The sequence below is a fragment of the Nocardioides salsibiostraticola genome, assembly GCF_054783655.1.
The window spans coordinates 57,350-113,740 of sequence record NZ_BAAGQD010000001.1 but is presented as its reverse complement, the minus strand read 5'-3'; the positions used below and the strand labels follow the sequence as shown (position 1 = coordinate 113,740).

General features: G+C 66.2%; 57 protein-coding genes (2 of these 57 only partly in view). 32 read left to right on the top strand and 25 right to left on the bottom strand.

Annotated features, from left to right (window positions below; translation table 11 throughout):
* On the top strand, positions 1-241 hold the 3' end of the coding sequence (locus ACYVLV_RS00550; RefSeq protein WP_460806802.1) for a glycerate kinase family protein. The gene continues 848 nt to the left of window position 1, outside the view; only the last 241 of its 1,089 coding nucleotides appear in the window; its start codon lies off the left edge, out of view; the stop codon is at positions 239-241.
* 124 nt (positions 242-365) lie between these two features.
* Positions 366-728: an iron-sulfur cluster insertion protein ErpA gene (erpA, locus tag ACYVLV_RS00545; RefSeq protein WP_460806799.1), complete on the top strand. Its 363-nt coding sequence runs from the start codon at positions 366-368 to the stop codon at positions 726-728.
* Between the two features lie 91 nt (positions 729-819).
* On the opposite strand, the gene ACYVLV_RS00540 is transcribed toward erpA, so the two are convergent.
* Entirely contained in the window at positions 820-1,065 is a 246-nt protein-coding gene (locus ACYVLV_RS00540) for a hypothetical protein (protein ID WP_460806796.1), read from the bottom strand.
* A gap of 64 nt (positions 1,066-1,129) precedes the next feature.
* On the opposite strand from ACYVLV_RS00540, the gene ACYVLV_RS00535 reads away from it, so the two are divergent.
* A complete protein-coding gene (locus ACYVLV_RS00535) occupies positions 1,130-2,125 on the top strand; it encodes a carbohydrate kinase family protein (RefSeq protein ID WP_460806795.1) in 996 nt (331 codons plus the stop codon).
* Positions 2,126-2,134: 9 nt separating this feature from the next.
* Here the strand turns inward: ACYVLV_RS00535 and ACYVLV_RS00530 are convergent, their stop codons facing one another.
* Both ACYVLV_RS00530 and ACYVLV_RS00525 read right to left on the bottom strand, forming a co-directional pair.
* Complete coding sequence (locus tag ACYVLV_RS00530) at positions 2,135-2,386, bottom strand: sulfurtransferase TusA family protein (protein ID WP_460806794.1); 252 nt, start codon at positions 2,384-2,386, stop codon at positions 2,135-2,137.
* The gene (locus ACYVLV_RS00525; RefSeq protein ID WP_460806792.1) at positions 2,383-3,546 is read right to left on the bottom strand and encodes a cysteine desulfurase family protein; all 1,164 of its coding nucleotides are present in this window, start codon (positions 3,544-3,546) and stop codon (positions 2,383-2,385) included. The genes ACYVLV_RS00530 and ACYVLV_RS00525 overlap by 4 nt, the downstream gene beginning before the upstream one ends.
* A gap of 106 nt (positions 3,547-3,652) precedes the next feature.
* Here ACYVLV_RS00525 and ctaC point away from each other — a divergent pair, with 106 nt between their 5' ends.
* The 4 genes from ctaC (at position 3,653) to ACYVLV_RS00505 (ending at position 8,092) form a co-directional block, all read left to right on the top strand.
* A complete protein-coding gene (gene ctaC / locus ACYVLV_RS00520; protein ID WP_460806789.1) occupies positions 3,653-4,555 on the top strand; it encodes an aa3-type cytochrome oxidase subunit II in 903 nt (300 codons plus the stop codon).
* A gap of 9 nt (positions 4,556-4,564) precedes the next feature.
* Positions 4,565-6,328 carry an aa3-type cytochrome oxidase subunit I gene (ctaD, locus tag ACYVLV_RS00515; RefSeq protein WP_460806788.1) on the top strand — a complete coding sequence of 588 codons (1,764 nt, stop codon included), beginning with the start codon at positions 4,565-4,567 and terminating at the stop codon, positions 6,326-6,328.
* Positions 6,325-6,741 carry a cytochrome c oxidase subunit 4 gene (locus tag ACYVLV_RS00510; protein ID WP_460806785.1) on the top strand — a complete coding sequence of 139 codons (417 nt, stop codon included), beginning with the start codon at positions 6,325-6,327 and terminating at the stop codon, positions 6,739-6,741. The genes ctaD and ACYVLV_RS00510 overlap by 4 nt, the downstream gene beginning before the upstream one ends.
* Before the next feature lie 148 nt (positions 6,742-6,889).
* Positions 6,890-8,092 carry a L,D-transpeptidase gene (locus ACYVLV_RS00505; protein WP_460806783.1) on the top strand — a complete coding sequence of 401 codons (1,203 nt, stop codon included), beginning with the start codon at positions 6,890-6,892 and terminating at the stop codon, positions 8,090-8,092.
* An 85-nt stretch (positions 8,093-8,177) separates the two neighbouring features.
* On the opposite strand, the gene qcrB is transcribed toward ACYVLV_RS00505, so the two are convergent.
* The 4 genes from qcrB to ctaE form a co-directional block, all read right to left on the bottom strand.
* Positions 8,178-9,929 (bottom strand): cytochrome bc1 complex cytochrome b subunit, encoded by a 1,752-nt coding sequence (gene qcrB / locus ACYVLV_RS00500; RefSeq protein WP_460806782.1) that lies wholly within the window; start codon positions 9,927-9,929, stop codon positions 8,178-8,180.
* The gene (gene qcrA / locus ACYVLV_RS00495) at positions 9,926-11,038 is read right to left on the bottom strand and encodes a cytochrome bc1 complex Rieske iron-sulfur subunit (RefSeq protein ID WP_460806780.1); all 1,113 of its coding nucleotides are present in this window, start codon (positions 11,036-11,038) and stop codon (positions 9,926-9,928) included. The genes qcrB and qcrA overlap by 4 nt, the downstream gene beginning before the upstream one ends.
* A complete protein-coding gene (gene qcrC, locus ACYVLV_RS00490; protein ID WP_460806779.1) occupies positions 11,035-11,916 on the bottom strand; it encodes a cytochrome bc1 complex diheme cytochrome c subunit in 882 nt (293 codons plus the stop codon). Before qcrC ends, qcrA begins: the two co-directional genes overlap by 4 nt.
* Positions 11,917-11,993: 77 nt before the next feature.
* Positions 11,994-12,632 carry an aa3-type cytochrome oxidase subunit III gene (gene ctaE / locus ACYVLV_RS00485; RefSeq protein ID WP_460806778.1) on the bottom strand — a complete coding sequence of 213 codons (639 nt, stop codon included), beginning with the start codon at positions 12,630-12,632 and terminating at the stop codon, positions 11,994-11,996.
* A gap of 74 nt (positions 12,633-12,706) precedes the next feature.
* Between ctaE and ACYVLV_RS00480 the strand changes: the two genes are divergently transcribed.
* Positions 12,707-13,654, top strand: a complete 948-nt coding sequence (locus tag ACYVLV_RS00480; RefSeq protein WP_460806776.1) for a cytochrome c oxidase assembly protein — start codon at positions 12,707-12,709, stop codon at positions 13,652-13,654.
* On the opposite strand, the gene ACYVLV_RS00475 is transcribed toward ACYVLV_RS00480, so the two are convergent.
* Complete coding sequence (locus tag ACYVLV_RS00475; RefSeq protein ID WP_460806775.1) at positions 13,642-14,985, bottom strand: hemolysin family protein; 1,344 nt, start codon at positions 14,983-14,985, stop codon at positions 13,642-13,644. The genes ACYVLV_RS00480 and ACYVLV_RS00475 overlap by 13 nt on opposite strands.
* A gap of 117 nt (positions 14,986-15,102) precedes the next feature.
* On the opposite strand from ACYVLV_RS00475, the gene ACYVLV_RS00470 reads away from it, so the two are divergent.
* Both ACYVLV_RS00470 and trpD read left to right on the top strand, forming a co-directional pair.
* Positions 15,103-15,513 (top strand): Rv3143 family two-component system response regulator, encoded by a 411-nt coding sequence (locus ACYVLV_RS00470; protein ID WP_460806773.1) that lies wholly within the window; start codon positions 15,103-15,105, stop codon positions 15,511-15,513.
* Positions 15,510-16,535 (top strand): anthranilate phosphoribosyltransferase, encoded by a 1,026-nt coding sequence (gene trpD, locus ACYVLV_RS00465; RefSeq protein WP_460806771.1) that lies wholly within the window; start codon positions 15,510-15,512, stop codon positions 16,533-16,535. The genes ACYVLV_RS00470 and trpD overlap by 4 nt, the downstream gene beginning before the upstream one ends.
* 28 nt (positions 16,536-16,563) lie before the next feature.
* Here trpD and ACYVLV_RS00460 read toward each other — a convergent pair whose 3' ends face one another.
* From ACYVLV_RS00460 to ACYVLV_RS00450, 3 genes are all read right to left on the bottom strand, one after another.
* Complete coding sequence (locus ACYVLV_RS00460) at positions 16,564-17,757, bottom strand: hypothetical protein (protein WP_460806770.1); 1,194 nt, start codon at positions 17,755-17,757, stop codon at positions 16,564-16,566.
* Between the two features lie 269 nt (positions 17,758-18,026).
* Positions 18,027-18,305 (bottom strand): Lrp/AsnC family transcriptional regulator, encoded by a 279-nt coding sequence (locus tag ACYVLV_RS00455; RefSeq protein ID WP_460806768.1) that lies wholly within the window; start codon positions 18,303-18,305, stop codon positions 18,027-18,029.
* Positions 18,306-18,362: 57 nt separating this feature from the next.
* Entirely contained in the window at positions 18,363-19,067 is a 705-nt protein-coding gene (locus tag ACYVLV_RS00450; protein WP_460806766.1) for a glycosyltransferase family 2 protein, read from the bottom strand.
* A 111-nt stretch (positions 19,068-19,178) separates the two neighbouring features.
* On the opposite strand from ACYVLV_RS00450, the gene ACYVLV_RS00445 reads away from it, so the two are divergent.
* The 5 genes from ACYVLV_RS00445 (at position 19,179) to ACYVLV_RS00425 (ending at position 23,733) form a co-directional block, all read left to right on the top strand.
* Positions 19,179-19,541, top strand: a complete 363-nt coding sequence (locus tag ACYVLV_RS00445; RefSeq protein WP_460806764.1) for a DUF2304 family protein — start codon at positions 19,179-19,181, stop codon at positions 19,539-19,541.
* Entirely contained in the window at positions 19,534-20,970 is a 1,437-nt protein-coding gene (locus tag ACYVLV_RS00440; protein WP_460806761.1) for a DUF2142 domain-containing protein, read from the top strand. The genes ACYVLV_RS00445 and ACYVLV_RS00440 overlap by 8 nt, the downstream gene beginning before the upstream one ends.
* Positions 20,957-21,826: a glycosyltransferase gene (locus ACYVLV_RS00435; RefSeq protein WP_460806760.1), complete on the top strand. Its 870-nt coding sequence runs from the start codon at positions 20,957-20,959 to the stop codon at positions 21,824-21,826. Before ACYVLV_RS00440 ends, ACYVLV_RS00435 begins: the two co-directional genes overlap by 14 nt.
* A gap of 115 nt (positions 21,827-21,941) precedes the next feature.
* Positions 21,942-22,442 (top strand): class I SAM-dependent methyltransferase, encoded by a 501-nt coding sequence (locus ACYVLV_RS00430; RefSeq protein ID WP_460806758.1) that lies wholly within the window; start codon positions 21,942-21,944, stop codon positions 22,440-22,442.
* Positions 22,443-22,521: 79 nt separating this feature from the next.
* Entirely contained in the window at positions 22,522-23,733 is a 1,212-nt protein-coding gene (locus ACYVLV_RS00425) for a hypothetical protein (protein WP_460806756.1), read from the top strand.
* A gap of 43 nt (positions 23,734-23,776) precedes the next feature.
* On the opposite strand, the gene ACYVLV_RS00420 is transcribed toward ACYVLV_RS00425, so the two are convergent.
* Positions 23,777-25,489: a DEDD exonuclease domain-containing protein gene (locus ACYVLV_RS00420; RefSeq protein ID WP_460806755.1), complete on the bottom strand. Its 1,713-nt coding sequence runs from the start codon at positions 25,487-25,489 to the stop codon at positions 23,777-23,779.
* 72 nt (positions 25,490-25,561) lie between these two features.
* Between ACYVLV_RS00420 and ACYVLV_RS00415 the strand changes: the two genes are divergently transcribed.
* The 3 genes from ACYVLV_RS00415 (at position 25,562) to ACYVLV_RS00405 (ending at position 28,216) form a co-directional block, all read left to right on the top strand.
* Positions 25,562-25,765: a hypothetical protein gene (locus ACYVLV_RS00415; RefSeq protein WP_460806754.1), complete on the top strand. Its 204-nt coding sequence runs from the start codon at positions 25,562-25,564 to the stop codon at positions 25,763-25,765.
* Between the two features lie 206 nt (positions 25,766-25,971).
* A complete protein-coding gene (locus ACYVLV_RS00410) occupies positions 25,972-26,964 on the top strand; it encodes a C40 family peptidase (protein WP_460806752.1) in 993 nt (330 codons plus the stop codon).
* Positions 26,945-28,216 carry a hypothetical protein gene (locus ACYVLV_RS00405; RefSeq protein WP_460806750.1) on the top strand — a complete coding sequence of 424 codons (1,272 nt, stop codon included), beginning with the start codon at positions 26,945-26,947 and terminating at the stop codon, positions 28,214-28,216. The genes ACYVLV_RS00410 and ACYVLV_RS00405 overlap by 20 nt, the downstream gene beginning before the upstream one ends.
* 349 nt (positions 28,217-28,565) lie before the next feature.
* Here ACYVLV_RS00405 and ACYVLV_RS00400 read toward each other — a convergent pair whose 3' ends face one another.
* The 9 genes from ACYVLV_RS00400 to ACYVLV_RS00360 all read right to left on the bottom strand — a co-directional run bounded on the left by ACYVLV_RS00400 (position 28,566) and on the right by ACYVLV_RS00360 (position 39,491).
* A complete protein-coding gene (locus ACYVLV_RS00400) occupies positions 28,566-28,763 on the bottom strand; it encodes a Flp family type IVb pilin (RefSeq protein ID WP_460806748.1) in 198 nt (65 codons plus the stop codon).
* Positions 28,764-28,915: 152 nt separating this feature from the next.
* Positions 28,916-29,566 (bottom strand): response regulator, encoded by a 651-nt coding sequence (locus ACYVLV_RS00395; protein WP_460806745.1) that lies wholly within the window; start codon positions 29,564-29,566, stop codon positions 28,916-28,918.
* Entirely contained in the window at positions 29,563-31,134 is a 1,572-nt protein-coding gene (locus ACYVLV_RS00390; RefSeq protein ID WP_460806742.1) for a sensor histidine kinase, read from the bottom strand. The genes ACYVLV_RS00395 and ACYVLV_RS00390 overlap by 4 nt, the downstream gene beginning before the upstream one ends.
* Positions 31,135-31,144: 10 nt before the next feature.
* Complete coding sequence (locus tag ACYVLV_RS00385) at positions 31,145-32,068, bottom strand: type II secretion system F family protein (RefSeq protein WP_460806739.1); 924 nt, start codon at positions 32,066-32,068, stop codon at positions 31,145-31,147.
* 4 nt (positions 32,069-32,072) lie between these two features.
* Positions 32,073-33,995, bottom strand: a complete 1,923-nt coding sequence (locus tag ACYVLV_RS00380) for a type II secretion system F family protein (RefSeq protein ID WP_460806737.1) — start codon at positions 33,993-33,995, stop codon at positions 32,073-32,075.
* Positions 33,995-35,536: an ATPase, T2SS/T4P/T4SS family gene (locus tag ACYVLV_RS00375; RefSeq protein ID WP_460806734.1), complete on the bottom strand. Its 1,542-nt coding sequence runs from the start codon at positions 35,534-35,536 to the stop codon at positions 33,995-33,997. The genes ACYVLV_RS00380 and ACYVLV_RS00375 overlap by 1 nt, the downstream gene beginning before the upstream one ends.
* 3 nt (positions 35,537-35,539) lie before the next feature.
* Positions 35,540-36,730, bottom strand: a complete 1,191-nt coding sequence (locus tag ACYVLV_RS00370) for an AAA family ATPase (RefSeq protein ID WP_460806732.1) — start codon at positions 36,728-36,730, stop codon at positions 35,540-35,542.
* Positions 36,730-37,500 (bottom strand): Flp pilus assembly protein CpaB, encoded by a 771-nt coding sequence (gene cpaB, locus ACYVLV_RS00365; RefSeq protein ID WP_460806730.1) that lies wholly within the window; start codon positions 37,498-37,500, stop codon positions 36,730-36,732. Before cpaB ends, ACYVLV_RS00370 begins: the two co-directional genes overlap by 1 nt.
* A gap of 182 nt (positions 37,501-37,682) precedes the next feature.
* Positions 37,683-39,491: an AMP-dependent synthetase/ligase gene (locus ACYVLV_RS00360; protein ID WP_460806728.1), complete on the bottom strand. Its 1,809-nt coding sequence runs from the start codon at positions 39,489-39,491 to the stop codon at positions 37,683-37,685.
* Positions 39,492-39,667: 176 nt separating this feature from the next.
* Between ACYVLV_RS00360 and ACYVLV_RS00355 the strand changes: the two genes are divergently transcribed.
* The 5 genes from ACYVLV_RS00355 to ACYVLV_RS00335 are packed head-to-tail and all read left to right on the top strand — an operon-like array spanning position 39,668 to position 43,809.
* Positions 39,668-40,105 (top strand): SRPBCC family protein, encoded by a 438-nt coding sequence (locus ACYVLV_RS00355; RefSeq protein WP_460806726.1) that lies wholly within the window; start codon positions 39,668-39,670, stop codon positions 40,103-40,105.
* Between the two features lie 13 nt (positions 40,106-40,118).
* Positions 40,119-41,444 carry an ArsA family ATPase gene (locus ACYVLV_RS00350; RefSeq protein WP_460806724.1) on the top strand — a complete coding sequence of 442 codons (1,326 nt, stop codon included), beginning with the start codon at positions 40,119-40,121 and terminating at the stop codon, positions 41,442-41,444.
* Entirely contained in the window at positions 41,441-41,893 is a 453-nt protein-coding gene (locus tag ACYVLV_RS00345; RefSeq protein ID WP_460806722.1) for a hypothetical protein, read from the top strand. Before ACYVLV_RS00350 ends, ACYVLV_RS00345 begins: the two co-directional genes overlap by 4 nt.
* Positions 41,893-42,837, top strand: a complete 945-nt coding sequence (locus tag ACYVLV_RS00340; protein WP_460806720.1) for an ROK family glucokinase — start codon at positions 41,893-41,895, stop codon at positions 42,835-42,837. Before ACYVLV_RS00345 ends, ACYVLV_RS00340 begins: the two co-directional genes overlap by 1 nt.
* Positions 42,838-42,855: 18 nt before the next feature.
* A complete protein-coding gene (locus ACYVLV_RS00335) occupies positions 42,856-43,809 on the top strand; it encodes an ROK family protein (protein ID WP_460806718.1) in 954 nt (317 codons plus the stop codon).
* A 37-nt stretch (positions 43,810-43,846) separates the two neighbouring features.
* Here ACYVLV_RS00335 and ACYVLV_RS00330 read toward each other — a convergent pair whose 3' ends face one another.
* The gene (locus ACYVLV_RS00330) at positions 43,847-44,278 is read right to left on the bottom strand and encodes a hypothetical protein (RefSeq protein WP_460806716.1); all 432 of its coding nucleotides are present in this window, start codon (positions 44,276-44,278) and stop codon (positions 43,847-43,849) included.
* A 44-nt stretch (positions 44,279-44,322) separates the two neighbouring features.
* The gene (locus tag ACYVLV_RS00325) at positions 44,323-45,093 is read right to left on the bottom strand and encodes an alpha/beta hydrolase (protein WP_460806714.1); all 771 of its coding nucleotides are present in this window, start codon (positions 45,091-45,093) and stop codon (positions 44,323-44,325) included.
* Positions 45,094-45,240: 147 nt separating this feature from the next.
* Between ACYVLV_RS00325 and ACYVLV_RS00320 the strand changes: the two genes are divergently transcribed.
* The 5 genes from ACYVLV_RS00320 to ACYVLV_RS00300 are packed head-to-tail and all read left to right on the top strand — an operon-like array spanning position 45,241 to position 49,235.
* Entirely contained in the window at positions 45,241-45,978 is a 738-nt protein-coding gene (locus ACYVLV_RS00320) for a lysophospholipid acyltransferase family protein (RefSeq protein WP_460806713.1), read from the top strand.
* 8 nt (positions 45,979-45,986) lie between these two features.
* Positions 45,987-47,141: a MacS family sensor histidine kinase gene (macS, locus tag ACYVLV_RS00315; protein ID WP_460806710.1), complete on the top strand. Its 1,155-nt coding sequence runs from the start codon at positions 45,987-45,989 to the stop codon at positions 47,139-47,141.
* Positions 47,138-47,644: a flavin reductase family protein gene (locus ACYVLV_RS00310; RefSeq protein ID WP_460806707.1), complete on the top strand. Its 507-nt coding sequence runs from the start codon at positions 47,138-47,140 to the stop codon at positions 47,642-47,644. The genes macS and ACYVLV_RS00310 overlap by 4 nt, the downstream gene beginning before the upstream one ends.
* Positions 47,645-47,653: 9 nt before the next feature.
* Positions 47,654-48,328 carry a response regulator gene (locus ACYVLV_RS00305; protein WP_460806704.1) on the top strand — a complete coding sequence of 225 codons (675 nt, stop codon included), beginning with the start codon at positions 47,654-47,656 and terminating at the stop codon, positions 48,326-48,328.
* Positions 48,329-48,335: 7 nt separating this feature from the next.
* Positions 48,336-49,235 (top strand): hypothetical protein, encoded by a 900-nt coding sequence (locus tag ACYVLV_RS00300; protein ID WP_460806701.1) that lies wholly within the window; start codon positions 48,336-48,338, stop codon positions 49,233-49,235.
* Between the two features lie 65 nt (positions 49,236-49,300).
* Here the strand turns inward: ACYVLV_RS00300 and glpK are convergent, their stop codons facing one another.
* Positions 49,301-50,824, bottom strand: a complete 1,524-nt coding sequence (gene glpK / locus ACYVLV_RS00295; protein ID WP_460806699.1) for a glycerol kinase GlpK — start codon at positions 50,822-50,824, stop codon at positions 49,301-49,303.
* Between the two features lies 1 nt (position 50,825).
* Complete coding sequence (locus tag ACYVLV_RS00290) at positions 50,826-51,644, bottom strand: DUF1028 domain-containing protein (protein ID WP_460806696.1); 819 nt, start codon at positions 51,642-51,644, stop codon at positions 50,826-50,828.
* A 111-nt stretch (positions 51,645-51,755) separates the two neighbouring features.
* On the opposite strand from ACYVLV_RS00290, the gene ACYVLV_RS00285 reads away from it, so the two are divergent.
* The 4 genes from ACYVLV_RS00285 to ACYVLV_RS00270 all read left to right on the top strand — a co-directional run.
* Positions 51,756-52,793 (top strand): 6-phosphofructokinase, encoded by a 1,038-nt coding sequence (locus tag ACYVLV_RS00285; protein ID WP_460806695.1) that lies wholly within the window; start codon positions 51,756-51,758, stop codon positions 52,791-52,793.
* Positions 52,794-52,888: 95 nt separating this feature from the next.
* Complete coding sequence (locus tag ACYVLV_RS00280) at positions 52,889-54,349, top strand: APC family permease (RefSeq protein WP_460806693.1); 1,461 nt, start codon at positions 52,889-52,891, stop codon at positions 54,347-54,349.
* A 55-nt stretch (positions 54,350-54,404) separates the two neighbouring features.
* The gene (locus ACYVLV_RS00275; RefSeq protein WP_460806692.1) at positions 54,405-55,739 is read left to right on the top strand and encodes a class II 3-deoxy-7-phosphoheptulonate synthase; all 1,335 of its coding nucleotides are present in this window, start codon (positions 54,405-54,407) and stop codon (positions 55,737-55,739) included.
* 4 nt (positions 55,740-55,743) lie between these two features.
* Positions 55,744-56,391: the 5' portion of a threonine aldolase family protein gene (locus ACYVLV_RS00270; RefSeq protein WP_460806690.1), read on the top strand. 360 nt of this gene lie beyond the right edge of the window; the window shows 648 of its 1,008 coding nt (coding positions 1-648); its start codon is at positions 55,744-55,746; its stop codon lies off the right edge, out of view.

The window sequence follows — 56,391 nt, the reverse complement described above, 5'->3', positions numbered from 1 at the left end:
CGATTTCTCCAGCCGCGTGGGGAAGGTGCCCTACGGCGTGGCGCAGATCGCCACCGACGCGATCCGCCCCTGCGTGGTGATCGCCGGGCAGGTCCTCGTGGGTTCGCGAGAGATGCGTGCCTTGGGCATCGAATCGGCGTACTCGATGGCGGATCTGGTGGGCGCCGATCGCGCGATCGCCGATCCTGCGGAGTCCCTGGCCCTGGTCGCGGCCCGCGTTGCCCGCACCTGGTCCCGCTGAGCTCCGCATCGGTAGGGGAATATCCGTGGGTGTGCGACCATTGAGGTGAGTGTTCGCCGGACTCCCCATGGAACCGGCGGTCGCATCGGAACTTCTACTCACTACCTACCTGGGAGCAATTCATATGACCGAGCAGGTGGAGACCACCGAAGAGCGCCGGACCGACCAGATCAACCTCAGTTCGGTCGCCGCCGCGAAGGTGCAGAGCCTTCTCGAACAAGAGGGTCGTGACGACCTTCAGCTTCGAATCTCCGTGCAGCCGGGCGGTTGCAGCGGACTTCGCTACCAACTCTTCTTCGACGAGCGCACCCTCGACGGTGACGTCGTGACCAACTTCGACGCCGTCGCGGTGGTCGTGGACCGGATGAGCGTCCCCTACCTCAACGGCGCGCAGATCGACTTCGTCGACAGCATCGAGAAGCAGGGCTTCACGATCGACAACCCGAACGCCACCGGGTCGTGCGCCTGTGGAGATTCCTTCCACTGATCGAGACCTGAGCAAGCACGACGAAGCCCCCACCGGAATCCGGTGGGGGCTTCGACGTTTCTCTGACTGTCTGTGCTCAGTCGAGTTGTGCTCAGTCCAGGTGCAGGTGCAGCGCGTTGGCCAACCGAGCGGCCGCTTCGGAGACACGGATGTCGCGCTTGCCGACCTCGGTGGGGTAGTCCTCGAAGTGAATGCTGGGCGCGGGTCGTACGGCGGCCTGAGCGGCGCGCTCGAGACGCCCCTGCAGATTACGGCTGACTGCCTCGCAGTCGGTGGTCATCTGGGAGGGGGTGGCGGCGTCGTCGTAGGCGAGTCGGGGGTTCGTCGAGTACGTCATGACTTCGACGCTAGGGGCTACCAGGAAGTAGCGAAAGCGGTACTCGTGGGTAGTGTTCCGTGACATGCCTGACACTCCTGCTCCCGGTCCCCTGCTCATCGCCGGTTCGATCGCCACCGACCACCTGATGACCTTCGGGGGCAAGTTCGCCGACTCCCTGGTGGTCGAGCAGCTCGATAAGTTGTCGGTGTCCTTCCTGGTCAACAATCTCGAGATCCGACGCGGGGGAGTGGCGCCCAACATCTGCTTCGGCCTGGGCCGCCTCGGCCTGCGCCCGGTGCTGGTGGGTTCGGCGGGGGAGGACTTCGCCGACTACCGCTCCTGGTTGGAGCGGCACAACGTCGACTGCGGCTCGGTGCACATCTCGGAGGATCTGCACACCGCCCGCTTCGTGTGCACCACCGACTCGACGATGGCCCAGTTCGCCTCCTTCTACCCCGGGGCCATGAGCGAGGCGCGCTTGATCGAGTTGGCGCCCGTCGCTGCGCGGGTCGGCGCTCCGTCCTACGTCCTGATCGGGGCCGACGACCCGGAGGCGATGACCCGCCACACCCACGAGTGCCGCACGCGTGGCTACGCCTTCATCTCGGACTGCTCCCAGCAACTGGCCTTCGGCGATGGCGATCTGATCCGCGACCTGATCGACGGTGCCGCGATCTTGTTCTCCAACGAATACGAATCGCACATGATCGAGCAGAAGACCGGGTGGAGCGCCGAGGAGATCTTGTCCCGCGTCGAGACCCAGGTCACCACCCTGGGCGCCGACGGTGTGCGCATCCAGCGGCAGGGTGAGGAACCGATCCACGTCCCGGCCGCCATCGAGGTCACCGCGGTCGAGCCCACCGGTGTCGGCGACGCATTCCGCGCGGGCTTCCTCGCGGCCCTGAGTTGGGGTCTGGATCTCGCCGGGGCCGCCCAGGTCGGCTGCGTGCTCGCGGCGTACGTCGTGGAGACCGTGGGGACCCAGGAGTACACCTTCACCCCGGCGAGCTTCGTGGCCCGTGTGGAGGCCTCCTACGGCGCCGAGGCCGCGGCCTCGGTGTCGGCCCATCTCGGCTGAGCCTGCGCTTCACTTCACGCGGCGTACCAGGTAGCGGGGGGTTCCGTCGGCGGCGACGGTTTCGCCGAGGTACTCCTGCTCACGCATGCGGCACCACGCCGGGATGTCGTAGCGGGCGGCCAGATCGGTCGCGGTGACCGCGATCGTGGAACCGGCATCGATCTGACGGATCGCCCGGGCGAGGTCGATGACCGGCTGGGGGCACAACTGGCCCCGACAGTCGAGCTCGGTCGGGTCCTCGGGTCCGGCGGGTTGCCTCACAGGTCGAGATCCTTGCGACACTCGGCGATGACCTCGGGCAGCGCGCCACAGAACCGGTCCACGTCCGCGCGAGTCACCTCACGAGTCAGGGAGACGCGCAGGTTGCCATGGGTCAATGCCCCCATCGCGGCGAGCACGTGGCTGGGCTCCAGGGTGGATGCCGTGCAGGCCGATCCGCTGTCGACGCTGAAGCCGCGGCGGTCCAGCGCAGTCACGAGCGCTTCACCGTTGAGGTAGAGAGCGGAGAAGGTCACCAGGTGGGGGAGTCGTTCGATGGGGTCTCCGACCACATCCACATCGGGGATCGAGGCGGCGGTGGCTCGGATCTGGTCGATCATCTCGAACTGGCGGTCGTTGACCTCCTCGCGTTCCGCGACCACCGCTTGCAGCGAGGCGGCCGCAGCGAGAGCGCCGGGAATGTTCTCGAAGCCCGACACCCGTTCGTCGCTGCGGTCATCGGGCGGGAAGGGGTTGTGCCAGCGTGCGCGTTTGCGCACCAGCAGTACCCCCACCCCGGCTGGTCCACCCCACAGGTGAGCCGAACCGGCCAGGGCGCTCCAGCCGGCTGGGAGGGGAAGTCGGCCCATCGACGCCCGCGCGTCGATGAACAGGGGGTACGCCGGCCCGTCGGTCGGCAGGATCGCGGCAATCTGGGCAACGGGTTGGAGGGTTCCCACCTCGTGGTTGGCGGTCTGCACCGCGACCACCGCCCCGGCGGAGAGTCGCGCCGTCCGCGCCGCGACGTCGGCCGGATCCACACGGCCGGCGCTGTCGACGGGCGCTACCAGCGACTCACCACCGTAGGCATCGATCGCCCAGTCGACCGTGTGACGGACGGCCGAGTGCTCGACCGCCGGGTACACCGCCCCCACCGCTCTCGAACCGTGGCCCCGCATCAGGCCGGCGAGCCCGCGGTGCACGGCGTCGGTGCCAGAGGAGGCGAAGGAGACCTCGTCGGAACGCACATCGAGACATTCGGCGACGACCGCGCGGGCGTTGTCGAGCAGAAGTCGGGCGTTGCGTCCCTCCCTGTGCAGGCGGCGCGGGTCGGCGTACCCCTGATCAAGGGCGGCCAAGAGCGTTTCGCGAGCGACCGGGTGCAGCCGCTCGGAGGAGGAGGCGTCGAGGTAGGCGGGCGACTCCTGCGCGGCATTTCTCACTTACTCACCGTAGCGACCGACCCTCTCCTGAGGACCGGCGCGGATTCGGATAAGGTTCTCTCAAGAATCGTGTCGTGTTCCTGACCGCTTGAGAGGAAGCCCGTCCGTGGGTCTGCAACTCCCTGAACGCTCCGAACGTGTCACCACTGCACGTCGCCTGCGTCGCCCTGTTCTGTTCACGCTTCTCGGAGCGTTGGGCCTCTTCCTCACTGGCTGCTCTGCCGCATCGGAGGACCAGAGCAGTTTCGAGCGTCTCGCGATGCCCGTTCCGGTCACCGTCGAGGGCGAAAGCACCCTGGAGTTGTGGCAGGGCGCGTGGATTGCTGCGCTGGTCACCGGTGTCATCGTGTGGGGCCTGATCTTCTACGCCATCTGGCGTTTCCGGCGCCGCAGCGACGACGAGATCCCCGTCCAGACGCGCTACAACCTGCCGCTGGAGATCTTCTACACGATCTTTCCGATCATCATGGTCGTGGTGTTCTTCTCCCACACCGTGCGCGTGCAGAACATCGTCCTCGAAGAGGACGCGACGCCTGACAACGTGGTGACCGTGGTGGGCCAGCAGTGGAGCTGGACGTTCAACCACCCCTACGAGGGACAGAACGTCTATGAGGTGGGAGACGGAGACACCATCCCGACCCTCTACCTCCCGGTCGGTGAGACCACCCGGTTCGAGTTGCGCAGCCCCGACGTGATCCACGACTTCGGCGTCCCCGGCTTCCTGATGAAGATGGACGTCATCCCCGGGCAGGACAACAGCTTCCAGGTCACGCCCAAGCGGGTCGGCACCTATGCCGGCAAGTGCTACGAGCTCTGCGGCACCTACCACTCACGGATGCTCTTCAACGTCGAGGTGGTCGAGCCGGCCGAGTACGACGACTACCTGGCCAACCAGGCTGCCAACAACTTCATCTCCGAAGAACCCATCCTCGGCCCTCAGTTCGCGTGCACCCAGGTGGGTGCCGAAGACGGCGGCATCGGGTTCGACGGTCCGAGCTGCGGATTCTAGGAGAGCGATATGACTACCACCGCGCCCAACCCCTCAGGCACCACCGCCGCACCCCAGCGCAAGCCCTTGGGCCAGCAGGCTGTCCGCTTGATGACGACCACCGACCACAAGTTGATCGGCAAGCTCTACCTCGTCACCTCGTTCGCCTGGTTCCTCATCGGCGGCGTCATGGCGCTGCTCATCCGCTCTGAGCTGGCCTTCCCCGGCAGCCAGGTCGTCAACGACGAGACCTACAACCAGCTGTTCACGATGCACGGCACGATCATGCTGCTGCTGTTCGCAACCCCGCTGTTCTTCGGGTTCGCCAACGTGATCATGCCGCTGCAGATCGGTTCACCGGATGTCGCGTTCCCCCGGCTCAACATGCTCAGCTACTGGTTCTTCCTCTTCGGCGGCATCATCGCCGGTTCGGGATTCCTCACCCGCAACGGCGCCGCCGACTTCGGCTGGTTCGCCTACACCCCCCTCTCCGACGCGATCCGCTCGCCAGGGGTGGGCGGCGACCTGTGGATCATGGGTCTGTGGCTGGCCGGACTGGGAACCATCCTGGGTGCGGTCAACTTCATCACGACCATCATCTGCATGCGCGCCCCCGGCATGACCATGTTCCGGATGCCCATGTTCGTGTGGAACACCCTGGTGACCAGCCTGCTGGTGCTCATCGCGTTCCCCGTCCTTGCCGGGGCCCTGCTCTCGCTCGAGGCGGACCGCCAACTCGGCGCCCACGTCTTCGACACCGCGCACGGTGGAGCGATCCTGTGGCAGCACCTCTTCTGGTTCTTCGGGCACCCCGAGGTCTACATCATCGCGCTTCCGTTCTTCGGGATCGTGACCGAGATCCTGCCGGTCTTCAGCCGCAAGCCCCTGTTCGGGTACGTCGGCCTCGTCGGCGCCACCCTCGGCATTGCGATCCTCTCCGTCGCGGTCTGGGCCCACCACATGTTCGTGACCGGGGCGGTGAACCTGCCCTTCTTCTCGGGCATGACCTTCCTGATCGCGGTGCCAACAGGAGTGAAGTTCTTCAACTGGATAGGCACGATGTGGGGGGGATCTATATCCTTCGACACCCCGATGCTCTGGTCGATCGGCTTCCTGACGACCTTCCTGTTCGGTGGCCTCACCGGAGTCATCCTGGCCAGCCCGCCCCTCGACTTCGCTGTCTCGGACTCCTACTTCGTGGTGGCGCACTTCCACTACGTGGTCTTCGGCACCGTGGTGTTCGCGATGTTCGCCGGGTTCTACTTCTGGTGGCCCAAGATGACCGGGCGGATGCTCGACGAGCGCCTGGGCAAACTGCACTTCTGGTTGCTGTTCGTGGGCTTCCACCTCACCTTCCTGGTCCAGCACTGGCTGGGAGTCGAGGGTATGCCCCGCCGGTACGCCGACTACCTGCCCGCTGACGGTTTCACCGCCCTGAACCAGGTGTCCACGATCGGTGCCTTCCTGCTGGGTGCCTCGACGCTGCCGTTCCTCTACAACGTCTACGTCTCGCGGAAGTCGCCTCTGGTAGAGGTCGACGACCCCTGGGGATGGGGCCGTTCCCTGGAGTGGGCGACCAGTTGCCCGCCGCCCCGCCACAACTTCGTGACGATCCCGCGGATCCGCTCGGAGTCCCCGGCTTTCGATCTGCACCACCCGGAGATCGCCGCCATCGAGCTCGACGACAACCAGGCTGCTCGGGACGGCAAGTTCGCCGACGCCCCCAACATGGCGGGCCGCGAAGAGGTCATTCGTGAACGCAACGACCAGGACCCGAACGGAGACAACCGATGAAGGCCGAAGCTTGGGTGTTCGGGATCACCACCGCGTTCCTCGTTCCGGTGACCCCCGCCTACTGGCTGATCACGGCGAGCAGCGAAGAGGGTGGTGACTGGACCGGCACCTCCGCGCTGACCATGACCATGCTGCTGGCCCTGATGATGACGTTGTATCTGGGTTTCCACGCCAAGAAGATGGATCCTCGTCCCGAGGACCGTCAGGACGCTGAGATCGCTGACGGCGCCGGTGAGTTGGGCTTCTTCCCGCCGTACTCCTGGTGGCCCCTGTGGTGCGGCCTGACGCTGATGGTGATGGTCTTCGCCATCGCCTTCCTCGCTTGGTGGCTGTTCATCATGGGCGCCATCGTCGGCGCGGTTGCCCTCAGTGGTCTGGTCTTCGAGTACTACCGCGGGGAGCACGCTCACTGAGCCCCACCTGCCCCACGAACGTGGGGCGGGTCACCGAACGCGGTTGCGTTCGGCCTGTGTTCCCCGGGTTACCCTGGGTGTCGACCAGCACGAACGGTGCGGTCATCAACACTTTGGGAGAACGACCATGTCGCGTGGGATTCGGCCTATGCGCTCGCTGACCGGCGTAGCCATCCTTGCTTTGACGTCTTCGGCGTTGACGGCCTGCACCGCCTCGTCCACCCCGGAGAGCGACTCTCGGGGCAGCACCACCACCGTTGAGGACGGTAGTTCGTCGAGCACGACCGAACCGGTCAAGCCCGTCTTCAAGGTCAATGTCGGCAAGGGCAGCACCGGCGTTCCGGTTGACCGGGTCGTGCGGGTCAAGATGTCTCAGGCCACGCTGACTTCGGTGGACGTCACCGGCGCGCAGGGGCCCCTGGAGGGGGCGCTGAGCCCCGACGCCTCCTCCTGGACCGCCCAGTCCCGGTTGGAGCCGGGGACGAGCTATCAGATCGAGGCCGTGGCCGAGGCCACCGACGGCCAAGTCGTACGGCGTACCTCCTCCTTCACCACCCAGGACCTCAGCCTGGCCGAGCAGACCTATCCCTCTGTCGCGCCGCTGGACGGGGAGACCGTCGGGGTGGGGATGCCGGTGATCGTGAGTTTCGATCTCCCGGTCGCTGATCGTGCCGCCTTCGAGAAGAACATGACGGTCACCTCCACACCGGCCCAGGTGGGGTCCTGGTTCTGGATGAGCGACAACGAGGTCCACTGGCGCCCCAAGAAGTACTGGCAAGCCGGGACCGAGGTCAGCGTGGACGTGGACGTCAACGGGGTTCCGGCCGGCAACGGTATCTACGGTCAGGAGGACCGCGAGATCGACTTCACGGTCGGTGACGCGAACATCTACCGGGTCGACGCCAGGACCTACGAGATGAAGGTGCTGTCGAACGGGAAGCTCTTGCGTACCATCCCGGTCACCACTGGAAAGCCCGGCTTCATCACCCGCTCGGGAACCAAGGTGATCGTCGAGAAGTTCGACAGCAAACGAATGAACTCCGAGACCGTGGGGATCCCGTCCGGCAGTTCCGAGGCCTACGACATCGACAACGTGCAGTGGGCCATGCGGCTGACGTACTCCGGCGAGTTCATCCACGCCGCACCGTGGTCGGTGGGCTCACAGGGACGCGACAACGTCTCGCACGGCTGCACCGGGCTCAGCACCGCTGATGCCGCCTACCTCTACTCGATCTCCAAGCGAGGCGACGTGGTCGAGTACGTCGGCACCGACCGTCCCATGGAGCCCGGCAACGGCTACGCGGACTGGAACACTTCCTGGTCCGACTACCAGGCCGGCTCCGCGCTCTAGAAGTCGGCTCGAGCTTCAGGAACGACAGCGGCCGCCCACTCCCGGGGGAGTGAGCGGCCGTTGTGGTGTGCCGTGGTGCGTGCGATCAGTGGTCGCCGCGCAGGTCCTCGCCGTCGACCGAGTGGTGCCCGTCGAACTGGTGTCCGTCGGCGGACTTACCGTCTAGAACCCCGAGGAGCGCGTGCTCCTCGTCGGCGTGGTGGTGAGCCGCTTCGAGCTCCTCCGCGGTCGGCTTCTGCACGTTGTCGGCGTACATCTTGGACGACAACGATGCGCGCAGACCGTCGAGGCGGCCACCGGGGGAGGCGACACCGTTCTCGTCGGTGGCGTTCTCCGGGGACCAGACCTCGTCGCGGTCGCGGGCGGTGAGCATGTAAGCCCGGTCGGGATTGATGGGCAGGTGCTTCTCGCTGTAGCCGCCCTCGGGGGAGCGCATGATGACTCCCGATTCGTACCCGTGGAGCAACTCATCGTTGTCGTGACGCTGCAGCGAGATGCACCAGCGACGCGTGATCATGAAGGCCAAGACCGGGCCGATGAACACAGCACCACGCATGAAGTAGGTGATCTGGTTGATCGACAGACCGAACTTGATGGCGATGATGTCGTTGCCGCCGGCAGCCCACATCAGACCGTAGAAGGTGATCAGGGAGACCATCACCGCGGTGCGGGTGGGCGCGTTACGGGGACGCTCGAGCAGGTGGTGCTCACGCTTGTCGCCGGTGATCCAGGACTCGATGAAGGGCAGCAGGATCAGGATCGTGAGCATCAACGGCGGAAGCACCAGGATCGGCAGGATGACGTTGAGTGAGATCGGGTGGCCGAAGAGGACCGGCTCGATGCCGGGCATGATTCGCAGCGCACCGTCGGGCCAACCCATGTACCAGTCGGGCTGGGAGCCGGCCGTGACCCGGGTCGGGTCGTAGGGCCCCAGGATCCAGATCGGGTTGATCGACAGCAGGCCACCCATGAGAGCGGTGACGCCGAAGACGATGAAGAAGAAGCCACCGGCCTTGGCGGCGTACACGGGGAGCATCGGGAAGCCGACGACGTTCTCCTCGGTGCGGCCGGGTCCGGGCCACTGGGTGTGCTTGTGGTAGACGAGCAGCAACATATGCGCTGCGATCAGGGCCAGCAGTAGACCCGGCAGCAGCAGGACGTGGGCGGTGAAGAGACGCGGGATGATCTGGTCGCCGGGGAACTCACCGCCGAAGAGGAAGAACGACATGTAGGAGCCGACCACCGGGGTGGCCTTCAAGAAGCCGTCGGCGGCACGGATGCCGGTGCCGGAAAGCATGTCGTCGGGCAGCGAGTAGCCCGTGAAGCCTTCGAGCGTTCCGAGCAGCAGGAGGATGCAGCCGATGACCCAGTTGAGCTCGCGGGGCTTGCGGTAGGCGCCGGTGAAGGCGACCCGCAGCAGGTGGACCATCATGCCGGCGATGAAGAGGTTGGCAGCCCAGTGGTGCATCTGGCGCATCAGGAGACCGCCGCGCACATCGAAGGAGAGCGTCAGGGTGGAGGCGAAGGCCTCAGAGACCTCTTCGCCACGCAGGGGGTCATAGGAGCCGTTGTAGGTGACCTCACCCATGCTGGGGGTGTACCAGAGAGTGAGGAACACGCCACTGAGCAGGCAGATCACGAAACTCCACAGGGCGACCTCGCCCAGCATGAAGGACCAGTGGTCGGGGAACACCTTGCGCAGCTGCTTCTTCATCGACGTGCCGAGGCCGAGGCGTTCGTCGGCCCAGTTGGCCACGACGCCGGCCCGGTTGGGCTTGGTCGGTGACGCCGCCTTCGTGGAGTTCGAGGTGGCGACCTTCGAAGTGTCCATGCTCATGAGTCTCGCTCCCAGTAACTCGGTCCGACCGGTTCGGTGAAGTCTCTTTGCGAGACGAGGTACCCCTCGGAGTCCACCATGATCGGCAGCTGGGGCAAGGATCGTGCCGCCGGACCGAAGGTGACCTTGCCGGAGTCGGCGAGGTCGAAGGTGGACTGGTGGCAGGGGCACAGCATGCTGTGGGTGGTGCGTTCGTACAGGGAGATCGGGCAACCGACGTGGGTGCAGATCTTGGAGTAGGCGATGATCCCGTCGACCGACCAGTTCTCGCGGTTGGGTCCGTGCTTGATCTCGTCCGGCTCCATCCGCACGAGGACCAACGCGGCCTTGGACTTGGAGATCATCAGCGTCTTGCCCTCGAGGATGTGCTCGCCCTCTTCGTCCACCGCGTAGTGGATCTCGGGGGCGGCGTTGACCAGGTCACCGATCTCGAGGTCGGTGGCCTTGATCCGGGTGCCTTGGGCGTCGCGGACCACGTGCATGCCCTCCTCCCAGACCGTGTTCTCCAAGCCTGCGCCGGGGTACTCCGCATCCTTCGCCACTTGGCTGGGGGTCGGGCCGAGATCGCGAAGCAGGAGAACGGGGACGGGAAGCGCGACCAGCCCGATGGCTCCGAACAGAGAGTTGCGCACCAGTGGACGTCGGCCGATCCCGGACTCCTCGGTGCCGAGGGTGAGAGCGTCGAGTGTTGCGGTGCGATCCTCGTCGGAGGAGCGGGCGGGGTGGCGCATCTCCATGATCTCGCGGTCGACCATGAGCTTGCGCGACCACTGGATGATGCCGATGCCGATGCCCAGCAGTGAGCCGCCCAGGAAGACGCCCATGGCGACGGTGGCCGATCCCAGACCGGCGAACGTGTCGAAGTTGTCGCCGATGTCGAACACGAAGTAGGAGACGATGAAGCCGAGTGTGCACAGGGCGGAGAACGCGAAGAAGGCCGCGATCTGTCGCTCGGCTCGCTTCTCCTTGACCGGATCGACATCGGTGGGGCGCCACGTGTGAGCGGGCAGCCCCGGGTCGGCGATCGGCTCTTGGACCGCTGGCACGTGAGAGGCGGGAGCGGAAGAGGCTTCCAGATCGTTGCCCGGCGTGTTGGTGGTGTCGCTCATGCGCTGACCTCCCCTTCTTTCTTCCTGTCCGTACGCGTGGTGTGGGCGGCGATCCAGACCGCGAACCCAACGAGGCCGCCGATGCCGACGAGCCAAGCGAACAAGCCGTCACCGACCGGTCCCAACCCGCCCATGCCGAAGCCGCCGTAGCCGGGCTCCTCGTCGATCGCGTTCAGGTAGGCGATCACGTCACGCTTGGCCTCGGGCGGAAGGTTGCCGTTGGAGAACGTGGGCATGGACTGGGGCCCGGTGAGCATGGCCTCGTAGATGTATTGGGGGTCGACGCCACGGATCTGGGGGGCGTAGCCGCCGCGCGGCATGGCACCGCCCTGACCCTGGAAGTTGTGGCAGGCCGTGCAGTTGGTGAGGAAGATGCGTCCACCGCGGGCGACGGCCTCCTCGCGCTGCTCCTCGTTGAGGCCCTCGACGCTGTAGTCGTCAGCGGTGGGGATCGACGGGCCGGGCCCTAAGGAGGCGACGAACGCGGCGAGCGCGGCGGTCTCGTCGTCGTTGTAGACCACCGGCTTGCGGGGAGCCTGGGCGCCGGGCTGAACCAGGGGCATCCGACCGGTGCCGACCTGGAAGTCGACCGAAGCGGCGCCGACGCCGACCAGCGAGGGACCGTACTGGGAGTCGCCGTCCTTGGTCAGGACGCCTTCTCCGTTGCTGCCGTGGCAGAACGAGCAACCGACCAGGAAGAGTTCGCGGCCGGCTTCGATCTGCTCGAGGTCGCTCTCTGCGGTCCCCGCCTGAGCGGGGGAGAAGGCGGCGTACAGGCTTCCGGTGAACAACAGACCCAGGATCAGGACCACCAGGCCGGCCAGGGGGCCGCGGCGGCGCCGCGAGATACGGCCGGCAGAACGGTTCAGTAGGCGCATGTCAGTCCTTGCTGTGTCTTGTTCAACTTCAGGATAATAGTCTAAACGACCTGTTCAGTTTTACCGCTATTGGTGCGCTACTGGATGAGGTAGATCGTGGCGAACAGGGCGATCCAGACTACATCGACGAAGTGCCAGTAGTACGACACGACGATGGCGCTGACTGCTTGCTCGTGGGTGAACTTACGAGCGAGGTAGGTGCGGCCGAGGACGAAGAGGAAGGCGATCAGGCCGCCGGTGACGTGGATCCCGTGGAAGCCGGTCGTCAGGTAGAACATCGTGCCGTAGGCCGAGTCGGGGATGGTCATCCCTTCCTGGATCAACGTGGCGTACTCCAAGGCCTGACCAGCGATGAAGACCGCGCCCATGATGTAGGTGAGGATGAACCACTCGCGCAGGCCCCATTTGTTGATCTGGAGCACGGAGCCGCTGCGGCCGACCTGACCGCGCTCGGCGGCGAACACGCCGAGCTGGCAGGTGAGGGAGGAGAGCACCAGGATCGTGGTGAACACCGAGGCGAGCCCGACGGCCAGCAACTGGGTCTGTTCTGCCCACAGATCGGAGCTCACCGAGCGGATCGTGAAGTAGGACGCGAAGAGGGCCGCGAAGAACATCAGCTCGCTGGAGAGCCAGATGATCGTGCCCACCGCGACCATGCTCGGACGGTCGTGATGCCCGTGCAGTCGGGATGCGGGAATAGATGCTGTCGTCGCCACGGGACTATTATGGCCATACCGAACGCGGGAGGCACCCCGACCCCCGTTACTCGGTACGTCATAAACTTCACATCGTGCTGTTCTCGCTGCAAGTCGCCTCCGCCTCGGGCTCCGAGGTTCTTCCCGAACTGACCGCGGGGTCGTTCTTCTCGCAGTGGGAGATCATCGGGTGGCCGCTGGTTCTGACCGTCTGGAGCATCGGTCTATACCTTCTCGGGGTGCGGACGCTGCGCCGGCGCGGCGACCGGTGGCCGGTGGGCCGCACGGTGGCCCACCTGGGCGCGATGACGACGTTCTACGTGTCGACGGCGTCGGGATATGCGGCGTACGACACGACGGTGCTGAGCGTGCACATGGTGCAGCACATGATCCTGTCGATGGTGGTGCCGCTCGCACTCGCGCTCGGCGCGCCGATCACGCTGGCCCTGCGGACGCTGCCGGGCACCCCCCGGGGGTGGCTGTTGACGATCCTGCACTCGCGGGTGGCGAAGGTGTTGAGCTTCCCTCCGCTGACGTTCGGGCTCTACGTGCTGTCTCCGTGGGCGCTCTACTTCACCGGCTGGTACGACGCGTCCCTGGACTCGGTGTTCGTCCACGAGATGATGCACATCCACTTGGTCACGGTCGGAGCGCTGTTCTTCTGGCCCCTGATGGGCATCGATCCGCTCCCCGGGCGGGTCGACTACCCGTTCCGGGTGATGCTGGTTGTGCTGACGCTGCCGTTCCACGCGTTCTTGGGTGTGACGATCATGGGCCAGGACGCCCTGATCGGGGGGGAGCACTATCGCGAGCTGGCTCAGGGGCCGATGGGTTCCTGGCTCCCCGACCTCGCCGACGACCAGAACCTGGCGGGCGGGATCCTGTGGGGAGCGGGCGACCTGGTGGGGTTGATGTTCTTCGCGGTGCTGTTCACCCAATGGGTGAGGTCCTCGATGAAGGAGGCCGAGCGGGAGGACCGCAGACTCGACCGACTGGAGCGAAGCGAACGATCTGAACAGACCGCCGAGCGTCAGTCCGGTTGATCCGAGGCCTCGTCGCCCGCTGGCGGTGAGGCGTCCTGAGGCTCAGGACGCTCGACGGCGATGCGGGTCACTCGCAGAGCGTCCATGTCCACGACGGTCAGCGTTGCGCCGTCCACCTCCACGGCATCCCCGATCTGGGCCACGCGGCCGAGTTGAGCCACGACGTACCCGGCGACGGTCTCGTAGTCGCCGTCGACGAGTTCCACACTGGTGCGTTTGGCGAAGTCCTCGATGGTCAGCCCGCCGGGCAGTGAGCGCAGACCACCGGGGCCGGGGGTCCCGAGCGGATCGTCGTCCTCGGGCGGTGCGTCGTACTCGTCCTGGATGTCGCCGACGATCTCCTCGATGAGGTCCTCGAGGGTGACGATGCCGTCGGTGCCGCCGTACTCGTCGACCACCACCGCGATGTGGGTCTTCTCGGCCCGCATGGTCGTCACCGCCGGTAGGACGGCCTTGGTGGCCGGCAGCAGCAGAATGGGTCGCGCGACCTCGCGGACCAACTGGGTCTCGTCCAGCGTGTCGAGGAGTAGGTCGCGCACGTGCAGGAACCCGATGATCTCGTCGAAGTTGGCCCCGGTGACGGGGTAGCGGGAGAAGGGTCGCTCGCGGACCTGCTCGGCGGCCTGGGCCAAGGAGAGGTCGCCGGCGATGAACTCGACCTCGCCACGGGGTCGCATGACCTCCTTGACGGTGCTGCGGGTGGCGGTGAAGACGTCCTCGAGGATCTGGCGTTCGTCCTCGCCGAGACCCTCGTGGGTGTGCACGATGTCGCGCAGTTCCTCCTCGGTGACGTCCGCGGACGTGGCGGTCGGGTCGCCGCCCAGGAGCTTGACGAGCGCGTCGGTGGAGAGCGAGAGAAGCCAGATGACCGGGCGCATGAGGGTTGCGAATCGGTCCAGGACCGGCGCCGTGGCCATCGATAGACCGACCGATCGCTGGAGAGCCAGGCGTTTGGGAACCAACTCGCCGAGGACCAGTGAGAGGTAGGCGATGACGAGGGTCATCAGCACCAGGGCGGTCGTGTCGGCGACGTCCCCGGGCAGACCGAGATCCACGAAGTAGGGAGCGATGTCGGGCGCGAGGGTCGATCCGCCGTACGCCGCGGAGAGGAACCCCGAGACAGTGACGCCGATCTGGACGGCTGCCAGGAAGCGGTTGGGGTCGCGGGCGACCGCAGCGACACGCGCGCCGCGGACGCCTTGTCCCTCGATCCGGTTGATTTGGCTCTCCCGTAGGGACACCAGAGCGAGTTCGGTGGCCGCGAAGACCCCACCGATCAGGACGAAGAGGACGACGAGGCCGAAGTTGACCAGGGTCTGAAGGTCGAGCATCAGCGGGGGTCGACCGGTCGCTGGGTGCCCTGGGCTCGTGTCGCTTCCATGGTCCGCAAATTACAGGTCACGGCATCCCGGGGGACGACTCGGTGGGCGGGCGGTAGCATCGCGCCCGTGAGTGACTCCAAGCCGCCCCTGCAGGTGCTGGTCTACAGCGACAACGTCACCGTGCGTCAACAGGTGATCATGGCGCTCGGTCGTCGTCCGCACCCGGATCTGCCCGAACTCGAATACATCGAGGTCGCCACCGAGCCTGTGGTGATCGCGACCATGGACTCGGGTCGCGTCGATCTGGCCATCTTCGACGGCGAGGCCGCGCCGGCCGGTGGGATGGGGATCGCCAAGCAGATGAAGGACGAGATCTTCCGGTGCCCGCCGATCGTGGTGTTGATCGGTCGGCCGCAGGATGCCTGGCTGGCCACCTGGTCGCGTGCTGAGGCGGCGGTTCCTCACCCGCTGGACCCGATCCAGCTGGCCGAGACCGTGGTCGGCCTGTTGCGTTCGCGCACGCCCGCCCAGACGTGAGTTCATGGCCCGAGGTCCTCGGCGGCCTGGTCGCAGGCACCGACCTCACGGCTGAACAGACCGCGTGGGCGATGGGGGAGATCCTCGAGGGTCAGGCAACCTCGGCTCAGATCGCCGGCTTCGCGGTCGCCCTGAGGTCCAAGGGCGAGACGATCGAGGAGATCGCGGGTCTGGCCGACGCCATGTACGAGCGACGGACCCCGATCTCCGTGCCAGGTCGGCTGCTCGATGTCGTCGGCACCGGTGGTGACCGCTCCATGTCGGTGAACATCTCGACCATGGCCGCGATCGTCGCCGCGGGTGCGGGTGCCCGGGTCGTCAAGCACGGCAGTCGATCGGCCTCGTCCCAATCGGGAAGTGCTGACGTGCTGGAGGCGCTCGGCGTACGCCTCGATCTGGCGCCGGAGCGGGTGGCTCAGGTGGCGGAGGAAGCCGGGATCACCTTCTGTTTCGCCGCAGCCTTCCACCCCGCGATGCGGCACGCGGCCGGTCCCCGCCGCGAGTTGGGGATCGCCACGACCTTCAACCTTCTGGGGCCCCTGACCAACCCGGCCCGTCCAGCGGCTCAGGCCATCGGGTGCGCGGATCGTCGGATGGCCCCGGTCATGGCCGGGGTGCTGGCCCGACGCAACGCCGATGCCTGGGTCGTCCGCGGCGACGACGGCCTGGACGAACTCACCACCACCTCGACCTCCACGGTGTGGCTCGTGCGCGACGGCGAGGTGACGATCGAGTCGGTCGACCCCTCCGACTACGGGTTCCCCCGCGTCGAGGTCGAAGCCCTGCGCGGCGGCGACGCCGCCTTCAACGCCGACGTCGTACGTCGCCTGCTCGACGGTGAGACCGGTCCGGTGCGGGACGCCGTACTCCTCAACGCGGGCGCGGCCCTGGCGGTTTACCACCAGCCAGAGGCATCGGTTGCGGACTCCTTGGCCTCCGGCATCGAGCGCGCCGCTGCGGCTGTCGACTCCGGGGCCGCCAAGGCGTCGTTGGATGCATGGGTGTCCGCCGCCTCCGAGTGAGTCTTCAACCCTCCCCTTGGGCTGAGGGCTAGCGCTGAGCCGCGGTGACTGAACAGGATCCGCTCGAAAGCCACCCAACCGGCGCTTGCAACAGCTCGAGATCGTTCGAGCTTCGCGTTGTTCTCCACCCGCAGAGGCGGAGGGCGTAGGCAAGGGCAGAGTTGGGATCGAGAAGTGCCACTTCAGCGCCGGTCTCTCGCGCCACTTCGTCCCAACCGGGACGGACGCTGATCAGATCGACCAAACCCTCGAGTTCGGGTGTCGTATAGATGTCTCCGTAACCGTTCATCACGAAGTCGACGCTCGGGTAGCGCCACATCAGATAGCCGCCGCGGGGCTGTTGGTTGAGTACGACGGTGCCAGCGGGCAAGTCCGTGGTCTCTGCCTCGACCCAGTCCTCTTCTTCAGGAGTGAGCGCCGATCCGGCGGGGATGGTGAAGGCCATCAGAGCGAGGATGAGTGCAGTACCCAGGCCTAGGATCGCCTTCTCCGACCAGACGACGGCGGTGCGGGCGCCGATGAGTTGTTGCAGAGAACTTGCGACAAGTGGGGTGATCAAGGCTGCCGCCACAGGCACTGTTCGGATGGAGTACACGGCAAGCGCTCCACCCAAGGTGAGGAGTGCAAGATGGAACCAGGTCGCTGGCGTCGATTTCTTGATCAGGACGAGGATGCAGATCCCGAGCATGAGTCCGATCGCGATCCCGTAGAACGACAGAAATTCCGGAGATGACCACTCAGGGAAGTACTGGCCGCGCCCGCTGACTTCGAGCACCGCCCCGTACAGGCGGGGGCCCACTGGGGTGAGCCCGGCGGCTCCTGCAGCGACCACCAGCAGCGCCAGATGCTGACCGAGCCTCCGCCACGTGCGGGTGTCCAAACCAATCCCCACCGCCGCCGTGAGGCCGATGATGAGCCCCAGAGGCCACATGCCGTGGAGCATCGCCCAAACCCAGGTCAGCGGAATCACTCCCCAGGGGAGCGATCCGTGCACGTGTGCGCGATGCCAGATCCACCAGGTGGCGACGGTCAGGATGAAACTCAGCAGGTGAGGCCGCATCGACAGCGACAGCGATGACGCCATGATCGCCAGAATGACGGCCACAGAACTGGCCGTCGGATCTGCCACCTGGCGGGCCGCGGCGTAGAGGATCAGCACCAGGACCGCCATCAGGAAACCTGAGAGCCACGCGACCCCAGGCAACCCGGCGGCGTTCTCCATGCCAGCCATGGCGATCTGGGAGAACCATTGAGTGGGCACCCAGTCCGCGGTGCCGTAGGAGTTGACGCTGCCGGGTTCGCGAGCCGACCAAGCGTCGAGAAACTCCTGGCCGAAACGCAGGTGGAAGTACGTGTCGTCGTTGGTCAGCGGCCGAGAGGCTCTGCTGACGAGAACTGCGACGAGCCCGAGAACGAGGACGAGGGGAGTGATGCGAGCGATCGACGGGATGAGGGGCTCGCGCGGGCGGGGCTCAGTCATCGCCCGGAGTGTTAATCGATGCCGAGCGAGAAGGCAGACTCGAGGTCGTGCTTGGAGTAGGCCCGGAAGGCGATGTGGGTCTCGGTCTCGACCACACCCGAGACCTTATTGAGCCGATCGGCCACGGTGGAGGCGACCTCGTCGTGGTCCCGAACCCGGACCATGGCGATCAGATCGATCTGCCCGGTGACCGAATAGACCTCGGTGACCCCTTCCAGCGATGCGATTGCCTCGGCAACCTCGGGGATGCGGGAGACGTCGGCTTTGACGAACACGATGGCGGTGATCATCGGGTCACTCTAAGGCCATGGGCGGGCTGGCGGCGGAGAGCCGCGGCTGACCGCGTTTCAGCGTTTCGACTTGCGTAGTCTGTGGGACGCGATGTCGAAGAGAATGTTCAGCGCATTCAGGTTCGACTGCCCTCCAGCCCGGGAGTAGTCGGAGTAGTCGATGGTGACCGGCGATTCGGCGTAGGACAATTCATGTTCGGCAATCAAACTCAGGAGCTGACTTGCGTGAGCCATGTCGTTGAGGGTGATTTCGATGACTTCGAGCGCTCGGCGACTCAGGACTCTCATCCCGTTGTGTGCGTCGCTGACGTCGAGTCGTGTCGACCATCGGGTGAATCGAACGCCAGCCCTGAGGACGAGGCGACGCGTCGATGACATGTGCAGAGCGGTCCCGAGGAACCTTGAGCCAAGTACGACGTCCACCTCGGTTCTCATCGAAAGATCAACCATGGTGACGCCGTCTGAAACCCGATGCTGGCCATCCGCGTCGAACGTCAACACCCGTTGGCTCCGGGGGTCCCTCAGCGCATAAGCGAACCCCGTTTGCAGGGCGGCGCCTTGCCCAAGATTGAACGGATGACGAACCACCACGGCGCCGGCCGACTGGGCGACGTCGAGAGTGTCATCGGAACTGCCGTCGTCAACGACGACGACGTGCGAGAACCAGTCGCGCAACGAGGTGACGGTCGTCCCGACGGTTTCCGCCTCGTTATAGGCCGGCACCACCACGGTCACGCCCTCGTAGCAGACAGTTCCAGACATGGCAGAACGCTAGCGCCAAGCAGTCGACAAAGCAGTCGTTTCTCTGCGACCGGCGCCGAGGCACCGTCATACTGGGTCACCCATCCCCACGAGCCCCAGGTCATTCACCCTATGTCTCAACCCATCATCAAACTGCTTCTGATCGCTGCTGTGCTGATCTTTGGCTTGGCCGTGTTTCGGGGCGGGCGTCAGGCGAGCTACCGCCTTCTGTGGAGAATATACGGGATCCTCGTGGCGGCAGCAGCGTTGCTGAGTATTCTCTTTCCGAATTCAGTCACTCGCCTAGCGAACAGTGTGGGTGTCCAGCGAGGAGCCGACCTGCTGCTGTATCTGCTGGTGGTCACGTTCATGTTTGTCTCTGTGGCGCTCTTCAGACGGCTATCGGAGCTTGAGCAGCGAAGCGTGAAGCTGGCTCGGTTATTGGCGCTGCACGAGGTGGCGATTGCAGACAGGTCCGAGGGCCGTAGTGCGTAAGAACAACGGTGCCATTGCTTCATTCACGCTCGGGTTCGCCCTTCTACAGGCACTTTGGATCCTCACAATCCCTCCTTTTGGGGGCAGCGACGAGATCGACCACGTTTATCGGGCCGCGGCAGTTGCTCGGGGAGATTGGATAGCAGGACCGGAGGCGCAGGCAGGCAGAGGGCGACTGGTATCCGTGCCAGCGGACATCGTCAACGCAGCTCGGGTGCAGTGTGAACAACTAGGTTCAAGTGGACCGGACAATTGCTCAGCGGTTTCAGCTATGTCAGACGGGTCAGTGCAGGTGGCATCGTCGGCCGCTGGCTACAACCCGGGCTGGTACGCAGTAGTCGGTTGGGTGGCGCGGCCGTTCAGCGGACTAAATGCCCTGTACAGCATGAGAATCACCGCTTCCCTCATCTGCCTCCTCTTTCTATCGTTTTCTGCATGGTCAGCATTTACTGCAGGCGGACGATGGCTCCTCCTCGGGCTTGGACTGGCAGCGACTCCAGTCCTGATCTACTCCACCACGGTTGTTGCGCCGAATGGCGTCGAGATGGCTGCAGCCCTATCGCTATGGACTTCGCTCCTGGCAATCTCGAATTCTCCGAATTCCCATTGCAAGCGACGCTACTTTTGGGTCTCCGTCGTCAGCGCCTGCGTACTGGGGTTCGTCAGATTGCTCGGACCCCTGTTCGTGCTACTCATCGTGTGCACCGTGGTAGCTCTGGATCATCGCGGCATCGCATCATTTATCCGCGCCAACTTGCTACGGTTTTGGGCAGGCGCTGGGATGGTCGCAGGCTCCGTGGGTATGCAAATAGTTTGGATTCTCAATGCTTCGCCGGGGTCGGGGCCGCTTCCGCTGGAAGGGACTCGAATATCGGACACGGACTGGTTAGGCTCGACGTTAGTGCTCTGGCCTGCTCAGTCCATTGCGGCGTTTCCTTATCGTAATCAGATGGCTCCATTGATCGTATACATTGTCGCCGCGGTTCTCGTGTTGCTCTTGCTGATCCCAGCCTTGGTGGCGGGGCGAACACGTCAGCGGGTAGCGCTCGGGAGTGCGCTGCTTATATCAATAATTCTTCCCGTCGTTCTGAGCCTGCCAACTTCGGCGGAGAGGGGTGTCATATGGCAGGGCCGCTACGGGCTCCCTTACAGCGTGGGCTTCGTCCTCCTTTCGAGCGTGATCCTTTTACGTTCTCGGCGGCGCTACCCCTCCTGGCGGTTCGTTATCCTCTGCCTAGGCGTGTACGGGGTGGCTATGGGCGCTGCGTACTTGCGAGTCCGGGACAACGAGTTACTCGATGACTCGGCTTCCACGCCGAATCCGATCTGGTTCGTGCCGTCGACGACATTGATCATCCTGGTCATTCTCCTCGCGATGGCGGCGTTTGCCCACTCCCTATCCAGACGGACCGACGATGTCGCAGTCTGATCCTCGCGTCAGTGCGTTGGTCACGACCCACGCGGGCCTAGCCGTGGAGGATCTGCGCGACGCCCTGGAGAGTCTCGCGGCCCAGACGCGGCCCGTCGATGAGGTCGTGCTGGTCGAGGACGGCCCGATGGGCTCCCGTCATCGTTTCGTCCTCTCAAACTTCGCAGACAACACCCCGAACGTCATTCGTATCGGATTGAGTCGAAACGGAGGTGCGGGGGTAGCGAGTCAGGCTGGGCTTGAAGCCTGCTCGAACGAGTGGGTTGCAAAGGTTGATGGCGATGACATCAATCATCCCAACAGGATCGAGGCTCAACTAGCGATCGTGGCTCAAGGTGAGGTGGACGTGTGTGGGGCGGCGATGGCCGAGTTCGAGGGCGATCCTGACAACATCATCTTGATACGCCGGAATCCGTCGTCGCACGAGCACATCGCTAGAAGGATGTCCTGGAACAATCCGATCAACCACCCCACTGCGTTCTTCAGTCGCCGAATGGCTCTCGCCGTTGGTGGGTACTCGGATATGCGCTATATGCAGGACTACGACCTGTTTGCGCGGATGATCGTCGGTGGCGCGCGCATGATCAATCTGGAGCAAGCGCTTGTCAGTTTTCGGACGAGTAGTTCGATGCTGAGTCGCCGACGCTCTGTTGAGATAAAGAATCTCGAGAGGCGAATGCAGCGAAATCTATTGAATTATGGCGTCATCAATTCTCGCCAACTAGTCAGAAACAGAATCATTCGGGGTGGGTTTCGCTGTCTACCTGAAGCCGCCATGCGGAATGTCTACAGGGCAATGGCCTTCCAAACTCGAGTTGACGTTTATGAGGGAGTCAATGATGCGCGGTCTGACTAGGCAGCAGATGCTCCACCAAACCCGGTTGCTGGGACGCAGCCTGATTCACCTCGCGGTCAACCCCAGTGACGGGCGTCAGTTTCCAGATCTTCTTCGAACCCGGGCACGTTCGACGATGGACCTGCGCATGCCTTGGCTACCCTTCCGTCTTATCGACGACCTCGAGAGCAGAGTCGGACTGGGCACGAAGGTGTTTGAGTACGGAGGTGGCGGATCGACGTTGTGGTTCCTTGACCGGGGTGCCAGCGTGACGACGGTTGAGCATCACCCGGCATGGAGGGTCAGGCTCGCCGACGAAATTGATGACCCGAGGTGGAACCTGCTCGAGTGCACAGGGACGGACCTGGCTGACTATGTCAATTCCATCCGCACGTGCGCTGAGGGCAGTCTCGACGTCGTTGTCGTCGACGGCCGCGAACGTGTCCGTTGTGCCCACGAGGCTCTTCCATATCTGAAACCCGGCGGATGGCTGATCGTCGATGATGTGGATCGTGACAAGTATGCGGAAGGACTTTCGAGGATCGATTGGCCGCGCCGCGACGTCGTAGGGTTCGCGCCAGCCAAACCGTCGCTGGCTTACTCGGCGGTGTTCGTCAAGTCAGGTTCAGGTGCGTAGACCCCGGAGGAAACTGACGTCACAGTTGGCCACGGCCCGATTGCTGACTTTGGCCACTGTTGTTGCTGCGAGTCTCGCCATGGCCACGCTCCTGTTCGTTGGCCGAGTTGAAGGAGATCAGGGCTACGCGTACTTCGCGGTTGTGTGGGCCGTCCACCATGGAATCGCTGGGATCTTCGGCGGGCTTCAGCAGGAGGTCACAAAGGCCTCCTACAAGGAGCTGGCGCCGCCTCTGATTGGTCACATCGCTGGACCGGCGCAGAGGTATGTGATCAGCGGTGACACCCGGTGGTCCATCGCGGTGTTGTGCGGCAGCGTCGTGACGGTGATGGTGCTGTCGTTTCCTATGTGGCGTGACTCCATCGGCGCTTCTTGGTGGGTGTTGGTTTGGTTGGTGGCGGGCGCCGTAGGCATCTCGGGCTTAGTGGTCACCTTGGGAATGCTTGCCGCTCAGGGCCGATGGAGGCCACTGGCGGGGCTTCTCGTGGCGGACTCTGGACTTCGGCTGGTCGCTGTCATCCTGGCTTCGAGTCTCAGCAACAACCCCACGACCTACTCTGTAGCGGTCGCGCTCGGAAGCTGGGTATGGGTGCCATCGGCGGTGAAACGGCTGCGAGATGGCTCCCCAGATGCGGTAGGTCGGCTGAAGATGCCGCTGAACGGCGCAGCGGGAGCGATGCTCTCCACGGGAACGGCCTCCCTCTTGATTGCCGGCCTTCCGTGGATCGTGGCTGCCACTTCGACCACTCGATTGACCGACGCCTCGGCAGCGAATCTTGCAGCACTTGTCTTTCTCAGATCCCCGGTGATTGTGATCTTCTACGGAGTCCGTCCGTTAGTTTTGCGCGAATTCCTTGTCGATCTCGGTGATGTGCGTCGAAGAGTGCGTGGTGTATGGCTGCTGTTGCTAGCAGCGGGATTGTTCGCGGCCTCTTCGGCTGCGCTCCTTGGGCCGGCCTTCATGGGGGTTCTGCTTGGTTCCGACTTCGAAGTCGCGTCGGGGGTGGCGTCCGCCATCGTTGCAAGTGCTTTTCTCTTGGTCATGGCTACCTACGGCGCTCTGGCGGGGATCGCGTTGGATAGGCAATGGGGTGTCACCGCTTCATGGCTGGCTGGGTTCGTCGCTACCGTCGGCATCATGGTGCTTCCGTTGAGCCAGCAAACAGGCTTGGTCGCCGCCGTCATAGGGGGCCCGTCGCTAGTGTTGGTCGCCCAGTTGGTGCTCGTGAGGTTCACGATCCGAAGTGACCACGGAACCCAGAAGGGTTTCTCTCGCGGAGAGATTGCGTGACCTCGGTTGGGCTCGGTCTTTGTCCCATCGAGTTCTCTGAGCACTAGGCCCCTTGTGAGGAGGTGGGGACAAGGCTGTGGGCGAGCCGTCCAGCGCCCGCGACGGGACAGGTCCATTCTCCTTGCACTTCGATCAGGCGGACGACGGGTGACTCGAGCCAACGCAGGATGCATTCGCTCTCCTGCGCGGTGGCTGGCGGCCCGCCCTGCTGGACGGTGATGGTCTCCGCAGAGGTCTCGAGGGAGGCCACAAAAGCGTGAGCATCGGCGCCGGGCGGAATGGTGCCGGCCGCGGCGAGCCGGCCGTGGCGGATGATGTGGACACTCCAGCGCCCGTCCTCCTCACGCTTCGCGGCGACGACCTGCGAGCAATCCGTCAACGAGGACAGCCGTTGCGTGCGATGAGCGGCTCGGACGAAGGCGGCGAGTCGATCACGCCGCACGGCAGCCTCCTCGAACTCCTCGGCCTCCGCGAGCATGGACATCTTGTCGTTCACCAGATCGACCACCCGGTCCGGGCGGCTCAGCAGAGCCTCACGCAGGTCGCGGACCATGGAGGCATAGGTGTCTTGGTCCGCGGCACCGTCACAGGGCGAGAGGCATCTCTGCATTTCGGCGAGAACGCAGGCAGACCGCGACGGCCGTCTGGCCAGCCGTCCCGAGCACTGCCGCACCGGGAAGGTGTCGTGAAGGGCAGCCAAGGACAACTCTGCCTGACGACGCGACGAGAAGGGCCCGAGATAGTCGGCGTCGTCGTCGAGGACCCGGTTGACTGCCGAAAGTCGTGGCCACGGTTCCCGGGTCAGCTTGATGTAGGTGACCTTCTCCGGGTGCCGGGACCGGCGGTTGTACTTCGGTTTGTGGTGGGCGATCAGTCGGAGCTCGCGAACCTGGGCCTCCAAGGCGGTGGCGCACTCGATCCCGGTCACGGAGGTGGCCAGACGAACCATCTCGCCCATCCGAGACCGCGTCTCCGAGGCGGTGAAGTAGGACTTCACCCTTCGACGCAGATCCTTCGACGTTCCGACGTAGAGCACTCGATCGCGGTCGTCCTTGAAGAGGTAGACGCCGGGGGAGTGCGGGAGGTGGTCAGCCAGGGTCCGTTTGCGTCGTTGCGTGGCGCTGACGCGAGCAGAGATCGTCTGCAACTCCTCGAGAGTGGTGATCCCCTGGGTGCCGACCCGCTCGATGAGTCCGTGGAGCACATCGACGGTGGCGCGGGCGTCGGATAGCGCTCGGTGATTCGGTGTCGTGGTGGAGGCGAAGACCTTGGCCAGCGAGGAGAGCTTGCAGTTGGGGGCGTCGTCGGCGGTGATGACTCGTCGCGCGATCTTCGCCGTGTCGACGATGGGGAAGTCGGGCCAGTCTCGGCCCTGCAGATCGTTGAAGTGGCGCAAGAAGCCAACGTCGAACGGCGCGTTGTGGGCGACCAGCGTGCAGCCCGCGGCGAACTCCAAGAAGGCGGGCAGGGTCGAATCGATGCTGGGAGCGTCGCTGACCATTGAGTTGCTGATGCCGGTCAGGACGGCGATGAAGGCCGGGATGTGGGTGTGGGGGTTCACCAGCGTTTGGAACTCCCCGAGGATCTCACCACCCCGGACCTTGACGGCTCCGATCTCGGTGATCATGCACCCGTCTTTGGGTGAACCACCTGTGGTTTCGAGGTCGACGACGCAGAAGGTGACCTCGTGAAGTGGCGTCCCGAGCTCGTCGAAGCTCTGTTGAGGCTGCCAAAGTCCAGCCGCTCGATCCGTCATGAACGGCACGTTAGTCATGAGGACCGACACTCGCCCGGAGGACTGTCGGTGCATGCCGTCATGGTTCCTTCTATGACACGAATCGATTGCGATACCTGCCTGGTGCGCGGACTGTCCTGCCACGACTGCGTGGTCACTGTGCTGCTGGGTCCACCTCCCGAACTGACCTTCGACGAGGACGAGCAGCGCGCATTGGATGCGCTGGCCGAAGGTGGACTGGTCCCGCCACTACGGCTCGTGGAGGCCGTCCCGGGCGTGGTGATCGAGTCAGCCTGAGCGTTTGGTGGTGCCGGTGAGTCCTGAGAGTCCCAAGGAATGAACTGGTCTGGTGATCTTTTGGTCCTGTTCGGGGTCGCCCGCTACCTTTGGACTCGCTAGGTGCTCGTGGAAGTGGATCTGCCCGGATTCGCGCGTGCGCCGACGCTGACGGCGGAGTCCCCGGACGCCGCTGTTGCGTGCAACAGCTAGGAGACTCCTCGCTCGTGCTGAATCGTCCCAAGCGGATCGCAACTGTCCTCACCGGCCTTCTCGTCGCCACGACCCTCGGTCTGGTGCCGACCTCGCCGGCACAGGCGGAGCCGAGCATCGAAGACGTGCAGGCTCAGGTCGACCGGCTGTTCCATGAGGGCGAACAGGCCCAGGAGCGTTTCAACGACGCTCGTGTCGAACTCGCCGACCTCGACCAGGAGCTCGGCTCTCTGGAGTCCGATCAGTTGCGCCAGGACCGCCAGCTGAACGCCGTTCGCGAACAGGTCAAGGAATCGGTGGTCAGCCAGTACGAAGGCCAGGGGCTTTCCGCCGTCGGTAGCGTTGTTGTCTCCGAAGACCCCAGCGACTTCCTGTCGCAGATGGCCACGATGTCGACGTACTCCGAGTTGCAGGACGACCTCTTCGACGACTACGCCACCGAACTGAAGACGCTCGACATCCGTCGCGACGCGACCGCCGACCGCGCGGCCCGGGTTGCGGCCACCAAGGCGACGCTCGCCAAGGAGCAGAAGGTCGTCGACGCCAAGCTGGCCGAGGCCGAGAAGGTGCTCGACGACCTTAAGGAAGAAGAGCGCGCCGCTGTTCTGGCCGCAGACAAGAGCGAGGAGCAGGCCGTCCCCTCGGACGTCCCCGCTTCGGGACGCGCAGCGGCCGCGGTGAAGTACGCCATGGCTCAGGTCGGCAAGTCTTACGTCTACGGCGCGGCCGGCCCCAGCGCATTCGACTGCTCCGGACTGACCATGATGGCCTGGGCCCAAGCAGGTGTCGGTCTCGCTCACTCCTCACGCGTTCAGTACGCGACCGGGTCCAAGGTCGCTGCGTCCGATCTGCAGCCCGGCGATCTGGTCTTCTACTACAGCCCGATCAGTCATGTGGGCATGTACATCGGTAACGGGATGATCGTGGACGCGGCCAACCCCGGTTCAGGGGTACGCGTCGCCGCGCTCTATTCCATGCCCTACGTAGGTGCGGTCCGCCCTGGCTGACTCGGCGGGTGGTTCCACCACCCTCCTTCATCGTCGAGGACTTCTGGTCCTCATCACCGTCGCAGTAGTCGGTGCCCTCGTCTGGGTGATGCTACGTGGTGATGAGTTCGTGGTCCCTGAAGCGGATCAGGACCCTTCGCCGACGATCAGCGGTGACGCTGCGGCGACCACTCTCAGCGCGCTGACCGCTGCTGTCGCCCAGCGAGACGTGGCAGCGGCCGCGGACCTCACCGCGTCGAGCGATGCCCCGGCGCGGGCTCAGTTGTCCTCGTTGCCCGCCAACGCCGAGTCACTGAAGGTCGAGGACTTCACGCTGCGCTACGTCGACGCGGTGACCGGTATCAACGCCGCTGGTGAGTGGACCGCCGCAGTGGATGCCACGTGGCGTTTCGACGGCTACGACGACTCGCCGGCGCGGGCCGAGATCCTCGTCGACTTCGTCACCTCGGAGGGACAGACCACCATCGCGGGCGTCGGAGGCGGGGACCGACGCACTCCGGTCTGGATGTCCGGCCCGGTTTCTGTGCGAAGCAGTGCCGACACCCTGGTGCTGGTGGCAGGGGAGGGACGCCGGATCGACGGCTATCAACGTGAAGCCGAGAAGGCGATCCCAACTGTCCGAAAGGTCCTGGATAACTGGGACGGTGGGCTCGTGATCGAAGTTCCGGCCAACGCCGCAGGTGTCGATCAGGCCTTGGCTGCGGACGACGGTCGGTACGCCAACATCGCCGCCGTCACCGCCTCGGTCGACGGGGTCATCGCGCCCGACAGCCCGGTGCACGTCTTCGTGAACCCGGACATCTTTGGCCAGTTGGACGACCAAGGTGCTCAGGTCGTGATGTCACACGAGGCCGTACACGTGGCGACGGACGCCCCGACCAGCCGCACGCCTCTGTGGCTTCTCGAGGGATTCGCGGACTACGTGGCCCTGCGGGATGTGGATCTACCTGTTTCGACGACGGCGGCACAGATAGCTGCACAGGTGCGTGACTTGGGACTTCCTCAGGACCTGCCGGACAACACGTCGTTCGACACAGACGAGACACACCTCGGAGCGGCCTACGAGGCCGCTTGGATCGCCTGCCAGGTGCTCGTCGATCGTGGTGGTGAGCGTCAACTCGTCGAGCTCTACTCCAGAACTCGAGACGGAAGTGAATTGGAGTCGGACTTGCAGGAACTCTTTGACTGGACTTCAGATGATTTCGTCGAATCTTGGCAGAACCGGTTGACGCGCTTGACACCCAGCGATTGACCACCGCAGAACAACGACTCGTTGCCGTAAGCAGCGTGATCTAGCACGTAGCTGTGATCGTTGACTGGGCCGCTAGCTCGTCGCACGTGTCGGTGAATAAGTTGCTCACGCCCGGTCCGAACGCAAGAACTGCCGCTGCAACGGTTGCGGCGATGCCTGCCAAAAGCAACCCGTACTCGACGGCGGAAGCACCATCTTCGTCATCGCTTGCGACCTCAGGTGGCGGACCAGTCTCCATCAGAAAAATACCATCCATTGAGTGACTCAAGAATTGAACGGGGTTGCGCTGAAATGCGTTCGGCGGTTGCTTGCGCAACCGCCGAACGCACACACAACCTATGCAGACTACTTAGCAGGCGACGTTGCCGTTGACCGAGGCACAGGTGTCGGAGAATGCGCTGCTGACGATCGGGCCGAGTGCGAAAACGGCCACAACGATCACGGCAGCGATGCCGGCGATGAGCAGACCGTACTCAACCGCGGAGGCACCGCGCTCTTCCATGTCTTCGAGACGGGCGGTGAGGAGGGTGCGGAGGTAACTGATCATCGGGGGGTTCTCCTAGTTCGTTTTGGGGTGTGAGGCGAGCTCCCTCACAAGAAGAACTATGCCGGTTCGCGAGCCCGGTGCCATCAGGAGAACGTATTCGACAACCTAGTCATAAATGACTAGTGCGCGGCGCCGTGATTCGGCGGCACGCGTCAGTTGTCGACGGGTTGGATGCTGGAGAGCAGGCCGATGCGCATGGCCGTCACCAGGGCCTGCGCGCGGTTGGCGGCGCCCAACTTTTGGTAGATGCGGGCGATGTGCGACTTGGCCGTTGACTCGCTCAGATAGAGCTTGTCGCCGATGGCGGAGGCGCCCAGACCGTCCGCAAGAAGCAGCAGCACCTCGTGCTCGCGGTCGGTCAGTTTGGTCGATTCGCTGGACTGACGGCGCATCATCGCCCCCACCAAACCGGCACAGATGAAGGCGCGGGGGGAGACCGCGGCGTGCCGCGCGGCTTTGATGACCTCGGTGGAGGGCGCGTCCTTGCCCACGAAGCCCGAGGCGCCGGCCTGCATGGCGGCGAAGATCTGGTCGTCGCCGGAGTGCATCGTGAGCACGATCAGGCCGGTGTCGTTCGAGGTTTTGCGGATCGCGCGCACGATGTCGAGCCCGGTCCCGTCCTGAAGTTGAAGATCCGCCACGACGACCTTGGGCTTGAACTGCTCGAACTTCTCGAGGCCCTCGGCGACGCTTCCAGCCGTCGCCACGACGTCCATGTCGTCCTCGAAGTCGATGACGGCGCCGAGGCCGTTGCGGATCAACTCGTGGTCGTCGATCAGCAGGACAGTGATCGGATCGGTCATGTCGTCACGCTTTCGGCTCGGGGTGGAGGTGACAATCTGGCATCTGCACTGGAGGGCACGCACACCGAGACGATCAGTCCGCCTTCGGGGTTGTCGAGGATACGCAACCTTCCGTTGATCAGTTTTGCACGCTCACGCATGATCTTGAGGCCGTGAGAGTCGCTACGAGCCTTCTGCAGGCCCCGTCCGTTGTCGCTGACGGTCACCAACGCGTCCGGGGCGTGGACCTGGCACAGGACCTCGATCGAGGTGGGTTCCGCATGCTTGATCGCGTTGTTCATCGCTTCCTGCGCGATGCGGAAGAGTTCGGCTTCCACCTCCGGGCGCAACCGAGTGGCGTGTTCGTCCAAGCGCACTTGGATGGGCACCCCCGAGACTTCGCTGAGGTGGCGAGCGACCGTGCCGATGGCCGCACCCAGGCTCTCGCTCTCCCCGACGCTGGTGCGCAGGGTCAGGACCGAAGCACGCACTTCAGACACCACGTGGGTGATCCGTTCACGCAGCATGGCGAACTGCTCGCCCTGCTTCGGCGTTGCCGGTCGAGCCGCGAGAGCGTCGACGATGTAACCCAGGGAAGCGATGTCCTGGGCCACTCCATCGTGCATCTCTCGAGCCAGGCGACGCCGCTCGTCCGCGGTCGCAGTGTCCCGAAAGTCGGCGAACAGCAAGGCCGTGTCCAGGTGAACGGCGGGAGCGTGCAGTCGCTCCTCGAGTCGATGGATATCGGCAGTGATGGCGGCCCAGGTGACCTCGACCCGGGGGGACAACTGTCCGGCCACCACGGCGGAGTCACCGATCGGGAAGGCGAACGAGCCCTCGAAGACGATCGGCTCGGTGCGAGCCCACGCTTCGATCGCGAGTTCCTCACAGGCCTCGAAGCTCATTCCCGGCTCCGAACTCTGCGACACCAGAGCCGTCAGGGTCTCGCCGCGGGGGACGTACACAGCTACCGCGCTGGTCGGGAGCTCGTCACGCACGGCGCTCATGATCGAGCCCCCCAGGGAGATGGGCTCGAGCCCGGAGCTGAGGCCATCGGAGAGGTCGATCAACTGACGCAGGAGGGACTGGGCGTAGAGGTAGGGCGCCAACTCGCGAGACTCCTCCTCCATGGTGGCGCGCAAAAAGCTGGCGATGAAGCCTAATCCGAGTCCAGTTACCGTCCAGGAAAAGACGCTGAGGCTTGCCTCCGCGGAGAGCCCTTCGAAGAAAAAGAACGCGGTAGCGACAATGGCGATGGTCTGAGCCGACAAAGCACGGGCGACACCGCGCACGCCCCCCTGTAGCCCGGCTACGAACGGGGGGACGACAAGCGCGGCTAGAACAGTCAACGAGCTATCGAGGGCGAAACCGCAGGCGGCGCCGATGAGAGCAGCCTCCACCGGGGTGCTGAGCACTTCGTTGAACCTCGGCCGCCACGCGGTGGCCTGGGCCAAGAGCGAGATGAGAGCGACGGCAATCAGCGTGGCCAACGCGTCGGCATCACGGGTCCACAACACCGGACCGGTGATGGCCGCAAGGACGAATGCCCGCGCCGCCGCGGAGAACCGAAATATCTGCGAGGAGCCCATGGGCGAACTCCTAACCGAGACTGTCGAGAACGGAGATCACTGCCGGACCCATCACGGCCATGAACAGAGCCGGGAGAATGAAGAAGATGAGCGGGACCGTGATCTTCACGGGCACCTGCTGGGCTTTGGTCTCGGCGCGTTGACGCCGCTTGACCCGCATCTCCTTGGACTGGATGCGCAACACCTGAGCGATGGGAATGCCGAAAGAGTCCGCCTGGATCATGGAGCTCACGAACGACTTGAGATCGGGAACCTCGCTACGGTCGCCCAGCCCGCGCAGCGCCTCTGACCGGCTCTGCCCGATCTGCATCTCGCGCAAGACGCGCGAAAACTCATCGGCCAGTGGCCCGGTGGTGTTGCGAGCCACCTGCTGCACCGCTGCGTCGAATCCGAGTCCGGATTCGACGCTGATGGTCATCAGGTCGATCGCGTCCGGGAGATCCTTCTGCATCTGGTCAGAACGGTCGTAGGTCTGCTGGTAGAGGTAGAAGTCGGGGATGAAGAAGCCGAGAACGGCTCCGCCGAGCACCATGACGAGGAGGATCGGGAAGCCGACGCCGAAGAGCAGGGCGAGGGCCAATCCGACCAGGGTCATGGTGATCGCGCCGATGACCTTGCCGGAGATCACTCGTTCGGCGCTCCAGTCCCTCGGATTCCCAGCGGCATCCAGTTTCTTGCGCAACCGCTCGGAGGAGTCGGATCCGCTCAACCGGCGACCCAGGGCCAGCGCCCGCAACTGCAGCGGTTCGAGGATGCGTTCCGCGAAGGGTTGGTCGTAGTCCTCTTTCATCTCCTTGGGTGCAGAGGAGATCGCTTCGAGCGTGGCCAGGGAACGGGTGACGCCCGACGTCTCGGGGACGTCGCTGAGCGCCATCGCGACCAGGCCGATCGCCAGTAGGACCAGCACGGTGCCCATCACAAAGAGAAGAATCATGGCTCTAGACCTCGACCTTGACGAGTTTGCTCATGATGAAGGCGCCGATCAGCAACCACACCGTCGCGCCCACCAGCATCACGATCCCCCGGATATCGGTGAACAGTGGCATCACGTAGTCACGCTGCGCGAAGGTGAGATACAGCAGGAACAGAGGAGGCAGCGCCGTCAGCACGTAGGCGGACAGCTTTCCCTCGGCGGCCAGGGCGTCGACCTGACGGCGTACATATTCGCGCTCACGGATGGTCGCGGCGACCGTGTCGAGGAGTTCGGCGAGGTTTCCGCCCACTTGGCGTTGGATCCGGATCGCCATCACGACCCAGTCGAAGTCCTTGCTCTGGAAACGTTGGGTGATGCCGTCGAGGGCGTCCTCCAGCGGCACCCCCAGTCGGGTCTCGACCAGCACTCGCTTGAACTCGCCCGCCATCGGGTCGCCTCCCTCGCGGACGATCGTGTCGACCGACTGGGCCAGCGAGAGGCCGGCGGCCAGCGATCCGGACATCAGTTGCAAGGTGTCCGGCAGCGACTGGGCGAAGGCTTTCTTGCGACGTGACTGTCGAAAGCCCAGGTAGAGCCACGGACCCACTGCGCCTACGACCAGGAACAGGAGTCCGATCAGGATCCCGCCCTTGCCGAGAAGCAGACCCAACAACCCCATCCCGACGAAGAACGCGGCGTGGATGAGGAGCCACTCGGAGGACTTCAACTCGCTGCCCGCGCTCGCCAGGCGGGCGCTGATCTTCGCCTCGAGCCCCGCGTTGCGCTGGAGCACCCCGGCGGCGGCGGTCTTGGCCTGGGTCAGTGCGGCGTCGGACTCCGACTTCCCCGAGGGCGGAGCCGAGGTATTGGAGGCTGCCCGGGAGTACCTCGAGATCCGGTCCTCCAAGCTCATCGGACGCGCAGGGGAGGGCACCAGGACGATCAGGATGATCATCAGGCCGACGCCGAGAGCGACGATCCCGGCATACATCAGCCAGGTCGGGGGAGTGAACGCCTTGTCGCCTCGCAGCACGTCTCCCGCATCGGCGAAGCCGATCTCGTCCTGGACGGTGCTGAACGCGGAGGCGGTGACGACATCGCCTGAAGCGGACGGAAGGAGGATGTCGATGCTGGCGTCGGTCTGGCCCAGAGTTTCCGGGATCTGCGCCGTGACGAGGACCTGGGTCGCCAGGATGTCGGCCTCGTCGGAGAACGTCTTGGCCAGACCGCCACTGTCCGCGGAGATGACCTGGCCATCGCCGGCCAGCGCGAGCTGGTTCAACGCCGCCAGGGGAGTGCCCGACTGCTCCAGGGCGACCACGTTGACCGTCACTTCGGAGTCCGAGATGAAGGACGCGGTGTCGGTCAGCGACGTGTCGCTGGTGTCCGCGCCGTCGGAGAGCACGAGCAGACTGCGTTGACCCTCTTCACCCGCCAGTTCGACCCCGGACAGGACCGCGTCGTAGAGCCGGGTCCGCTTGCTGAGGCTGAGACCGTTGATGACGGTTCGGGCCTGGTCGCGGTCCAGCGACGGGACGAGTTCGTCGGCGACGTCACCGGCGAAGCTGACGATCCCGACGAAGACATCGTCGGGGACGTTGTCGAGGTAGTTGAGGGCGGCGGCCTTCGCCGCCTTGAACCGGGCGCCCCGCATCGAGTTGCTGGTGTCGATGGCGAGCACGGAGGTACGACGGATCCGGGTGTCGGTGCCGGCGAGCTCAGCCGTGGCGGAGGTGGCGATTCCGTCGACCGTGACCTCGACCCCGGCCAGGTCCACATCGGACCCCTTGGGGACGGACACCAACACGCGGACGCCTTCGTCACTGGGCTCGACGTAGGAGATCACGCCGTCCGCGGCGAACGCGGCCGTGGGCAGAAGGATCAGCCCGACCAGGATTGAGGCCAGCAGGGTGAAGAGGTGACGTGCGCGCCCCGAGCCTGCGCGCATCAGACCCGGTCCATGTGGAACAGCAACGGGTCGACGGTCACGTTGGAGTAGGCCATCTTCTCGAGGAACTTCGGTCGTAGCCCGGTGGCCCGCAGCCGGCCGAGCGCTCGGCCCTCCGCGTCGAAGCCCGCGCTGTTGTCGAAAACGAAGATGTCCTGGAGGGTGATGACGTCACCCTCCATGCGCTCCACCTCGGTGATGTGGGTGATGCGGCGGGTCCCGTCCTTGAAGCGCGTCTGGTGGACGATGAGGTCCACCGCGGAGGCGACCTGCTCACGGATGGCGCGGACCGGAAGATCCATGCCGGCCATCAGGACCATCGTCTCCATCCGGGAGAGCGTGTCGCGAGGACCGTTCGAGTGCAGCGTGCAGATGGAGCCGTCGTGACCGGTGTTCATGGCCTGCAGCATGTCCAGGGCCGAGGCGTCGCGGACCTCGCCGACGATGATGCGGTCGGGACGCATACGGAGGCTGTTCTTCACCAGGTCACGGATGGTGACCGCGCCCTTGCCTTCGATGTTCGACGGCCGTGACTCCAGGCGTACGACGTGATCCTGCTTGAGCTGCAGCTCCGCCGCGTCCTCGATGGTGACGATGCGTTCGTCGGCCGGGATGAAGGAGGACAACACGTTGAGCGTGGTGGTCTTCCCGGCGCCGGTGCTCCCCGAGACGATCACGTTGAGACGACCGCGCACGCAGGCGTCGAGGAAGTCGCAGGTCTGCGGCGACAGGGAACCGAAGGTGATCAGGTCGCCCGCGGTGAGCGGGTCACTGGCGAACTTACGGATCGTCAGCGCGGATCCGTCGACCGCCAGGGGCGGCACGACGGCGTTGACGCGGCTGCCGTCGGGGAGACGGGCGTCCACCATCGGGCTCGACTCATCGACCCGACGACCGATACGCGACACGATCTTGTCGATCGTGCGACGCAGGTGCGCCTCGTCGGCGAACTGGGCGTCGGCGACGACCAGGCGGCCGTTCTTCTCCAGCCAGATGGAGTCGTGGCCGTTGACCATGATCTCCGAGACGTCCTCGTCGCGCAGGAACGGTTCGATGGGTCCGTACCCCAGGATGTCGTCGCTGATCTCCTGGGTGACCCGGGCGCGGTCGCTGTTGCTCAGCGGCTTGTCCTGAGCGGAGAGAACCTCGCTGAGAACCCCGCGAACCCGTTGGTCGAGTTCGTTCTGGTCCATGTCCGCGTCGTAGAGGTGGGGTCCGAGTTGCTTGAGCAACTCCATGTGGACCACGCCCTTGACCTCCTCCATCCGGTCGGCGGCGGCGGTGCTCTGCGCACGCCGCTCGGTGACCGTCGGGGGTGAAGAAGGCTTGGTGGCGGGGCGCGCCTGGTTGCGCTCGGCCATCGACGAGGAGGCGCCGGGCGCGGTCCTTCCGGTGCCGGGCGGTGGGCCGGTGCCGGCGGAGGCGGTGACGGGAGGGGGCGCGCTGGCGGCCTGCTCCTCCGGAGCGGAGTGCTTTCCGGTGGCTGGTGGGCCGTCGGTGGCACGACGGGCAGCGGCAAGACGTTCTGAAAGGCTAGTCATGGGTCACCTCTTCCTACGGAACATACCCGTCTTTTTAGGGGCGGCGGCCGTGGTCGCGAGTGGGGTGCCGGCCAGACCGGGGGAGGACACGGTTTCGCCCGCGAACTTCGACGCCAGCGCCAGAACCGCGGAGCTGGCCACGTGATTGGGGTTCTTCACGACGATCGGGTTGCCGGCGTTGGTGGCGGCAGCGATGTCGATCGAGCTCGCGATGTGGGCGACCACATTCATCCCCAGGATCGCCTCGACCTTGTCCACGCCGATCCCGACCGCATCGTCGGCGCGGTTGAGCAGGAGGTGCCGATGTCCCTGGGCGATGTTGAGCATCTCCAGGGTCTCCAGGGCGACCTTCACGTTCTTCAGGGTCGGTACGTCGAGGGTCGCGATGACGACGCACTCGTCGGTCTCGTCCAGGGCGGTCAACGTCTGGTCGTCGAAGGCCGGCGCGGTGTCGACGACGACGTAGTCGAAGCCCTCACGCAGTGTTCGTAGGACGCGGGAGACCAGGACCGGGGTGATGCGCTCGCGGACATCGGGGTGGGCCGGCGCAGCGAGGACCATCAGCGAGTCCTTGTGTCGGGTCAACAGCCCCGACAGCATCTGCAGATCGATCTGCTCCTCCGACCCGATGGCCTGCTCGATCGAGTGGGTCGGGAAGAGCTGCATGGTGATGGCCACGTCACCGAAGGCCAGGTCCAGGTCGACCAGACACACCCGCCGAGCACCCTCCTCGGAGAGGGCCAGGGCCAGATTCACCGCCATCGTGGTCTTCCCGACCCCGCCCTTGGGCGAGAAGATCGTCACGACCTTGCCCAGGCGGGTCGCCCCACCGGGTCCCCGCAGCGCGGTGAACAACTGGTGGGCACGTTGGACGGCGGAGACGATGGCCTCGGAGTCGTCGACCGCGACCACGTCGCGGGCCCCGGCCTTCATCGACTGGGTCAGCACGTGGGTGTCGAGCTCGTTGCGCACGATCACGACGCTCACCGTCGGCTTGGCGACGCGGAGGTCCTCGCAGGTCGACGTGGCAAGGTCGAGTGCCATGTCGGGGCCGAGGACCACGACGTACTCGTCCGGGTGGGACTCCAACCAGGAGAGCATCCGCTCAGCGGTCGCCACCGTGTGGGAGCCGGCAGGCAGGATGCGGACCAGCGCACCCAGCGCGTCGGTGTCCGGTTCGACGAGGACGGGCATCAGTTGCCCGACTTCTGGAACAGGTCGCCCGCCGTGGTTCCGTCGTTGATGTCGATCTTGCTGTCCCCTGCGAGCAGCGCGAAGGCCAGTTCGCCGTGGCCCTGGGCGAAGATGACGGCCTCCGCCTCCTTCTGGTCCAGTGCCAGGGTCAACAGCGTGCGAGGCAGCTGCTCGGTGGTCTGCGCGCCGGTCTCGTCGGTGGTGGTCGTGGTGACCTGGGTGGTCGACCCGACGGCCAGCACGGTCACCGGGCTGAGGAGTGCCTTGGTGAAGTCGGTGTCGGGGACCTCAGGGAGGGGGGCGAACTTCGCGGTCGAGCTGAAGAAGATCGCCACGTCCGAGCCCGGGTTCACGAAGCCGGCCACCCGCGCCGGGTCGGTCAGGGTCACCGAGATGGCCACCTTGCCCTCCGGGATGGGGAGCGTCGCGTTCGACTGAACGTCGGTGGCCCCACCGAACTTGGAGGCGATCAGTTGTTCATTGGGGAAGATCGTGGTCAGTGCGACCTGTTCCTGGAGTGCGGCGCCGTTGTTGGCCACCCCCGCAAGGAGTTGGTCCTGGGCGATGGCGCGGGTGTCGACCTTGCCTGCAGCCTGAGCCGCGGCGTACGTCTCGCCGGCCTCGATCTGCTGGGTGGCGACGAGTACGTCGACGGTGTCGAACTTCTCCTCGGCCCGGGTCTCGGCGCTTCGAACGAAGACGAAAACGAGGGCCGCGCCGAGAGCGGCCACGAAGACAGCCGCTACCAACAAAATTCTGCGCCGATCCATGAAGCCATCCTCCGGTTGAAACGAACCGTCGGACCGAATGGTCCGACCCTCCCCAAATTCGTGTCACTGGCCTCATGAACACCAGTGGCAACGACCACACTCTAGAGAACACAGGCGGTTCGGGGCCGATAATGAGACAAATCGATCGGCGCGATCAGTGCCCCCCCGGGCCGGTGTCGGACTCAGGTCACGTAGAGGTCGGCGATCCGGTCCTTGAACTCGCGCATCACGACACTGCGTTTGAGCTTCAGGCTCGGGGTCAGATGCCCGCCCTCCTCGGTCCAATCCTCAGTGAGAATCACGAACTTCCGGATCGACTCGGCTTTGGAAACGGTCCGGTTCGCAGCATCGACGGCCTCCTGGACCGCGGCGCGGATCGCGGGATCACGCGACGCGTCCCGAGGCACCCGTCGGGCCCCGTGGCTCTGAGCCCAGGCCGAAACACCCTCGGGGTCCAGGGTGATCAGCGCCGCGATGAAGGGCTGGCCCTCCCCGACGACCAGACACTGGCTGATCAGTGGGTGGGCGCGAACCTGGTTCTCCAGCGCCGCGGGGGCGACATTCTTCCCGCCGGCGGTCACCAGGATCTCCTTCTTGCGTCCGGTGACCCGAACGAAGCCCTCGTCGTCGATCTCACCGACGTCCCCGGTGTGGAACCAGCCGTCCGCCTCCAGCACCTCGTGGGTGGCAGCCTGGTTGTTCCAGTACCCCGCGAAGATCTGCCCCCCGCGGAACAACAACTCGCCGTCGTCGGCCACCCGGACCGAGGTCCCGGACAGGGGGCGACCCACGGTGCCCACCCGGTGCGCGTCCGGGAGGTTGACGCACAGTGCGGCGGTGCTTTCGGTCAGCCCGTAGCCCTCCAGGACGCTCAACCCGATGCCTCGGTAGAAGTGGCCCAGGCGTTCACCCAGGGGGGCGCCTCCGGAGATGGCGAAGGTGCAGTTCCCGCCCAGCGCGGCGCGCAGTCGGGGGTACAGGGTCCGCTCGAAGACCGCGTGCTGCGCACGCAGTCGCCAGGGGACCCGTGTCGAGGACCCGGAGGCCTCTGAGGCCTGGGAGTAGGCGATGGCCACGTCCACTGCGCGGTCGAAGACCTTGCCGCGCCCGTCGGCCGTGGCTTGCTGGGATGCGGTGTTGAACAGTTTTTCGAACACCCGTGGCACGGCCAGGATGAACGTCGGGCGGAGGTCCGCCAGGTCGGTCTTCAACGTCTTGATGTCGTTGCTGTGGCTCAGGCAGGTGCGGGATCGGATGGCGCCGATCTGGATGATGCGAGCGAACACGTGGGCCAGCGGGAGGAACAACAGGGTCGAGGCACCCTCAGAGGCGAAGAGTTCGTCCAGGTCGTGCACGGCGACGCCCAACTCGCACATGAAGTTGCCGTGCGTGAGCATGCAGCCCTTGGGCCGACCCGTCGTCCCGGAGGTGTAGATCAGGGTGGCGAGATCCGCAGGCGTCGCCGTCGTACGCCGTGCCTCCAGCTCGTCGTCGGTGATGTCCGCCCCGAGTCGGGTCAGGACGTCCACGGCGTTGTCGCCGATCGACCACACGTGATGCAGATCGGTGAGGTCGCGGCGTACCGACGAGATCTTCGCCATCGTTGCCGGCCCCTCGGCCACCACGGCGGAAGCGCCGGAGTCGGACAGGATCCATTCGATCTGCTCCATCGACGACGACTCGTAAACCGGCACGGTCACCCCGCCGGCGAACCAGATGGCGTAGTCGAACAGGGTCCACTCGTAGCGAGTCTTGGAGATGAGGGCGACCCGACCTCCCGCCTTCACCCCAGCCGCGATGAGCCCCTTGGCGACACCGCGAACCTCGTCGAGGAACTGCTGGGAGGTGATGGGGTTCCAGGAGCCGCCCGGGGTCCGCTGTCGCTGCAGAACGACCTCGTCGGGCGCGACCGAGGCGTTCGACACCACATCATCGGTCAGGTTGCCGCTCACCGGAACGGTGACGGTCATCGGACTGGCGAACTCACGCACGGCATTGCTCCTGCGGTCACACGATAGGTAGCGGGGTGGTCAGGGTGGTCCAAGGCGGTCCAGGGGGCTACGTCCGCGAGGTTATCGCCGGTCGGGGAGGATCTGCACACGCAGCACCCCGTCGGCATCCGGTAGCCTCCGACCGACACTCGTCAACACACCTTGGGAGCACCACGATGGCTGAACAGACCACGTCTTCGATCGTGGTGGACGCTGCACCCGGGGCCGTCATGGCGGTCATCGCGGACTTCGAGGCCTACCCGCAGTGGGCCAAGGGTGTAACGCAGGCCGAAGTGGTCTCCACGCTCGACAACGGCCGCGCCCGTGAGGTCTTCTTCGCCCTCGACGTCTCGCCCATCAAGGACGAGTACACGCTGGCCTACGAGTGGGACGGTGATGAGCTGGTGACGTGGACGCTGGTGGAGGGCAAGATGCTGCGCGCCCTCGACGGTGCTTACGTCCTCAAGGCGGTCGGAAACAACCAGACCGAGGTCACCTACCGACTCGCTCTCGACGTGTCGATCCCGTTGATCGGGATGCTCAAGCGCAAGGGCGAGAAGATTCTCATCGACACCGCCCTGAAGGGGCTCAAGAAGCGCGTCGAAGCATCCTGAGTCTCGCATCACGTTGAGAATCCTCCTCTTCACCGGCAAGGGCGGCGTCGGGAAGTCCACGACGGCGGCCGGAACCGCGGCGCTCGCCGCCCGCGCCGGGCACCGCACCCTGCTCCTGTCGACCGACGCAGCCCACTCGTTGGCCGACGCCTTCGGCACCAGGGTCGGCTCCGACCCGACCTGCGTCGCGCCGAACCTCTATGTGCAGCAGGTCGACGCACAGTTGCGCTTCGAGCGGTCCTGGGCCGAGGTGCAGGGATACCTTCTGCGGGTGCTCGAGGTGGCTGGGGTCGACCCCATGGCGGCCGAGGAACTGACCGTGATCCCCGGGGCCGAGGAGGTCCTCGCGCTGCTCGAACTGCGGACGCAGGCGCTGTCAGGGCAGTGGGAGGTCATCGTCGTGGACTGTGCCCCCACTGCGGAGACGCTGCGGTTGCTGGCGCTCCCCGAGGCGTTGGGCTGGTACATGGAGCGTGTGCTGCCCATGGAACGCCGCTTCGTCAAGGCTTTCAAGCCCGTGCTCAGCAAGGCGGCCGGTGTCCCGATGCCCGGGGACACCGTCTTCGACGCTGTTGAGAGGCTGCACCGGGAACTCGACGAGGTGCGATCGCTGTTGACCGGGCCACAGGCCAGCGTTCGGCTGGTGATGACCCCCGAGACCGTCGTACTCGCGGAGGCTCGGCGGTCCTACACGAGCCTGTCGCTCTATGGGTACCGCGTCGACGGTGTCGTGGCGAACCGGATCTTCCCCCGGGAGGGGGCCGACGACTGGCGAGCGGGATGGGTCCGCGCCCAGGACGCGGTTCTGGAAGAGGTCCACCAGTCCTTTGCGGGACTTCCGGTCTGGCGCTCGGAGTACCGCAGCGGTGAACCGATCGGCGCGGAGCACCTGACCCGCTTCGCCGAGGACCTGTACGCCGAGGACGACCCCCTCGCGATCCCACCGGGTGAGGGCCCGTTCCGGATCAGCCGGACGGCCGAGGGCGCGGTGATCCACCTCGCGCTTCCGTTCGTGACCACGTCGGATGTCGGTCTGGCCCGCAACGGCGACGAGCTCGTCGTGACCCTGCGCGCCGACCGCTCCGGGGGTTCGGTGACCCCCGACGAGCAGGGGTCCGCGGTCGGACTGGTGCGTCGGCTCCTGACCCTCCCAGCCAGCCTTGCTCGGCACGAGGTCGTGGGCGCGCGGGTGGTCGAGGGCGAGTTACGGGTCCGCTTCTGCGAGACTTCACCGCACATCACATCGTCGGACCCGGCCTCAGCTCCCGACGAGGCGTCGGGCAGCGCACGGCCCGGTTGGCGAAATCGACGAAACCGAAGTCAGGAGCGGACGACGTGAGTGATGGGCCATCTGACACCGACGCCGGCTCCGACGGACCGTTCGGGCCGTTCGGACCGTCTGGGCCGGACGCCGTAGGCAGTGTGGGGGACGAGGCGGCCAAGTTGATGGACGCCCTCTCCGGCTGGGCGCGCGATCAGGGGAGCGAGATGGGCGGTCTCGGTGGGCTCGGCGCGTTGGCGGGTCAGGCCGCCGAAGCGCTCTCCGGGGTCAATGAGCATCTGGCGACCGGTAGTGCCGAATGTACCTACTGCCCGGTCTGCCGTGCCGTGCACGTCATCCGCGAGACCAGCCCCGAGGTGAAGGCACACCTGGCCACCGCCGCATCCTCCCTGCTCCAGGCCGGGATGCAGATGTTGGCCACCGCCGTCCCCGACCCCGACCCCGGGGCCGGGAGTCCACGCAGCCGCAATGTCGAACCGATCCGGCTCGACGACGAGGAGTCCTGATGGGTGATCTGACCTGCGGTATCGACGTCGGCGGGACCAAGATCTCCGGCGCCGTTGTCGACGAACACGGCGGGGTGGTCGAGGAACGCACGATCGAGTCACCGGCCGAGGACGGTGACGCGATCGAAACCGCGATCAACACGTTGGTCACCGACCTACGCAGCCGGCACGACCTGGTGGCCGTGGGGGTGGGAGCGGCGGCGTACATCGATGCGGCTCGCGCTCGCGTCCTGTTCGCACCGAACCTCGCGTGGCGAGATCTGGATCTGAAGGACCACCTCGAAACGCGTCTCGGGTTGCCCGTGGTCGTTGAGAACGACGGAAACGCAGCAGCGTGGGGTGAGTTCCGGTTTGGGGCCGCCGCAGAGCATGAGGACATCTTGATGGTCACCGTAGGCACCGGCGTTGGTGGCGGGCTGGTCACCTCTGGCCAACTCGTCCGCGGCGCCTACGGCGTGGCGGCTGAGATCGGACACCTGCGGGTCGTGCCCCAGGGACTCGAGTGCGGATGCGGCCGCCGCGGCTGCCTCGAGCAGTACGGCAGCGGGTCGGCTCTGGTCCGACAGGCCCGTATCGAGGCAGCAGCGGACCCGACGGCCGCACGGGTGCTGCTCGAACGGGCCGGCGGCTCGGCCGACGCGATCACCGGTCCGATGGTCACCGAGGTCGCCCAAGCAGGAGATCGTTTCGCTCGGTCGCAGTTCGACTTCATCGGAAACTGGCTGGGCGAGGGCCTCGCGTCGTTGGCCGCGGTGCTGGATCCCTCCGTCGTCGTCGTCGGCGGGGGAGTCTCCCATGCCGGCGATCTGCTCATGACGCCACTGCGTGAGGCTTTCGAACGCGAATTGATCGCTCGCACGTACCGGCCCGTCGCGGACATCCTCCTGGCGGCCCTGGGCAACCGGGCCGGGGTCGTGGGCGCCGCCGACCTGGCGCGACTCTGAGCAGAAGGTCCGTGAGTCGTGTTCATCGGCGTTGACGTCGGAGGATCCAAGGTCCTCGCCGCCGAAGTCGTCGACGACGGGGCCGTGGTGCGCAGCGCGCGTCGCTCGGTGCGCAACCCGACCATCCGGCGACCGGACTCCCGACCCGAGTCGGCCGTCCAGGTGGGACCCGAGGCGGTCCGGGCCGCCGAAGACGCGCTGACCGAGGCCGTCGTCGAGGTGGCTGGGGACCGGCCCGTGACCGCTGTCGGGGTCTCACTCGCCGGAGTCGTGGATCAGGCGGGTGAACAGGTGCTCTACGCCACCCATCTCCCGTGGCGCCGGGACCGGGTGCGAGAACGGCTCAGCGCTCGATGGGGCGTCCCGGTCGCGCTTGAGAACGACGCCAACTGTGCGGCGGTCGCCGAGGCGACTTACGGCGTGGCCGTCGGTGCCGACTCCTGCCTGTTGGTGACCATCGGGACCGGGATCGGTGGTGCGATCCTGCGGGGCGGGGAGTTGATGCGCGGCGCCAACGGGATGGCCGGTGAGTTCGGCCACCAGCAGGTGGTCCCCGACGGGTTGCGCTGCGAATGCGGTCTGGTCGGGTGTTGGGAGCAGTACGCCAGCGGGAACGCTCTGGAGCGGGTCGCGCGAGTCGCGCTCGGGTCTCACCTGGACGGCCCGGAAGTCACTGCAGCGGCGCTGGCGGGTGATCACGTCGCTCGCGAGGCGTTCGTGGCCGTCGGCACCTGGCTGGGGGTCGGTCTGGCCAACCTGGTGACGGTGTTCGATCCGTCGCTGGTGGTGGTGGGCGGCGGGGTCTCCCAGGTGGGAGATCTGCTCCTCGACCCGGCACGTGCCGCACTCGAACGATCGGTGTACGCCGGGAGCTACCGAAAGTTGCCCCCGGTCCTCGCCGCATCTGCGGGACCGGCCGCCGGGGCCGTCGGCGCAGCGGTGTTGGCGCGCCGACTGATCGAGACCGCCTGAGCAAGGACGCCGGGGGAACCCGGCTGGTCGAACTGGGTCAGAGCACCGCGCCGTTGTCGTCGGGGTCGCGCGGTCCACTGGGCATCAACATGACCAGATAGACGAAGCCTCCGACGAACGAGACGACCAACAGGGTCGCGATGAACGACGGCAGGCTGATCCCCAGCACCAGAGCCAGCAACAGAATGGTCGGTGACCCGAACACACCGAACCAGGCCAGCATCCGATCCTTCGTGGTGGCCGGCACCGGCGGAGGCGGCGGCGGGATGAACCGCTCCTGGCTCCAGTCGGAGTCGATCGACGCCTCGTCCCAGGCGCGTGGCGCCGGCATCTCGGGGCGCTCGGGAGCCGTCCACGTGGTGTCGGTGGGTTCGGGCGCGGCGTCGTCGAGGTCACGGTTGACCCCTATGTCCGCGCGATCGCCGTAGTTCTCGACGATCGCACGCCACGCTTCGTCGTCGTTCTGCACTTCTCGAGCCTAAGGTGTCCGCGCAAGGGCGGCCACCTCGTCGGTCAGACCGCGGTGACTCGTGCGACGAATGCGGCGGACTCCTCGAAGATCTTGGTCGCGTCGTTGTCGAGCGTGGCCACGTGATAACTCTGCGGCAACTCGCTCATCGTCACCTCCGCCGATGAGACCTTCCCGGTGATGATCGGGGTCGAGGAGTCGTCCACGACGTGGTCCTCCGGCGAACGGAAGTAGAGCAGCGGTGCGGTGACCAGGGGGAGGTCCGCGACGAGGTGGGGCCACGCCTGGAACATGCTGTGGGCCGCCTTCAGGGGGGTCCGGTCGTAGCCGTGTTCCTGCACCCCCGGCTTCTTGATGTCGCTGGCGATCCCGGGGAACGACTTCACCACGTGCTTGAGGACCGGGAGGAGCTTGACGTCGAACCGCTTCGTGGAGACCGCCGGGTTCACCACCATCAGCCCGCTCACCCGATCGGGGTGGTCGGCCGCGAGCCGCAGGGTCAGGGCTCCACCCATGGAGAGTCCGCCGACCACCACGGCATCGTGATCCAGGCACAGGCTGTCGAAGGCGCGCGAGAGTTCGCCGTACCAGTCGTCCCACGTCATGGTGTTGAGTTCCTGCCAGGTGGTGCCGTGGCCAGGCAGCCGAGGCACGGAAACCCCGTAGCCGAGGTTGCCGAGATGTTCCCCCCAGGGACGGATGGAGTACGGCGATCCGGTGAAGCCGTGGGACAGCAGGACCCCGATCCGACGCCCGCCCGTCATCTCGGGGCGAGCCTGGATAAGGAGGGGTGAGTGGCGGTCTTCGACGGTCATGGCGGCAATTGTGCCCGAGGGTCGGACCGGTGGTGAGCCCACCACGGTCATCGGTAGGTGAGATCGGTCTTTGGCACTACGCTGACGCCTGGCGGAGGGATGCCCCTCCGCGGTACGTCAGATGGTCTCGGGAGATTGGGTGCAGCGGTGTTCTACTGGTTCTTGAAGTGGGTCGCGCTCGGTCCCCTTCTCCGCGTCGTCTTCCGACCGCAGACCGAGGGAGCCGAACACGTCCCGGAGAACGGTCCCGCGATCCTGGCGAGCAACCACCTCTCCTACGCCGACTGGCTCTTCATGCCCCTCACACTGACGCGTCGGGTCACCTTCGTGGCCAAGGCCGAGTACTTCACGAGTCCGGGCATCAAGGGCTGGTTCCAGAAGCAGTTCTTCTCCGGCAGCGGTCAGGTTCCCATCGACCGTGCCGGCGCGGACGCCGCCGCCGGGGCGATGATCGCCGCGAAGCGGGTGCTCGGGGAGGGTGACCTCTTCGGGATCTACCCCGAGGGCACCCGCAGTCACAACGGCAAGCTCTACCGCGGCAAGACCGGGGTGGCCCGCCTGGCCCTGGAGACCGGCGTACCCGTGATCCCCGTGGCCGTCGTCGGCACCGACGTGGTCGCCCCTCCGGGAAAGACCTTCGGCAGCATCACCCGTCCGGTGGTGCGCTTCGGCAAGCCCCTGGACTTCTCGCGGTACGCCGGGATGGAGAACGACCGCTACATCCTGCGCTCGATCACCGACGAGATCATGTACGAGATCATGCGCCTCTCGGGCCAGGAGTACGTCGACAAGTACGCCGGGCGCGCCAAGGAGGACGACAAACAGGCGGAGGCCGCCGCCAAGGCGAAGGCCGACTCGGCCGCCGAGCACCAGCAAGCGTCCTGAGCGAGCCGGTGGCACCGAGCACGATCTCCAACCCGCTGCGGGCCTCCCTTGCGGTGGAGGACCGGCTCTTCCGTGCCCTGGCCGTGGTCCGCGTGGTGACCCTGGCCAACGCGATACTGGTGAACCTCTACCGCTTCGACACCTTCACCCGACCCACCGTGGGAATGGTGGCGCTCGGGGTGATGGTGGTCTGGACGGTGGTGGCCACCTACCTCTACCGCGTCCCGCACCGACGGTCCCTCCCGCTCCTGGTCGGGGATCTGGCGGTCGCGTTGGCCCTGCTCGCCACCTCACCGCTGGCCAAGGGCGGCGACTTCGAGGCCATGATCCCCGGCTTCTGGGTGATGAGTGCCTTGTTCGCCTGGGCCATCCGCTTCCACTGGCAGGGTGGACTGTTCGCGGCGGTCTTGCTCGGAGTGGTCGATCTGTCGGTCCGTGCCGAGATCACCCAGACCAACTACGGCAATGTCTTCCTGCTCATGATCGGCGGCCCGGTCGTCGGTTTCATGGCGTTGTCCCTCAAGGAGATGGCCGCCGAGCGGGACGTGGCCCAGGCCGCCGCGGCGACCGCGACCGAACGAGCCCGCCTGGCTCGTGCGGTTCACGACGGCGTTCTCCAGGTGTTGGCCCTGACCCAGCGCAGGGGAGCGGAGATGGGCGGTGATGCGGCCGAGTTGGGCAGGCTCGCGGGCGAGCAGGAAGCAGCCCTCCGGACCCTGATCCGCTCTCAGGACGCCTTCGCCCCCACACTCAGCGGCACCGCCGACCTGGCCGCGGCGGTGGCGCGGCTACCCACCCACCGGGCGGTGACCATCTCGACCCCCGCCACCACGGTGGAGGCCGACGCGCACGCTGTCGAGGAGGTGGTCGCGGTGATCGCGGCGTGCCTGGACAACGTGGCGCGGCACGTCGGCGAGGACGCCCCTGCCTGGGTGCTTCTGGAGGCCTGGGAGGACCGGGTCGAGATCTCCGTGCGCGACGAGGGCCCCGGGATCGCCGTCGGTCGTCTCGACCAAGCTGCCGAGGAGGGCCGGCTCGGGGTCACCCAGTCCATCCAGGGACGCATCGAGGACCTCGGCGGATCCGCGCGCCTGCACACCGACGCCACCGGCACCGAGTGGGAGTTCGTCGTTCCACTCCGACCCGGACGAGAGGCACCATGACCATCCACGACACGCATCCCTTCGCCGACGCCGAACCCGACCCGGTACGCCGACTGCGGGGTCGCCTCGGCGGGACCGTGACCCTGTGGACCACCGGGCAGGGGAGCGACCGGGTCGGCCTGACGGTCACCTCGCTGATGGTGGCCCACGGCGAACAGGCTCGGATCCTGACTCTGGTCGACCCGCTCTCCGATCTGGCCGAAGCCCTGACCCCAGGCGACCGGGCCGTCGTACAGACCCTCGATTGGCCGCACCGGGACCTCGCGGACGCGTTCGCCGGGACCGCGCCTGCCCCGGGGGGACCGTTCCGGCAGGCGTCGTTCGTCGACACCGAATGGGGCCCCCGGCTGGACCCGGTGGCCGCTTGGGCCGGCGTGCGGGTGGAGGGGATCGCGGAGGTCGGGTGGTCGCTTCTCCTGACCTGTGTGGTCGAGGAGATCGACGTGGATCGAGACGATGCGCCGATGATCCATCGTCGCGGTCGCTACGTCCGGCTCGGTTAGGGTCCACGAATGGACGACGTACCCCCGATCACCGTGATGGTGGTCGACGACCACCCGATGTGGCGCGACGCCGTCGAACGCGACCTGCTGGCCGCCGGACTGGATGTGGTCGCGGTGGCATCGGACGGGCACCAGGCCCTGGCCCGCTTTCCGGCGGCCCGCCCGCGCGTGGTGGTTCTGGACCTGCAGATCCCCGGTCCCAACGGCGTCGAGGTGACCGCCGCGGTGCTGCGCGCCGATCCTTCGGCGCGGGTGCTGATCCTGTCCGCCTCCGGGGAACAGGATGACGTCCTCGAAGCGGTGAAGGCGGGTGCGACCGGCTACCTGGTCAAGTCGGCCTCCAAGGAGGAACTGCTCGACGCCGTGAGGCGGGTGGCCGCCGGGGACACCGTGTTCACCCCGGGGTTGGCTGGTCTGGTGCTCGGCGAGTTCCGCCGGATGGCCAAGCCGGAGGTCCGGGGTGAGGACGCTCCGTTGCACGAGGAGCTCACCGAACGCGAGACCGAGGTGTTGCGCATGGTGGCCAAGGGCTTGTCCTACAAGCAGATCGCGGAGCGGCTGGTGCTCTCGCACCGCACGGTTCAGAACCACGTCCAGAACACCCTGCGCAAGCTCCAGATGCACAACAGGGTGGAGCTGACCCGTTACGCCATCGAGCAGGGGCTGGACGAGGACGAGCAGTGACCTCCCGATGAGTCGGCCGTCCTTGGTGCAGATCGCGGACGATCTGTACGCCGAGGCGCCCGCCGACTTCACCGCCGCGCGAGACGCCCAGGTCAAGGAGTTGAAGGGCACCGATCTGGCCGCTCAGGTCAAAGCTTTGCGTAAGCCGTCGGTCGCGGCCTGGGCGGTCAACCTGCTCGTACGCCGTGACCCGGCCCAGGTCGAACAGTTGCTGGCGGTGGGGGAGAGCCTGCGGGCGGCCCAGGAATCCATGTCGGCCGATCAGTTGCGCACCCTGACCAAGCAGCGGCGGCAGGTGACAGCCGCGGTGACCGTCCGAGCGAGGGGGCTGGCAAAGGATGCGGGCACCCGGGTGTCGGAGTCGGTGGCCGACCAGATCGAGACCACGCTGACCGCGGCCATGGTCGACGTCGACTGCGCCCGTGCGGTGCGCAGCGGGCTGCTGGTCCGCTCGCTGCAGGCCACCGGCGTGGACTCCGCCGACGTCGCTGATGCCGTGGCCTGCCCCGACGCACTGGGCTTCGCCGCGACTCCCCGGGCGACGACCCGGTCAGAGGCGCCGGCGGGGCGAGGCGGTCTCCACGTGGTGCCGGATCCCGAAGCGAACGCCAAAGCGCTCGCTGTGGCCGAGCGGGCACTTCAGGCCGCCCAGGACGAGGTCGATCGGGCGGAGGCCGAACGCGACGAACTGGCCGGTGAGATCGCCGATCTAGAAGCACGGGGTCTGCAGGTCCAAGCGGAGATCGACGAACTGAAACGCCGTCTCGCCGGACTCGAAGAGACGATGGACGACGTCGATGAGGAACTCGTCGAAGCCGAAGAGGTCCGCACCGCCGGTGACGTAGCCCTCTCCGCCCTGATCCGCGTCCGCGACGAGGCCCAACGCGCGGTCGAAAAACTGGGGTAGTCCCTGACGCTTGTGCGACGACACGCCGCGTGGCGTCGCACAAACGTCAGGGACTATCCCGGCGTTTAGACCTGGGCCCAACCCTGGGAACGGCGTACCGCTTCACTCCAGCGGGCGTGGGCGGCGTCGGACTTGCCCCGGGAGTCGGGGTCGGTCGACGGGGTGAACGCGCGATCGAGATGCCAGGTCTCGCGCAGGTCGTCGGTGGAGTCCCAGACCCCGGTGCCCAGACCGGCCAGGAAGGCGGCCCCCAGGGCAGTGGTCTCGACGAGCTCGGGACGCTCGACCGGTACGCCGACCTGGTCGGCCTGGATCTGACACAACAGGTCGTTGCCGGCCGCGCCGCCGTCGACGCGCAGCGCGCAGGTCTCCGGATCGACGTCGCGCCAACCCGGCATGGTCTCCAGCACGTCACGCACCTCGAAGGCGATCGCCTCCAAGGTGGCGCGCACGATGTGGGCGCGGGTGGTGCCCCGCGTCAGCCCGATGATCAGGCCGCGGGCGTGCGGGTCCCAGTGCGGGGCTCCCAGACCGGTCAGCGCGGGCACGAACACGACCCCCTCGGAATCGGGGACGGTGCGGGCGATGGCCTCGGTCTCGTCGGCCGAGCCCACGATCTGCAACCCGTCGCGCAGCCACTGCACCGCGGCGCCGGTCACGAAGATGGACCCCTCCAGGGCGTAGGTGAGTTCTCCCTCCGGAGAGCGCCAGGCAGCGGTGCTCAGCAGACCGGCGTCGGAGCGTTCGAGGGTGGTCCCGGTGTTGGTCAGGATGAAGGAGCCGGTGCCGTAGGTGCACTTGGAGTCACCGACGTCGAAACAGGTCTGACCGAACAGCGCCGACTGCTGGTCCCCGGCGATGCCCGCGATCGGCAGCTCCAGACCGCAGAACGACTTCGGGTCGCTGGTGGCGATGTCCCCCCAGTTGGGCACGAGCTCGGGCAGCGCGTCACGGGGCACCCCGAACAGGGAGCACAGTTCGTCGGACCAGTCACCCTGCTCCAGGTCGAACAGCAGGGTCCGAGACGCGTTGGAGACATCGGTGACGTGCCAGGTGCCACGCGTCATCCGGGCGATCAGGTAGGAGTCGACGGTGCCGACGGCGTACCGCCCCGACTTCACCAGGTCCCAGGTGCGGGGCTCCTGCTCGGCCAGCCACATCAACTTGGTGCCGGAGAAGTAGGGGTCGAGGCGTAACCCGGTGAGTTCGCGGACCCGGTCCTCGTGGCCCTCCTCGCGCATCCGCGTGCAGATGTCGGCGGTACGCCGGTCCTGCCAGACGATCGCGCGGCGGGGGGACCCGAGGGTCTCCCGATCCCACAACAGCACGGTCTCGCGCTGGTTGGTGATCCCGATCCCGCGCAGGAGCGAGGCATCACAACCCGCGAGTGCCTCCTTGGTCGCCTGGAGGGTGGCCTGCCAGATCTCCTCGGGGGCATGCTCGACCCACCCGGGCTGGGGGAAGTGCTGGGCGAACTCCTGGTAGCCGCGGGCCAGAATCAGACCGGCGTCGCTGACCACGATCGCGGTGACTCCGGTGGTCCCGGCGTCGATGGCCAGGACGCTGCTGGTGGGGGTCTGGGCGCTCATCTCAGGCTCCTCCGCGGGTGACGATGTCGAGAATCTGCTGGTCGATCCAGGTCAGGTCGTCGGCGACCCGCATCTCGTAGTTGTTCGTGCCCACCCAGGTGCTGAAGTCGGTCGCCCCCTCGGTGGCCGCGAAGCTCTCCAGATCCGCGAGTAGCGCGGGGCTGACGTGCACCTTCTCCGCGTCGGTCGAGGCCGTCAGATACAAGCCGTTCAGCCCGAGCAGCCGCGTCAGTTCCGGGATCGGGGCGGCGTGGTCGTCGACCCGGAGATCCACGTCGATGTCGTCCCCGGCGTCGTACCCGGCCTCGTCGCGGACCACCAGGAGCGCGGCGGACTGACGGCCGCGTTTGTCACCCCCGGCCTCGTCGCCGGCCGCGAGGGCGTCGAGGAGTCGTCGCGCGAATGGGGTCTCGGACCCGGACAACCAGGCTGTCTCCATGGCGGCGATGACCTCGGGACCGGCCAGGCAGTTTCCCTGGATGGCGTACGCATCGCCGGTGAGGCCGCCGGCCCAGTCGACGCATTGCGCGCCGGTGTGGGAGGCGGCCCTGCCGTCCAGATCGACGATCCCGACCTGGCGGTGGTCGCGGCCGTCGTCCTCCTCCAAGAGGCGGTCCAGGGCCACCTGGGCGGTCGCTCCCTCGTCGAGGTGGGACAGGGCCAGACCCTTGTAGGCCACGTTCGCGTGGGCCTGGGTGGCGATGGCGCCTAGCTGGGCCACGGCGGCGGGAACCACGGAACCCACCGCGAGGAACTTCGAGGCGACGGCGACGCCCCACGACTCACCGTCGACGGATCGGGCCACGATCGAGAAGGTCATGTTGCTGACCCTATAGCGATCCGGCGCCCGGGGGAGTTGACTAGGGTCGCGAACAACGTCCACGACTTGAACGAACACGGCTTCTCCCCGAGAGGCCCACAGGAGGCCCCAATGCGCGTCGGAATTCTCACCGGAGGTGGCGACTGCCCCGGACTCAACGCGGTGATCCGCGCGGTGGTCCGCAAGGGGGTCACTCAGCACGGGATGGACTTCGTCGGGTTCCGAGACGGCTGGCGTGGCCCGATGGAGGGACTGACGATGCCCCTGGGGATCGCGGAGACGCGCGACGTCCTGACGCGGGGCGGCACGATGTTGGGCTCATCTCGCACCAACCCCTACTCCGTCGACGGTGGCGTCGAGAAGATCCAGGCCACCTTCCAGGAGTTGGAGATCGACGCCCTGGTGGCCATCGGCGGTGAGGACACCCTCGGGGTTGCCACCAAGTTGGCCGAGGCCGGGGTGAGCGTGATCGGCGTACCCAAGACGATCGACAACGACCTCTCCGGCACCGACTTCACCTTCGGCTTCGACACCGCGGTGCAGATCGCGACCGACGCCATCGACCGTCTCCACACGACCGCCGACTCCCACCACCGGGCGCTCGTGGTGGAGGTGATGGGTCGCCACGCCGGGTGGATCGCCCTGCATTCGGGGATCGCCGGGGGAGCCAACGTCGTGCTGATCCCGGAGCAGCCCTTCGACATCGAAGAGGTGTGCCGCCACGTCGAGTCGTGCTTCGCGAGCGGACAGGCTCCTCTGATCGTGACCTCCGAGGGCGCCGTACCCCTCGAGAGCGAGGACGGCCAGGGCATGAGTTTGGTGTCGGGGGAGAAGGACGCCTTCGGACACGTGCGCCTCGGCGGCATCGCCGACCGGATCGCCTCGGAGGTCGAGGAGCGCACCGGCCGCGAGACCCGGTCGGTGGTGCTGGGGCACCTGCAGCGCGGAGGCACGCCCACGGCATTCGACCGGTGGCTGGCGACGAGGTTCGGGCTGGAGGCCGCCGACGCCATCGCGGAGGGTGACTTCGGCACGATGATGGCGCTGCGTGGCAAGGACATCGTGCGCCTCCCACTGATCGAGGGCACCGGGGAGCTCAAGGTCGTCAGCCCCGAGGAGTACGCCGACGCACAGGTTTTCTTCGGCTGAGGGCTACTCCGATCCCGATCTCCATGGTCGAATAACGGACAAAGGTGTGATTACTCCAGATCCCACCATCCGGGTCGGATCATGGGGAGACCGTCATGAGCACACCAGCAACCTCCGCGCAGGACCAGCGGGACGGACAGGGGACTCCGTCCCTCAAGCGGGTGATGGGCCCGAAGCTGCTCCTGCTGTTCATCGTCGGCGACATCCTCGGCGCGGGCGTTTACGCCGTGACGGGGGACATCGCCGCCCAGGTGGGTGGGATCGCGTGGCTCCCCTTCGTGGTCGCGTTCGCGGTGGCCACCCTGACGGCCTTCTCCTACGTCGAACTGGTCACGAAGTACCCCCAGGCCGCTGGTGCGGCGCTGTACACCGAGAAGGCGTTCGGCATCCACTTCGTCACCTTCCTGGTGGCCTTCGCGGTGGTCTCCTCGGGGATCACGAGCGCGTCGACCTCGTCGGGTCTGTTGGCTGAGAACCTGCTGATCGGCCTGGATGAGTTCCTCCCCGGGATCCCCACGGGGAGTGCAGCGTCGTTGGCGACCGCGCTGTTGTTCATGCTGCTCCTCGCGTTCATCAACCTGCGCGGCGTGGGGGAGAGCATGAAGTTCAACGTGGTGCTGACCCTGATCGAGATCGCCGCCCTGGGGATCGTCATCGCGATCGGGTTCTTCGCCGTCGCCGGGGGTGATTCCGACATCGGCCGCATCACCGTCTTCGAGAGCCCCGACGACAAGGGCCTGTTCGCGGCGGTGACGATCGCCACCGCGATCGCGTTCTTCTCGATGGTCGGTTTCGAGGACTCGGTCAACATGGTCGAGGAGACCAAGGACCCCGAACGCATCTTCCCGCGCATCGTGTTCACCGGTCTGGGCATCGCGTTGGTCGTCTACGTGCTGGTGGCGATCTCGGTGATCGCGGTGATCCCGGCCGGCGACATCGCCGACCCACAGAACCCCGACGCGGGCATCCTGCTCGACGTGGTGCGGGTCGGTGCCCCCGGTCTGCCGATCGACAAGATCTTCCCCTTCCTGACGGTCTTCGCGGTGGCGAACACCGCGCTGATCAACATGCTGATGGCCAGCCGCCTGATCTACGGCATGGCCCAGCAGGGCGTTCTGCCGCGCACCCTGGGACAGGTCCTGCCGGGTCGGCGCTCGCCGTGGGCCGCGATCGTGTTCACCACCGCCCTCGCGCTGGTCCTCATCACCGTGGTGCGCCTCGGGTCCGGCTCCAGTGTCGTGGAGTCGCTCGCCGGGACCACGGCCCTGCTGCTGCTCGGCGTCTTCACGGTGGTCAACATCGCGTGCTTGGTCCTGCGCCGTGACGACACCGGGCGAGGGTTCCGCGCCCCCACCGTGATCCCGATCCTGGGGGCGGTGACGTCGGCGTTCCTACTGGGGCCCTGGGCCCGCTCGCCCGAGGACTACATCCAGTACAAGATCGCCGCCGGACTGCTGGGCCTGGGCGTGCTGCTCTGGGCGATCACCTGGGGGATCAACCGTCGTCAGGACGACTCAGCGACCCAGTTCGACGACGTCGATCAGCTCGAGGGCTAGTCCGCGGCCGTCGGACCGAATGCGCGCCCGCTGCGGCTCCGCGTAGGCTTGACCGGTGAACTTCCCCGACCTCGCTGACCTGCACGCGCTCGGCCCGGCCCAGCAGCCGACGTACCCCGACTCTGCTGCGGTGGACGCCGCCGTGACCACCTTGCGCCGGATGCCCCCGCTGGTGTTCGCGGGGGAGTGCGACGAGCTCAAGGAGAAACTGGCCGCCGTCACCCGCGGTGAGGCCTTCCTGCTCCAGGGCGGGGACTGTGCGGAGACCCTCGAGGGAGTCACCGCGGACAACGTGCGCAACAAGTTGCGCGTGCTGCTGCAGATGGCCGTTGTGCTGACCTACGCAGCCTCCGTGCCGGTGGTGAAGCTGGGTCGCCTGGCCGGGCAGTACGCCAAGCCCCGCAGCTCGGACTTCGAGACCCGCGGCGACATCACGCTCCCGGCCTACCGCGGTGACGCTGTCAACGGATTCCCCTTCACCGAGGCCGACCGCATCCCCGACCCGCACCGTCTGGTCGACGTCTACAACGCCAGCGCCGCGACCCTCAACCTCGTGCGTGCCTTCACCACCGGTGGGTACGCCGACCTGCGCCAGGTCCACACCTGGAACACCGACTTCGTCCGCGACTCGGTGGCCGGACAGCGCTATGAGCTGCTGGCCCGGGAGATCGACAAGGCGTTGGCCTTCATGTCGGCCATCGGCGCCGACCCCGACGAGTTCCACCGCGTCGACTTCCACTCCTCGCACGAGGCGCTGATCCTCGAGTACGAACACGCTCTGACGCGTATCGACTCGCGCACCGACCTGCCCTACGACGTCTCGAGCCACTTCGTGTGGATCGGCGAACGCACCCGGCAGCTCGACGGCGCCCACGTGGAGATGCTCAGTCACATCCAGAACCCGATCGGGGTCAAGCTCGGTCCCACGACCACCCCCGACGATGCCCTGGCGCTGGCGGCCAAGCTGAACCCCGCCAACGAACCCGGTCGACTCACCTTCATCACCCGCTTCGGCGCGGGCAAGATCCGCGAGGGACTGCCCAATCTCGTGGAGAAGGTCGCGGCCTCCGGCGTCGAGGTGGCCTGGGTCTGCGACCCGATGCACGGCAACACCTTCGAGGCGTCCTCGGGCTACAAGACGCGCCGCTTCGACGACGTCATCGAGGAGGTCCAGGGCTTCTTCGACGTGCACCGCGCCGCCGGAACCTGGCCCGGCGGCGTTCACATCGAACTCACCGGTGACGACGTCACCGAGTGCGTGGGTGGAGGCGAGGACCTCACAGACCTCGACCTCTCCTCGCGCTACGAGTCCGTGTGCGACCCGCGCCTGAACCGCGTCCAGTCCCTCGAGCTGTCGTTCCTGGTGGCCGAGATGCTGCGCAAGGCCTGAGGCCGTGAGCCTCTCGGTCGATCTGCGGTCCGACACGCTGACCGCCCCCACCTCGGCGATGCGGGCGGCTATGGCCGCCGCCGAGGTCGGTGACGACGTCTACGCCGAGGACCCGACCACCAATGCTCTTCAAGAGCGAGTGGCGGAACTCTTCGGCCACGAGGCGGCCCTGTTCACCCCGACCGGATCGCTGGGCAACGTCCTGGCCGTCCGGTCCCTGGTGCAGCCCGGCCAGGAAGTGCTTTGCGAGTCGCGGGCCCACATCGCCCGCGCCGAGTTGGGGGCCCACGGAGCCTTCCTCGGGGTGACCATGCGGACGTGGATCCACGAGCGGGGACAGATCGACCTGCCGATGATCCAGGGACTCTTCGCCCCCGACATGGGGCCGTTCTTCGTGCCCACGGCGGCGATCTCGGTGGAGAACACCCACAACTTCGCCGGGGGAGCGGTCCTCCCGATCGAGGACCTTCGCGCCCTGAAGGCCTACGCGGAATCCGTGGGAGCCAAGGTGCACCTCGACGGCGCCCGGATCTGGAACGCCCATGTGGCGACCGGCACGCCGCTGCTTGAGTACGGCGCGATCGCCGACGTGATGTCGGTGTGCCTGTCCAAGGGACTCGGCGCCCCGATCGGCTCGCTGCTGGTGGGCAGC

Coding starts and splice junctions, on each gene's coding strand:
- ACYVLV_RS00430 (WP_460806758.1), top strand. CDS start 21,942: ATGGACCTGCGCATGCCTTGGCTACCCTTCCGTCTTATCGACGACCTC.
- ACYVLV_RS00340 (WP_460806720.1), top strand. CDS start 41,893: ATGGGTGATCTGACCTGCGGTATCGACGTCGGCGGGACCAAGATCTCC.
- ACYVLV_RS00310 (WP_460806707.1), top strand. CDS start 47,138: ATGACCATCCACGACACGCATCCCTTCGCCGACGCCGAACCCGACCCG.
- ACYVLV_RS00280 (WP_460806693.1), top strand. CDS start 52,889: ATGAGCACACCAGCAACCTCCGCGCAGGACCAGCGGGACGGACAGGGG.
- ACYVLV_RS00285 (WP_460806695.1), top strand. CDS start 51,756: ATGCGCGTCGGAATTCTCACCGGAGGTGGCGACTGCCCCGGACTCAAC.
- erpA (WP_460806799.1), top strand. CDS start 366: ATGACCGAGCAGGTGGAGACCACCGAAGAGCGCCGGACCGACCAGATC.
- ACYVLV_RS00535 (WP_460806795.1), top strand. CDS start 1,130: ATGCCTGACACTCCTGCTCCCGGTCCCCTGCTCATCGCCGGTTCGATC.
- ACYVLV_RS00425 (WP_460806756.1), top strand. CDS start 22,522: ATGGCCACGCTCCTGTTCGTTGGCCGAGTTGAAGGAGATCAGGGCTAC.
- ACYVLV_RS00415 (WP_460806754.1), top strand. CDS start 25,562: ATGACACGAATCGATTGCGATACCTGCCTGGTGCGCGGACTGTCCTGC.
- ACYVLV_RS00395 (WP_460806745.1), bottom strand. CDS start 29,566: ATGACCGATCCGATCACTGTCCTGCTGATCGACGACCACGAGTTGATC.
- ACYVLV_RS00400 (WP_460806748.1), bottom strand. CDS start 28,763: ATGATCAGTTACCTCCGCACCCTCCTCACCGCCCGTCTCGAAGACATG.
- ACYVLV_RS00370 (WP_460806732.1), bottom strand. CDS start 36,730: ATGCCCGTCCTCGTCGAACCGGACACCGACGCGCTGGGTGCGCTGGTC.
- ACYVLV_RS00300 (WP_460806701.1), top strand. CDS start 48,336: ATGAGTCGGCCGTCCTTGGTGCAGATCGCGGACGATCTGTACGCCGAG.
- ACYVLV_RS00505 (WP_460806783.1), top strand. CDS start 6,890: ATGCGCTCGCTGACCGGCGTAGCCATCCTTGCTTTGACGTCTTCGGCG.
- ACYVLV_RS00385 (WP_460806739.1), bottom strand. CDS start 32,068: ATGATTCTTCTCTTTGTGATGGGCACCGTGCTGGTCCTACTGGCGATC.
- ctaD (WP_460806788.1), top strand. CDS start 4,565: ATGACTACCACCGCGCCCAACCCCTCAGGCACCACCGCCGCACCCCAG.
- ACYVLV_RS00305 (WP_460806704.1), top strand. CDS start 47,654: ATGGACGACGTACCCCCGATCACCGTGATGGTGGTCGACGACCACCCG.
- ACYVLV_RS00420 (WP_460806755.1), bottom strand. CDS start 25,489: ATGACGGATCGAGCGGCTGGACTTTGGCAGCCTCAACAGAGCTTCGAC.
- qcrC (WP_460806779.1), bottom strand. CDS start 11,916: ATGCGCCTACTGAACCGTTCTGCCGGCCGTATCTCGCGGCGCCGCCGC.
- ACYVLV_RS00445 (WP_460806764.1), top strand. CDS start 19,179: ATGTCTCAACCCATCATCAAACTGCTTCTGATCGCTGCTGTGCTGATC.
- ACYVLV_RS00290 (WP_460806696.1), bottom strand. CDS start 51,644: ATGACCTTCTCGATCGTGGCCCGATCCGTCGACGGTGAGTCGTGGGGC.
- ACYVLV_RS00460 (WP_460806770.1), bottom strand. CDS start 17,757: ATGGAGAACGCCGCCGGGTTGCCTGGGGTCGCGTGGCTCTCAGGTTTC.
- cpaB (WP_460806730.1), bottom strand. CDS start 37,500: ATGGATCGGCGCAGAATTTTGTTGGTAGCGGCTGTCTTCGTGGCCGCT.
- ACYVLV_RS00475 (WP_460806775.1), bottom strand. CDS start 14,985: ATGCTCGACCTTCAGACCCTGGTCAACTTCGGCCTCGTCGTCCTCTTC.
- glpK (WP_460806699.1), bottom strand. CDS start 50,824: ATGAGCGCCCAGACCCCCACCAGCAGCGTCCTGGCCATCGACGCCGGG.
- ACYVLV_RS00380 (WP_460806737.1), bottom strand. CDS start 33,995: ATGCGCGCAGGCTCGGGGCGCGCACGTCACCTCTTCACCCTGCTGGCC.
- qcrB (WP_460806782.1), bottom strand. CDS start 9,929: ATGAGCATGGACACTTCGAAGGTCGCCACCTCGAACTCCACGAAGGCG.
- ACYVLV_RS00375 (WP_460806734.1), bottom strand. CDS start 35,536: ATGACTAGCCTTTCAGAACGTCTTGCCGCTGCCCGTCGTGCCACCGAC.
- ACYVLV_RS00435 (WP_460806760.1), top strand. CDS start 20,957: ATGTCGCAGTCTGATCCTCGCGTCAGTGCGTTGGTCACGACCCACGCG.
- ACYVLV_RS00510 (WP_460806785.1), top strand. CDS start 6,325: ATGAAGGCCGAAGCTTGGGTGTTCGGGATCACCACCGCGTTCCTCGTT.
- ACYVLV_RS00455 (WP_460806768.1), bottom strand. CDS start 18,305: ATGATCACCGCCATCGTGTTCGTCAAAGCCGACGTCTCCCGCATCCCC.
- ACYVLV_RS00325 (WP_460806714.1), bottom strand. CDS start 45,093: ATGACCGTCGAAGACCGCCACTCACCCCTCCTTATCCAGGCTCGCCCC.
- ACYVLV_RS00540 (WP_460806796.1), bottom strand. CDS start 1,065: ATGACGTACTCGACGAACCCCCGACTCGCCTACGACGACGCCGCCACC.
- ACYVLV_RS00355 (WP_460806726.1), top strand. CDS start 39,668: ATGGCTGAACAGACCACGTCTTCGATCGTGGTGGACGCTGCACCCGGG.
- ACYVLV_RS00450 (WP_460806766.1), bottom strand. CDS start 19,067: ATGTCTGGAACTGTCTGCTACGAGGGCGTGACCGTGGTGGTGCCGGCC.
- ACYVLV_RS00390 (WP_460806742.1), bottom strand. CDS start 31,134: ATGGGCTCCTCGCAGATATTTCGGTTCTCCGCGGCGGCGCGGGCATTC.
- qcrA (WP_460806780.1), bottom strand. CDS start 11,038: ATGAGCGACACCACCAACACGCCGGGCAACGATCTGGAAGCCTCTTCC.